At 59.4% G+C, this 56,343-nt stretch carries 53 protein-coding genes and 2 pseudogenes (1 of these 55 cut by a window edge); 30 read left to right on the forward strand and 25 right to left on the reverse strand.

The genetic code is table 11. The features are described 5' to 3' along the window. The 4 genes from AGR7B_RS20835 to AGR7B_RS20850 all read right to left on the reverse strand — a co-directional run. Positions 1–673, reverse strand: a 673-nt coding sequence (locus AGR7B_RS20835; protein ID WP_162934217.1) for a FecCD family ABC transporter permease, incomplete at its 3' end; no start/stop codon positions are given. Continuing rightward, positions 670–1,425, reverse strand: coding sequence for an iron-siderophore ABC transporter substrate-binding protein (locus AGR7B_RS20840; RefSeq protein WP_245317730.1), 756 nt, complete (start codon positions 1,423–1,425; stop codon positions 670–672). The genes AGR7B_RS20840 and AGR7B_RS20835, both read right to left, overlap by 4 nt. 219 nt (positions 1,426–1,644) lie before the next feature. Next, positions 1,645–4,023 carry a TonB-dependent receptor gene (locus AGR7B_RS20845; RefSeq protein ID WP_245317731.1) on the reverse strand — a complete coding sequence of 793 codons (2,379 nt, stop codon included), beginning with the start codon at positions 4,021–4,023 and terminating at the stop codon, positions 1,645–1,647. A gap of 195 nt (positions 4,024–4,218) precedes the next feature. Then, positions 4,219–5,103: a (2Fe-2S)-binding protein gene (locus AGR7B_RS20850; protein WP_245317732.1), complete on the reverse strand. Its 885-nt coding sequence runs from the start codon at positions 5,101–5,103 to the stop codon at positions 4,219–4,221. Between the two features lie 434 nt (positions 5,104–5,537). Here AGR7B_RS20850 and AGR7B_RS20855 point away from each other — a divergent pair, with 434 nt between their 5' ends. After that, on the forward strand, positions 5,538–6,218 hold the full coding sequence (locus tag AGR7B_RS20855; protein ID WP_080857760.1) for a 4'-phosphopantetheinyl transferase family protein: 681 nt from the start codon (positions 5,538–5,540) through the stop codon (positions 6,216–6,218). Positions 6,219–6,307: 89 nt separating this feature from the next. On the opposite strand, the gene AGR7B_RS20860 is transcribed toward AGR7B_RS20855, so the two are convergent. Together AGR7B_RS20860 and AGR7B_RS20865 are read right to left on the reverse strand one after the other, a co-directional pair. Next, a complete protein-coding gene (locus AGR7B_RS20860) occupies positions 6,308–6,928 on the reverse strand; it encodes a GDSL-type esterase/lipase family protein (protein ID WP_121490444.1) in 621 nt (206 codons plus the stop codon). A gap of 68 nt (positions 6,929–6,996) precedes the next feature. Beyond that, positions 6,997–7,908, reverse strand: a complete 912-nt coding sequence (locus AGR7B_RS20865) for a 2-dehydro-3-deoxygalactonokinase (protein ID WP_080858193.1) — start codon at positions 7,906–7,908, stop codon at positions 6,997–6,999. Between the two features lie 115 nt (positions 7,909–8,023). On the opposite strand from AGR7B_RS20865, the gene AGR7B_RS20870 reads away from it, so the two are divergent. The 9 genes from AGR7B_RS20870 to AGR7B_RS20910 all read left to right on the forward strand — a co-directional run bounded on the left by AGR7B_RS20870 (position 8,024) and on the right by AGR7B_RS20910 (position 17,751). Beyond that, the gene (locus AGR7B_RS20870) at positions 8,024–8,932 is read left to right on the forward strand and encodes a dihydrodipicolinate synthase family protein (protein WP_080857761.1); all 909 of its coding nucleotides are present in this window, start codon (positions 8,024–8,026) and stop codon (positions 8,930–8,932) included. Then, positions 8,929–10,095 carry a mandelate racemase/muconate lactonizing enzyme family protein gene (locus AGR7B_RS20875; RefSeq protein ID WP_080857762.1) on the forward strand — a complete coding sequence of 389 codons (1,167 nt, stop codon included), beginning with the start codon at positions 8,929–8,931 and terminating at the stop codon, positions 10,093–10,095. The genes AGR7B_RS20870 and AGR7B_RS20875 overlap by 4 nt, the downstream gene beginning before the upstream one ends. Before the next feature lie 24 nt (positions 10,096–10,119). Beyond that, a complete protein-coding gene (locus AGR7B_RS20880; protein WP_080857763.1) occupies positions 10,120–11,391 on the forward strand; it encodes an ABC transporter substrate-binding protein in 1,272 nt (423 codons plus the stop codon). An 83-nt stretch (positions 11,392–11,474) separates the two neighbouring features. Further along, positions 11,475–12,401 (forward strand): carbohydrate ABC transporter permease, encoded by a 927-nt coding sequence (locus AGR7B_RS20885; RefSeq protein ID WP_065116467.1) that lies wholly within the window; start codon positions 11,475–11,477, stop codon positions 12,399–12,401. Positions 12,402–12,411: 10 nt separating this feature from the next. Continuing rightward, the gene (locus AGR7B_RS20890) at positions 12,412–13,242 is read left to right on the forward strand and encodes a carbohydrate ABC transporter permease (protein ID WP_078052903.1); all 831 of its coding nucleotides are present in this window, start codon (positions 12,412–12,414) and stop codon (positions 13,240–13,242) included. A gap of 2 nt (positions 13,243–13,244) precedes the next feature. Beyond that, on the forward strand, positions 13,245–14,327 hold the full coding sequence (locus AGR7B_RS20895) for an ABC transporter ATP-binding protein (RefSeq protein ID WP_078052902.1): 1,083 nt from the start codon (positions 13,245–13,247) through the stop codon (positions 14,325–14,327). After that, positions 14,324–15,307, forward strand: coding sequence for an NAD-dependent epimerase/dehydratase family protein (locus AGR7B_RS20900; protein ID WP_080857764.1), 984 nt, complete (start codon positions 14,324–14,326; stop codon positions 15,305–15,307). The genes AGR7B_RS20895 and AGR7B_RS20900 overlap by 4 nt, the downstream gene beginning before the upstream one ends. Continuing rightward, on the forward strand, positions 15,304–16,986 hold the full coding sequence (locus AGR7B_RS20905; RefSeq protein ID WP_080857765.1) for an SMP-30/gluconolactonase/LRE family protein: 1,683 nt from the start codon (positions 15,304–15,306) through the stop codon (positions 16,984–16,986). Before AGR7B_RS20900 ends, AGR7B_RS20905 begins: the two co-directional genes overlap by 4 nt. A gap of 3 nt (positions 16,987–16,989) precedes the next feature. Continuing rightward, positions 16,990–17,751, forward strand: a complete 762-nt coding sequence (locus tag AGR7B_RS20910) for an SDR family NAD(P)-dependent oxidoreductase (protein ID WP_078052899.1) — start codon at positions 16,990–16,992, stop codon at positions 17,749–17,751. Positions 17,752–18,133: 382 nt separating this feature from the next. Here AGR7B_RS20910 and AGR7B_RS20920 read toward each other — a convergent pair whose 3' ends face one another. The 10 genes and pseudogenes from AGR7B_RS20920 to AGR7B_RS20960 form a co-directional block, all read right to left on the reverse strand. Beyond that, on the reverse strand, positions 18,134–18,832 hold the full coding sequence (locus AGR7B_RS20920; RefSeq protein WP_080857766.1) for a glutathione transferase, Atu5508 family: 699 nt from the start codon (positions 18,830–18,832) through the stop codon (positions 18,134–18,136). 266 nt (positions 18,833–19,098) lie between these two features. Beyond that, a complete protein-coding gene (ggt, locus tag AGR7B_RS20925; RefSeq protein WP_080857767.1) occupies positions 19,099–20,856 on the reverse strand; it encodes a gamma-glutamyltransferase in 1,758 nt (585 codons plus the stop codon). A 309-nt stretch (positions 20,857–21,165) separates the two neighbouring features. Further along, the gene (locus tag AGR7B_RS20930; protein WP_080857768.1) at positions 21,166–22,047 is read right to left on the reverse strand and encodes a carbohydrate ABC transporter permease; all 882 of its coding nucleotides are present in this window, start codon (positions 22,045–22,047) and stop codon (positions 21,166–21,168) included. After that, a complete protein-coding gene (locus AGR7B_RS26295) occupies positions 22,044–22,643 on the reverse strand; it encodes a carbohydrate ABC transporter permease (RefSeq protein WP_245317746.1) in 600 nt (199 codons plus the stop codon). The genes AGR7B_RS20930 and AGR7B_RS26295 overlap by 4 nt, the downstream gene beginning before the upstream one ends. Continuing rightward, positions 22,531–23,133: an ABC transporter permease family protein gene (locus AGR7B_RS26300; protein WP_245317733.1), complete on the reverse strand. Its 603-nt coding sequence runs from the start codon at positions 23,131–23,133 to the stop codon at positions 22,531–22,533. The genes AGR7B_RS26295 and AGR7B_RS26300 overlap by 113 nt, the downstream gene beginning before the upstream one ends. Before the next feature lie 13 nt (positions 23,134–23,146). Then, on the reverse strand, positions 23,147–24,415 hold the full coding sequence (locus AGR7B_RS20940; RefSeq protein WP_078052894.1) for a sugar ABC transporter substrate-binding protein: 1,269 nt from the start codon (positions 24,413–24,415) through the stop codon (positions 23,147–23,149). Between the two features lie 83 nt (positions 24,416–24,498). Further along, positions 24,499–24,866 (reverse strand): annotated as a pseudogene (locus tag AGR7B_RS20945) (EAL domain-containing protein); the annotation flags it as partial. A 26-nt stretch (positions 24,867–24,892) separates the two neighbouring features. Continuing rightward, positions 24,893–25,198, reverse strand: a complete 306-nt coding sequence (locus AGR7B_RS20950; RefSeq protein ID WP_065654962.1) for a hypothetical protein — start codon at positions 25,196–25,198, stop codon at positions 24,893–24,895. A gap of 120 nt (positions 25,199–25,318) precedes the next feature. Beyond that, complete coding sequence (locus AGR7B_RS20955; protein WP_080857769.1) at positions 25,319–25,711, reverse strand: GFA family protein; 393 nt, start codon at positions 25,709–25,711, stop codon at positions 25,319–25,321. An 84-nt stretch (positions 25,712–25,795) separates the two neighbouring features. Then, positions 25,796–26,158 carry a hypothetical protein gene (locus tag AGR7B_RS20960; protein WP_065654901.1) on the reverse strand — a complete coding sequence of 121 codons (363 nt, stop codon included), beginning with the start codon at positions 26,156–26,158 and terminating at the stop codon, positions 25,796–25,798. Positions 26,159–26,393: 235 nt separating this feature from the next. Between AGR7B_RS20960 and AGR7B_RS20970 the strand changes: the two genes are divergently transcribed. After that, complete coding sequence (locus tag AGR7B_RS20970; RefSeq protein WP_080857771.1) at positions 26,394–28,082, forward strand: dihydroxyacetone kinase family protein; 1,689 nt, start codon at positions 26,394–26,396, stop codon at positions 28,080–28,082. 55 nt (positions 28,083–28,137) lie between these two features. On the opposite strand, the gene AGR7B_RS20975 is transcribed toward AGR7B_RS20970, so the two are convergent. After that, a complete protein-coding gene (locus tag AGR7B_RS20975) occupies positions 28,138–28,596 on the reverse strand; it encodes an Lrp/AsnC family transcriptional regulator (RefSeq protein WP_003521846.1) in 459 nt (152 codons plus the stop codon). A 123-nt stretch (positions 28,597–28,719) separates the two neighbouring features. On the opposite strand from AGR7B_RS20975, the gene AGR7B_RS20980 reads away from it, so the two are divergent. The 3 genes from AGR7B_RS20980 to mctR all read left to right on the forward strand — a co-directional run bounded on the left by AGR7B_RS20980 (position 28,720) and on the right by mctR (position 32,205). Next, the gene (locus AGR7B_RS20980; protein WP_065654904.1) at positions 28,720–30,003 is read left to right on the forward strand and encodes a cystathionine gamma-synthase family protein; all 1,284 of its coding nucleotides are present in this window, start codon (positions 28,720–28,722) and stop codon (positions 30,001–30,003) included. 175 nt (positions 30,004–30,178) lie between these two features. Next, positions 30,179–31,576, forward strand: coding sequence for a two-component system sensor histidine kinase MctS (mctS, locus tag AGR7B_RS20985; RefSeq protein ID WP_080857772.1), 1,398 nt, complete (start codon positions 30,179–30,181; stop codon positions 31,574–31,576). Continuing rightward, the gene (gene mctR, locus AGR7B_RS20990; RefSeq protein WP_059761235.1) at positions 31,573–32,205 is read left to right on the forward strand and encodes a two-component system response regulator MctR; all 633 of its coding nucleotides are present in this window, start codon (positions 31,573–31,575) and stop codon (positions 32,203–32,205) included. The genes mctS and mctR overlap by 4 nt, the downstream gene beginning before the upstream one ends. A gap of 62 nt (positions 32,206–32,267) precedes the next feature. On the opposite strand, the gene AGR7B_RS20995 is transcribed toward mctR, so the two are convergent. From AGR7B_RS20995 to AGR7B_RS21020, 6 genes are all read right to left on the reverse strand, one after another. Further along, complete coding sequence (locus AGR7B_RS20995; protein ID WP_065654906.1) at positions 32,268–33,380, reverse strand: TRAP transporter substrate-binding protein; 1,113 nt, start codon at positions 33,378–33,380, stop codon at positions 32,268–32,270. Between the two features lie 68 nt (positions 33,381–33,448). Further along, positions 33,449–34,954: a TRAP transporter large permease gene (locus AGR7B_RS21000; RefSeq protein ID WP_065654907.1), complete on the reverse strand. Its 1,506-nt coding sequence runs from the start codon at positions 34,952–34,954 to the stop codon at positions 33,449–33,451. A gap of 18 nt (positions 34,955–34,972) precedes the next feature. Continuing rightward, positions 34,973–35,521, reverse strand: a complete 549-nt coding sequence (locus AGR7B_RS21005) for a TRAP transporter small permease subunit (protein ID WP_059761233.1) — start codon at positions 35,519–35,521, stop codon at positions 34,973–34,975. 306 nt (positions 35,522–35,827) lie between these two features. Continuing rightward, complete coding sequence (locus AGR7B_RS21010; RefSeq protein ID WP_080857773.1) at positions 35,828–36,757, reverse strand: MYG1 family protein; 930 nt, start codon at positions 36,755–36,757, stop codon at positions 35,828–35,830. Positions 36,758–36,914: 157 nt separating this feature from the next. Then, a complete protein-coding gene (locus AGR7B_RS26545; RefSeq protein ID WP_425352636.1) occupies positions 36,915–37,133 on the reverse strand; it encodes a hypothetical protein in 219 nt (72 codons plus the stop codon). A gap of 58 nt (positions 37,134–37,191) precedes the next feature. Further along, positions 37,192–38,442 (reverse strand): MFS transporter, encoded by a 1,251-nt coding sequence (locus tag AGR7B_RS21020; protein ID WP_080857774.1) that lies wholly within the window; start codon positions 38,440–38,442, stop codon positions 37,192–37,194. A 91-nt stretch (positions 38,443–38,533) separates the two neighbouring features. Here AGR7B_RS21020 and AGR7B_RS21025 point away from each other — a divergent pair, with 91 nt between their 5' ends. Together AGR7B_RS21025 and AGR7B_RS21030 are read left to right on the forward strand one after the other, a co-directional pair. Beyond that, positions 38,534–39,391, forward strand: coding sequence for a LysR family transcriptional regulator (locus AGR7B_RS21025; protein ID WP_078052881.1), 858 nt, complete (start codon positions 38,534–38,536; stop codon positions 39,389–39,391). Between the two features lie 101 nt (positions 39,392–39,492). After that, positions 39,493–40,416: a dihydrodipicolinate synthase family protein gene (locus AGR7B_RS21030; protein WP_080857775.1), complete on the forward strand. Its 924-nt coding sequence runs from the start codon at positions 39,493–39,495 to the stop codon at positions 40,414–40,416. Between the two features lie 61 nt (positions 40,417–40,477). Here AGR7B_RS21030 and AGR7B_RS21035 read toward each other — a convergent pair whose 3' ends face one another. Continuing rightward, on the reverse strand, positions 40,478–41,611 hold the full coding sequence (locus tag AGR7B_RS21035) for an ROK family transcriptional regulator (RefSeq protein WP_080857776.1): 1,134 nt from the start codon (positions 41,609–41,611) through the stop codon (positions 40,478–40,480). 290 nt (positions 41,612–41,901) lie between these two features. Here AGR7B_RS21035 and AGR7B_RS21040 point away from each other — a divergent pair, with 290 nt between their 5' ends. The 4 genes from AGR7B_RS21040 (at position 41,902) to AGR7B_RS21055 (ending at position 46,821) form a co-directional block, all read left to right on the forward strand. Then, complete coding sequence (locus tag AGR7B_RS21040; RefSeq protein WP_080857777.1) at positions 41,902–42,894, forward strand: ABC transporter substrate-binding protein; 993 nt, start codon at positions 41,902–41,904, stop codon at positions 42,892–42,894. Positions 42,895–42,997: 103 nt separating this feature from the next. Continuing rightward, positions 42,998–44,095 carry an ABC transporter ATP-binding protein gene (locus tag AGR7B_RS21045; RefSeq protein ID WP_236781219.1) on the forward strand — a complete coding sequence of 366 codons (1,098 nt, stop codon included), beginning with the start codon at positions 42,998–43,000 and terminating at the stop codon, positions 44,093–44,095. Then, positions 44,092–45,777 carry an ABC transporter permease gene (locus AGR7B_RS21050; RefSeq protein ID WP_080857778.1) on the forward strand — a complete coding sequence of 562 codons (1,686 nt, stop codon included), beginning with the start codon at positions 44,092–44,094 and terminating at the stop codon, positions 45,775–45,777. The genes AGR7B_RS21045 and AGR7B_RS21050 overlap by 4 nt, the downstream gene beginning before the upstream one ends. 81 nt (positions 45,778–45,858) lie before the next feature. Then, a complete protein-coding gene (locus AGR7B_RS21055; protein ID WP_080857779.1) occupies positions 45,859–46,821 on the forward strand; it encodes a hypothetical protein in 963 nt (320 codons plus the stop codon). A gap of 53 nt (positions 46,822–46,874) precedes the next feature. Here the strand turns inward: AGR7B_RS21055 and AGR7B_RS21060 are convergent, their stop codons facing one another. Continuing rightward, positions 46,875–47,174, reverse strand: coding sequence for a response regulator transcription factor (locus AGR7B_RS21060; protein WP_245317734.1), 300 nt, complete (start codon positions 47,172–47,174; stop codon positions 46,875–46,877). A 62-nt stretch (positions 47,175–47,236) separates the two neighbouring features. On the opposite strand from AGR7B_RS21060, the pseudogene AGR7B_RS26490 reads away from it, so the two are divergent. The 10 genes and pseudogenes from AGR7B_RS26490 to AGR7B_RS21110 form a co-directional block, all read left to right on the forward strand. Next, positions 47,237–47,403: pseudogene (locus AGR7B_RS26490) on the forward strand (phenazine biosynthesis protein PhzF); the annotation flags it as partial. 28 nt (positions 47,404–47,431) lie between these two features. Then, entirely contained in the window at positions 47,432–48,028 is a 597-nt protein-coding gene (locus tag AGR7B_RS21070; protein ID WP_080858196.1) for an NUDIX domain-containing protein, read from the forward strand. 186 nt (positions 48,029–48,214) lie between these two features. After that, complete coding sequence (locus AGR7B_RS21075) at positions 48,215–49,123, forward strand: LysR family transcriptional regulator (RefSeq protein ID WP_065654919.1); 909 nt, start codon at positions 48,215–48,217, stop codon at positions 49,121–49,123. Between the two features lie 147 nt (positions 49,124–49,270). Continuing rightward, positions 49,271–50,053, forward strand: a complete 783-nt coding sequence (locus AGR7B_RS21080; RefSeq protein WP_059761162.1) for a carbon-nitrogen hydrolase family protein — start codon at positions 49,271–49,273, stop codon at positions 50,051–50,053. A gap of 15 nt (positions 50,054–50,068) precedes the next feature. Beyond that, positions 50,069–50,734: an RraA family protein gene (locus tag AGR7B_RS21085; RefSeq protein WP_080857780.1), complete on the forward strand. Its 666-nt coding sequence runs from the start codon at positions 50,069–50,071 to the stop codon at positions 50,732–50,734. A gap of 62 nt (positions 50,735–50,796) precedes the next feature. After that, on the forward strand, positions 50,797–51,837 hold the full coding sequence (locus AGR7B_RS21090) for an ABC transporter substrate-binding protein (protein ID WP_080857781.1): 1,041 nt from the start codon (positions 50,797–50,799) through the stop codon (positions 51,835–51,837). Between the two features lie 265 nt (positions 51,838–52,102). After that, entirely contained in the window at positions 52,103–53,176 is a 1,074-nt protein-coding gene (locus AGR7B_RS21095) for an ABC transporter ATP-binding protein (protein ID WP_065654921.1), read from the forward strand. Continuing rightward, entirely contained in the window at positions 53,173–54,051 is an 879-nt protein-coding gene (locus AGR7B_RS21100) for an ABC transporter permease (RefSeq protein WP_003521979.1), read from the forward strand. The genes AGR7B_RS21095 and AGR7B_RS21100 overlap by 4 nt, the downstream gene beginning before the upstream one ends. A gap of 12 nt (positions 54,052–54,063) precedes the next feature. Beyond that, positions 54,064–54,858, forward strand: a complete 795-nt coding sequence (locus tag AGR7B_RS21105; RefSeq protein WP_080857782.1) for an ABC transporter permease — start codon at positions 54,064–54,066, stop codon at positions 54,856–54,858. A gap of 144 nt (positions 54,859–55,002) precedes the next feature. Then, positions 55,003–56,343, forward strand: partial view of an NAD(P)/FAD-dependent oxidoreductase gene (locus AGR7B_RS21110; protein ID WP_080858197.1) — the 5' portion only. 57 nt of this gene lie beyond the right edge of the window; 1,341 of the gene's 1,398 nt are visible here — the first part of the coding sequence; it begins with the start codon at positions 55,003–55,005; its stop codon lies off the right edge, out of view.

Consider the following 56,343-nt stretch of genomic DNA (forward strand, 5'->3'; position numbering starts at 1 on the left):
CAAGTGATCCGAACAGCCCCGCAAGCGAATAAGGCATGACGGTGATGACCTGATCCATCGTCCGGCCGCTCAAGGAACCGACGGTCCACAGACGCACCGCATCAAGTGTCGTCTGGTCGAAGATCAGAATTGCCGTAGTAAGCGAGGTGAGGAATGTCGCGACCACCGCTCCAGCCAGCACCATGATCAGCGGGGTCGCGCCCACACGCCCGATAGAACCAATGACGAAAACGCAGAACGCGGCAAAAGCTGCGCCGCCAAAGGCATACCAGACCAGCGCGTCGCCCGAAACGCCGATGATCGACAGGCTGGCCACGACTGCGAAAGCGGCGCCGGCATTGATGCCGAGCAGACCCGGCGAAGCCAGAGGGTTTTTCGTCACGGCCTGCATGATTGCGCCTGAGACGGCCAGGCCCGCTCCGGCGATCATGGCCGCTGCGACGCGTGGCAAGCGCAGCAACATCACGACGAGATGATCACGCGAGCCGTCAAAGCGAAAGATTGCAGAGAGCACCGTCGACGGTAAGAGGGGTGCAGGGCCAGCGATTACTGCCAGCATTGCGGAAAACAGCAGGCCAGCGATGGCGAGCAGAAGCAGGACCGCGCAGAAAAATTCCGCACGGCGAGGATGTATCGGTCTTTCCGCATTCGATAGTCCGCGAAACGATGTCACGGCTTATCCAGCAGATATTGCTCGATGTCATCGAGAACTTTGTTGGCGGAGCCGATGCCGTTGAAGCTCATCCATGTTTCGCGCTTGACCCGGTGGGCGTTTCCGGATGCGACTGCCGGCAACATTTGCCAAAAGGGGTTGCTGGTCGTGCGGTCGGCAAGCGCATCGTCCATGGTTGTGTCATATCTGCCGGCAACGACGTAAAGCAGGATGTCCCCGTCCAGTAGGGCGAGGTCCTCCCATTCGGGCCGTTTGAAGACCGTATTGTCCTCAGTCGTTTCGTACGCACTCCGTTTTACGCCGGCATCACGGAGAACCTCATAAGGCGCATAGGCGGCTGGACCGTCAAGATAGACATGAAAGCCGCTGGGCGTTACCCGCAATACCGATACCGTATGGGACGCAGTTTTATCTCTGATGGCGGCAACACGTTTTTCGTAGCTGGCCAGCATCCCTGCCGCCTCGTCACTTTTTCCCGAAAGGAGCGCCAATGTGCGGAAATGGTCTTTCCAGTTCTTTGCGTCGATAAGCGCGGTCGGCGCAATCTTGGCGAAGTTCTGGTAGGATTGGCCGTGCAGGGCGGCGTCCCCGACAATCAGATCCGGTTTCAGGGCCACGATGCGCTCGAGACTCGGCTGCCGGGCTTCGCCAATATCGGAGACCGTCGCCTTGTCGGCTTTCTCCTTAAGCTCGTGGTCCTGAACGGACATAAGCGGTGCGCCGACCAAAGGCAGGCCGAGTTCAAGCGCCATTCCAAGATTATAGAAAGGATCGAGCACAACGATCCTGCGGGGCGTGTCCGGCACGCAGATCGGTGCGCCATACACGCCTGTTGTGAGGGACCGGCCCGAACATTGCGCCGAAGCGCCGGAGGCAAAAAGTCCCATCAGCAAGATGAGAAACGACCGCAGGATCATTCACTACTCCAGAAATGGAAGCCTGCGCGGCATGGGAGCCGCGCAGGAAACGCATCAGAATTTGACCTTGAGGTTCAGGCCGACGTTTCGGCGCTCACCGAGCGTGGCGGCAATATTGTTGTCGTTATAGACAAAATATTTCTCGTCCAGAAGGTTCTGCGCAAAGGCGTTGAGTTCCCACCTTTCGGTCTTGTAGCCCGCCTGCAGGTTCACGATCCAACGGCTGTCGAGATAATCGTGCGGCAGGCTGCCCAGACGGGCCAGATAGCTCGAGGTATATTTGGCGTCCGCGCCGATATAGACGCCATTATCGAACGTGTAGCGAGCGCCGAGACCCAGCGACCACTCCGGCGCTTCCGGGAACGGCAGGCCGGACAGATTGCCCAGGTTCAAATCGTTGAAGTTCTTGAATTCGGTATGGACGTAGCCGAGCGATGCGAAGGTTTCGAGGTTGTCAGTGACCTTGAACGCTGGCTCGAACTCGAAGCCCCATGCTTCCGACGACGCGGCGTTGATGATGCGCCGGCTCAGCAGATCCGTCGGATCGAACTGCATCAGAACCTGCTGGTTAGAGTATTTGGTGAGGAACACGTTTGAATTCACGGTCAGCCGGTCATCCATGAACGAGCCCTTGTAGAAAATCTCGTAGGTCGATGCCTCCTCGGGTTTATAGCTATAGGCCGTACGCTGATACGAATCGTAGCTCGCCCCCCCTGTCCGGAAGCCCTGGGAATAGGTAACCCCAACCGTCTGTGTGTCAGTCAGCTCTTTCGAAAGGCCGATTTTCGGTACGAAATTGACCTCGCTGAAGGATGCGGCATAGTCCGTCATCACGGTCGTCCTGCCGCCAAGAGGCTGGGTGCGTACCAGATTTTGCGTTATGTCCTGATCCGTGTAGTCCAGCCGGCCGCCGAGGGTAATTTTCCATGTTGGAACGAATTCGTAGGTCGCCTCTCCGAACAGGGCGGCGTTGAACGATTTCTGCGTATTGCGCTGGACCTGGTTACGCCTGACAGTGGCGGTCAGCGGAATGGTGCGGTCATAGAAATTTTTCTCGTCTTCATAGGAAAAATAGACGCCGCCGACCCAGTCCCATTTGTCACCTTCATAATTGAGGCGCACTTCCTGGGAGGCGATCCATTCCTTGTAGTAGCCGTGATAGGTGTCAATCTCGCCCGGAGTTCCGTAATTGACTGAAAGACGATCGGCATCGGAATAGCTGAAGGCGGAAAGTGAGGTCAGCTTTAACTCGTCTGAAAAATCATGTGTTACCTCCAACCCAACATTATGCACATCGGTTGGGCGATATTCTATGTAGGCCGGAATGAGGTAGTCGCCGCGTTTCTGGTCGAAGCTGAAGGGAATGGAGCCTTTGGGGCCGCCAATATCGCGAACGGCGGGGTTGTCGTGTGAAAACGAATAGCTGAGAAGCGCGCGCGTCTCCGGCATCTCCGCCGGTTCAAACAGGACCTTTCCTCGGACCTGATAATAAAAGTCGTGCGTGAACTCGTTATAGTTCTCATAACGCTCGAATGTCGGGTAATTGATATCGTTCTTGCTACGCTGAATCTCACCAGACATGCGAATGGCGATCTGATCGTCCACCAGCGGCGTATTGAACATGAAGCCAGTGCCGTAAAGATTGCCGGTGGCGATTGTGGTCGACAGCTCCGCCTCTTTTTCGAAGGTGGGATCCTTGGTCTTTATGTAAATGGCGCCGGCCATGGCAGCGCGGCCCGACAGGGTGGACTGCGGGCCGCGATAGACTTCGACCTGCTCCACGTCAAACAGCCCGCGTGCCCCGCGGCGTGCCCCACGCACCGTCTGCTGGACGCCGTCGATGTAAAGTGTCGCCAGAGGCGCGCCGCCGGGAACAAGACCTTCCGAGCTGACACCACGAATGATGAAGCCGGCATCGGCCCAGTCGCCGTCCATGACGTTTGCCATGCGACGGAAGCTATCGCGGAAACTTCTGATCTGACCGTCGGCGATCTGTTCTGCGTTGACGATGCCGATGCTCGAGGATGCGCTTGCAAGCGTCGTGGCGTTGCGTGAACCGTAAATCGTTATGGCCTGCAACTGAGTCGTGCCGTCGGCACCGACGGCTGCGGCATCTGCAGGAGCCGCCGCAAGGCTGAGGGCGATCTGGTTCTGGCCGGCAAACCGCGACTGGACACCAGTCCCTGCAAGCACTGCGCTGAGCGCCTGGGAAGGTGTGAGATTGCCGCTGGCGCCGTTAGACATTTTGCCATTCGCAATCGAACCATCAAAGATGATCTGCAGGCCGGTTTGCGTGGCGAGCTGATTGAGCGCGGAGGTAAGCGGCCCGGCGGCAATCGAAATCTGTCGCGGCGAGGCACTTGCCTGGCCGGTGCCTTGCGCTGCGGCCGGCACATGCATAGCCAAAGCAGAAACCGACGTTGCAAGCAGCATCGCCACCCATCCAGCCAGACCGGTTCGAGCCGTTCTGCCGTTAATTCCCTTGCATTCCATTGAAGCCCCCGCTCCCGCGCACTTGATAAGCGTTTCAGACAAAAGGCGGCAATATCCGCCCACTCATGCTGAAGACGAACAGGGAAGGGACTATGGGACTCTCAAGTCGAAATAAATTTATGAAAAATAATAATTTTACTTCAGGCAGAAATGGGCACGCATTTCCTGTAGCAGACAGGCGTCCCGTTCATCGCTCGACTTCAATACGCAGGTCGGGCACTTTTCCGCACCTTTAACGGTATAGTACCGGCAGCATCCGCCACGCGCGCGAAACGTGTAGGTGAATGGTTCCTTCAATGCGCTGTCGTGCAGGGTGAGGTCAAAATACCCCAGCTGGCGGTTGTTCAGCGGCGATCCTTGTACCTTGACGATCGCCATTGCTGTTGCAATTGCATCGGCGAGACAGCCGAACCGTCTTCCAACGTCGAGAAATCTGCCGGCGATGGCGTCTCCCACCAGCCGCCACTGCGCATTCTTCGAAAAGCCGGTTCTTTTTGCCAATGCTTCCACCAGCAGATGGAAATGTTGCTCGACGCCCATCCTGAAATGCTCGCACAGGCCTGCGTGGTCCGTGACCGTCGAATGCGGCCCGTCATCCCGATCCGCAAAAATCTGCGGCGACAACAGCCTCACGCGGGCACGCCGCACTGTCATCGGCTCCCCGTCATGCTCGCCATGATAGGTATAGAACTGCAGCGAAAAGGCATCAGGCGACATATCAGGCACGATGCCGCGGCTAACCAGCAACGGCACGGTGGCCATGAAGAAGATGTAGCAATAGTCGCTCATCAGAAATGCGGCGCGGCTTTTGAGATCTACGCCGGGATCGAACGACCCCTCATAATCCAGGAATTCCTGCAATGCCGAAGGGCTGGAAAACAGTTCGGCAGCGGTTGTCCAGCCGTGAAGCAATGCGCCGGTGCTGCACGGCACTTCGGGCCACATGGTCTGCTGGAGAACGGTCGCTTCCGTCAGAATATCGCTGGCTTCGGGGACGCCGGCAGTTTCATGATGTCTCATCGTCTGCCGCATCCATCAGGTTCGCATCTCAAATCAGGCTCATGCCTCTCTCGCTGAAATAGCCCTTGCCTGCACCGCATCGGTTTGCCAAAGCTGGCCCAGTTTGCCGATGAAGTGCGCAAACGCTTGCGGGGCAAGCATATGCGACCCTTCGATCCGATGCATGGTGACACCGAGAAACGGAACATGCGAATTTCCTCTCGTAGTTTAGACGAACAGGATCGGCTCTTTAGGACTTGTCATGAAAAATATTGATGGACACCGGTGTTGGGGCGCTGGCGTTTAAGGTTGATCGTCGCTGCCGAAAACCGTGATGACTGTTTTAGTGGAAGAGGAGAATGATGATGATCTCGATTGTCAATTCTGCGATAGAAGCAAAAGAGCTTCTTCCGAAAAGAGATGCGCAAAAGTGGATGGTATGACCGAATTTGAAAATGTTTGATAAGGGTGAGGCCGACGCAGGTATTGTCGTTGCAATCCCTGTCTCCGAAATTCTTGCGGTTTACGATGCGGCTGCGCTTCTCAATGACGTCGAGTGGGCCCAAGCGCAGCGTTTCCATAAGTTGGAGGATAGTCTCCGTTTTCAAGGAGCGCATGTCCTCAAGCGCTTACTGGTCGGTGCGGCCGTCGGAATGGAAACCGCAGACCTTCATTTTTCGCGCGCAGCGGGTGGCAAGCCTTTCCTGGTAAACGCCGGCCCTCTGGATTTTAATCTCTCGCATGGCGGCAACTGGGTTGTCGTAGCGTTTTCGCGGTCGGGTCGTATTGGTGTTGATGTCGAATCCGAGAGGGAGGAAGATTTCTGGAAGGAAATTACCTCAGCTTTCCACGCGCCAATGGATGCGAAAAACGTCGGATTTTTGAAGATGTGGACCGCGAAGGAGGCCGCTGTCAAAGCCAATGGGGCAGGTCTCGTGATTCCGCTCTCGGAGGTTGTGATCGACACAGAAGATTCCGAGACCTTTATCGCGGCACTTCCGATTGAACGTTTATATGGACGATGGCGTCAACTTGATGCGACTCATGTTCTGGCCGTGGCTACTGAAAAGAATCCACCCGCGATTTGTGTATGTACCAGCGTCAGCATCTTAAAGCGTATTTTGGAGGTGATTTGAATTTCGTATCTCCTGTTCCCGGCATCTGAGCCGAAGTCAGGCAGAAATTCCACTTCTTCCTCCGTTCAAATTTCCCGAGCCAGCTCTGTTCAGCAGACCGACGTTTTTCTGAGCGCTTCCGACCAGACTGCATAGCCTGCTGCATTCAGATGAACCAGATCTGGCAAATAATAACGGAACATCGGCAGACCATTTTCACCGATGAGGCCGGCGTTCGGATCAAGCCATGTCGTGCGTTCGCGACCGTTGCACCAGTTGCGTGCCGTCTGGTTGAAAAGATCGAATTCATGGCGGTAAATCCAGCGCGCCGGACTGTGCTTGATCGCCACAACAAACACGTCCGCCTGCGGGAGGGCTCGAGAGACACTGTCGCGCAAATCCTGCAGGTGCCGAAACGTCGTCTGAGCCTTGAGGCCGTCACTGGCAATATCGTTTTCGCCGAAATAAAGCACCACTCTGCCTGGCTTTAAGGGAACCAGGAGCTGGTGCAGGTAGTGGCTGGCGGAGAGGTAGGTGCCGCCGCCAAATCCCAGATTGACGATATCCAGCGAGCCGAGATCCTCGGTGACGGAGCTCCAGATTCGAAACGAGGATGAGCCATAAAAGGCGATCGGATTTTCTGGAAGGCCGATGCGCTGAAGGCGGGCAAGAACGGCAAGGACATCGTTTTCGTGACGGCTGGTGCCGATATTGGCTGGGAAGTCGTACATGGTGGTCCTAAAAACATGTGGCTTGAAAGCCGGATGCCGCTATTTGCGCATCCGGCGCCCGGCAGAGGTTACGAAATCGCTTGGCGCAGGACAGCCAAGGCACCCTTCGTGAGAGCATCGTCCGCACCCATGGATGTCTTGAGCCCGAACACATCTGCGGCAACCAGATAGAGATCGTTCAGCCCGTCATTGCCGACGATAGCTGCCTCGTCTCCTTCCGCATACCATCCCGCCTCACGGGCCTGCCTAAACTCCTGCCCGATGACCAGTCCCCGAACATAGGAGCGCAGCTGATCCGGCGAAAGCCGGCCGGCAAGCCCGCCGGTTCGCGCCGAAAACATGAGCGACAGCATGGCGGCGGATCGTTTTGCCTCTTTCAGACCCCAAAGATAGGCCTCCGGATCATCGACCGGCGGCTGCGTTGAACCGCGCGCGATGAAGGAATGATTAATGAGCAGGTTGAAGATTTCACCGGTCACGAATGTCTGGAAGCCGTCGATCCGCCCCGCCTTCACCCGCGCCCATTTGCTATGGGTTCCGGGGATGATGAGGGTGGCGTCCTCACCAAGGCCGCGGCCGACGATCTGAGTTTCTTCGCCGCGCATTACATCCGGAAACGGCTGGCGGGCGGGGTCGTTGAGACCCGGCAGGAAGACGAGATCGGAACCGTTCGGCAGCGACCTGCGCACAGTGCCGGCGGCAAGTTCCGTCGGGCCTGCCGGGCACGGCACATAAGCGACTTCGACCCAGCCGTTGCGGCTGGTGATCATGCCGAGGGCGGCGACGGGCAGGGGCCCGTGGCGCGAGAACCAGGGTGCGAGTGCCGCCATCAACGCCGCCTCGTGCTCACCCTTGCCAAGGCTCGAAATACCGTCGGCGGTCTCCAGATGATCGAGTTCTTCTCCGCCTTCACCGACAAGCGCCGCCCTCAGTGATGTCGTTCCCCAATCAACGATGATCGATGTCGCTGTTGCAGCCATGTCTTGAACCTCCTCGTTCATTTCATCTTGGGGCTTGTCATAGGGTGCGAGTCTATGTAGTGTCAATTAGTGAATTCAATGTATCAAAATATGATACTTAATTGGGAGGAGAAAGATGGTGGCTGGCCTCAAGGGGATTTTGCCTGTTCTGCCCACGCCGTTTCTGGCGGGTGGCGGCATTGACGAAGCAGGTATGAAGCGGCTGGTGGTCTTTGCGCTCGACAAGGGCGTGGATGGTGTCGTGTTTCCCGGTTTCGCCAGCGAGGTGGAGGCTTTGAATGCCGCCGAGCGCGCAACGCTGCTGAAGATCGTCGTGGATGCGGTGGCCGGTCGGGTGCCGGTCGTGGCCGGCGCCAGTGCGGCCGACTGGCGTGAGGTGGTCGAGCACGGACGGACGGCATCGGCGCTCGGCATTCGCCACCTGATGGTGCAGCCACCCAAATCGGTCGGCACAGATGCGGCGGCGCTGATCGAATTCCTCGGCCGGATCGTTGAGGCACTGCCCGAGGTTGAAATCATCCTGCAGAATGCGCCTGCGCCGCGCGGCTCCGACCTCTCGCCGCAGGCGATCGTGGAAATCGTGCGGGCGTTGCCGCAGGTGACCTATGTCAAGGAAGAGACCCTTCCGGCCGGCCCGGCCATCAGCCATATCATCGCCCATGCGCCTTCGACCCTGAAGGGCGTCATCGGTGGCGGCGGCGCGCGTTATATTCTCGACGAATATGCCCGAGGTGCTACGGCAGCCATGCCGGCGCTGGAGATCGCCGAGGAACATGTGGCCATCGACCGGGCGCTTGTTGCCGGGCGGCGGGAAGAGGCTCGCCGGATCTATGTCCGCACCCTGCCGCTTCTGGTGTTGCAGGCAGTCTATCGCATGCGGCTGACCAAATATGTGCTCGCCCGTCGCGGCGTGATCGAAGGCGTCGGCGTGCGTGCGCCGACACCCGAGCTTGATGCGGCGGCCCTTGCCGATATTGACGCCAATCTGGTCGAGCTTGGCCTTGTTGCCGCGGAGGCCGCATGAACAGCCCCATCGCAACCGTCGAAGTCTTTACGCTGACCCAGCCGCGCAAGGTTCCCTATCTCGGCGCGCTCAGGGAAGGCGAGGTGGTCAATCCCAACGGCTACATCGTGCGCAAGGGCAATCGTACGGTCTATCCCACCTTCGACCGCAGCGTGCTGGTGCGCATGACCACCGGGGCCGGCACTGTCGGCTGGGGCGAGACCTATGGCATCGTCGCCCCCGGCGCGGTCGCCGCCCTCATTAATGATCTTCTCGCCGGTTTCGTGATCGGCCGCGATGCGTCCGATCCTTCGGCTGTTTATGACGACCTTTACGACATGATGCGGGTACGTGGTTATACCGGCGGCTTTTATGTCGATGCGCTTGCCGCGCTTGATATCGCGCTATGGGACATTGCCGGGCAGGAAGCCGGAAAATCCATCCGCGACCTTCTCGGCGGCGGGGTCGACAGCTTCTCGGCCTATGTTTCAGGCCTGCCCGAAAAGACACTGAAAGCGCGCGGGGAATTGGCGAAATATTGGCAGGATCGCGGTTTTGATGCTTTCAAATTCGCAACGCCGGTGGCTGACGATGGCCCGGCGGCGGAAATCGCCAATCTGCGGCAGGTGCTTGGGCCTCAGGCGAAGATTGCCGCCGACATGCACTGGAACCAGACGCCGGAGCGGGCGCTGGAACTCATTGCCGAAATGAAACCCTCCGACCCGTGGTTTGCCGAAGCGCCGGTCTGGACGGAGGATATCGCAGGGCTGGAAAAGGTTTCGAAGGGAACAGACGTCCCGATCGCTGTTGGTGAGGAATGGCGCACCCATTGGGACATGCGCGCCCGCATCGAACGCTGCCGCATCGCGATCGTGCAGCCGGAAATGGGCCACAAGGGCATTACCAATTTCATCCGCATCGGCGCTCTTGCCGCCGAGCACGGCATTGACGTGATCCCGCACGCAACAGTCGGTGCGGGTATCTTCCTTGCTGCGAGCCTGCAGGCGTCGTCGACATTGCCGACCCTGAAGGGTCACGAGTTTCAGCACTCGATTTTCGAGCCCAATCGCCGCCTGCTCGCCGGCGACATGGATTGCCGCGAAGGCAGATACTACCTGCCCTCCGGACCCGGACTTGGCGTCAAGCCGTCGGAGGCGGCGCTCGCCCTTATTGAACGTATCTGAACTGGTTTTCTGGAGGAGGAACCCATGACCAAAAGAATAAGAAAGCTGGCGCTTGGCACAGCGACCGCGATGCTGATGACCATGGGCGGATTTGCTCCCGCCATGGCCGATACCGTTTTGAAATTCATCTCCTGGCAGACGGACGATGCCGGCACGGGCGAATGGTGGCGCTCCGCCATCGCCGCCTTCGAGAAACGGCATCCGGGCGTGAAAATCGAATTCACCAAGGCCGAGCGCAGCTCCTACGCCGACACGATGACGACACTCTTTGCGGCCAACCAGCCGCCGCAGATCGTGCATCTGGCGTCCTTCGAATTTCAAATGTTTGCCGATAGCGGCTGGCTCGAGCCTCTCGACCCGTGGCTGAAGAAGGACGGCATCGACATGACGGGCTGGGCCGGTCAGCAGAAATGCGAATGGAATGGCGAAACCGTCTGCATCATGACCAACTATTTCGGTTTCGTGATGGCCTACAACAAGAAGATTTTGGAAGAGGCGGGCGTCGCGGTTCCGAAGACCTATGACGAGTTCCTGGCCGCTGCCAAAGCGACGACCAAGGATCTGAACGGCGATGGCATTATCGACCAGTTTGGTACAGGCCATGAAACCAAGGGTGGTCCGGGGCAATATCTGACGGAAATGCTGAACTACATCCTCGACGCCGGCGCCTACTGGACCGACAAGGACGGCAACATCACCATCGACACGCCACAGATGGTGGAGGGGTTGACCCGCTGGAAGACTGTGATGAAGAGCGGGATCAGTCCGGTGGACATGAGCGCCAGCGACGTGCGCAAGCTGTTTGCCGATGGCAAGATGGCCATGCGGCTAGATGGACCGTGGCTTTATGGCACGACCGAAAAGGGTTCGGCCAAGAGTGACATCGTTTATGTCGCGCCGCCGCTTCATCCGCCGCTTGGCGGGTCTTCCAACGTGCTTGCCATGCCGGCAGATATTCCCGACGACCAGAAGGCATTGGTCTGGGATTTCATCAAGCTGACGATGACGCCGGAATTCCAGCGCAGCTATGCCACCCTTGGCGGCAACACCCCGCCAAGCCCGAAGGCCGACGTCTCGGGTGTTGAAAAGACCATCCCTCATTTTCCGGTGCTGATCGAGACGATGAAGGCCGCGTCGGAAGCCGGTATCGACCGCATTCCGACCGGGCTTGAGCTTTTCTACAACGAGTTCAGCAAGATGGTGATGGAAGAAAGCCAGCGGATGATCATTCAGGATCTCGATCCGGCGGAGGTGGCGAAAACCATGCAGGCAAAGGCCGAAGCCATCAAGGGTTGATCCCCCATTGTCCTGATCCCGTTGTCCTGCCATGGCCCGTAAAGGGCCATGGCCATCATTCGCATCCGGCAGGAGGACCATCCATGACCGAACCCGTTCGGGCTGGGCGTCGCAAGTTCTTCGATCTTGCGCGTCCCAGCCGGCAACATCTCCTCGGCTATATTCTGATCGCGCCCGCGGTCCTGATGGTTGCCGCCATCATCGTCTGGCCGCTCGTGCTGGCCGTTGACCTGTCGTTCCAGCAGGTCAAGATACCAAGGCTTGGCGGCGCCAGCCGGCCGTTTTCGCTGAGCAATTACACCTGGCTGTTCTCGTCGCCGGAATTCTGGCTGGCCTGCTGGGTAACGCTAAAGCTGGTCATCGTCGTTACCGCCGGCAGCGTCGCGGTTGGCCTCAGCACGGCGCTTCTGGCCAATAACCGTTTCAAGGGCCGCACCGTCGCACGGCTGGGAATGGCGCTGCCCTGGGCCGTGCCGGAAATCATCGCGGTCGTCATCTTTGCGTGGATGTTCGACACTTCCTTCGGCCTGTTCGGCTGGCTGGCGATCAAGCTCGGTTTTACCGACCAGATGATCCCGTGGGTCAGCAGTTCCACGGCCGCCTTCTGGGCCGTGGCGATCACCATGGTATGGAAAGGTTTTCCTTTCGTCTCGATCATGTGTCTGGCTGGCCTGCAGTCCATCCCCGCCGATTATTATGCGGCGGCGAAGGTCGATGGTGCGAGTGTGTGGCAGCGCTTCCGCTGGATCACCATGCCGCTTTTGATGCCGGTGCTGGGCGTGACGCTGGTGCTGACGCTGCTTTGGGTATTCCGCGACTTTTCCATCATCAAGGTTCTGACCGGCGGCGGGCCGCTGCGTTCAACCCAGACACTGTCGATCATGACCTATGACCAGGCCTTCCAGTATCACAATTTCGGTCGTGCCGCCGCCGTGGGCGTGCTGACACTGGTGATCTGCATCGTCGCGAGCCTCCTGATGCTCGGCCGGCGTTCGAAATCGATCTATTGAGGAGGCTTTGATGAAACGGACATTTTTACAGAGCCTTGCCCTTTACGCGACTGTGATTTTCACGCTGGTGATGATCCTGTTCCCGGTCTACTGGCTGCTGGTCACGGCACTTTCCACCACCGATGAGCTTTACCGCCTGCCGCCGACCTTCTGGCCGAACGATCCGCAGTGGGACATCTTCGCCCGTGTCTGGGCGGCAAAACCGATCCTGCTGTGGCTTTGGAATTCCATGCTGGCGGCTATCGGCTCGGTGGCGCTGTCGATGCTGGTTTCGGTCAGCGCCGGTTATGCGCTGTCGCGTTATTCCATGCGGGGTGGCGCGACCATGGGTCTCTTCGTCCTGACGGCGAAGATGCTGCCCGCGACGCTGCTGGTCATTCCCCTGTTTTCGATCTTTTCCAGCTTCGGCCTGATCGGCAGCCTGTGGACGCTGGTTCTGGCGCATTCGACAATGATCATTCCTTTCGCCACATGGATGCTGAAAGGCTATTTCGACACCATTCCGAAAGAGTTGGAACAGGCTGCCATGGTCGACGGCTGCTCGCCGATCGGCGCGATGGTGCGCGTCGTGCTTCCCATCGCCACGCCGGGGCTTGCCGCCACTGCACTTTATGCCTTCGTGCTCAGCTGGGCAGACTATGCCTATGCGCGCACCTTCCTCGTCAACTCGCCGGACAACTGGACGGCCAATCTCGGCATCACCACGATGCAGGGCGAATATGTCACCTACTGGAACGACATCTCCGCCGCATCCGTGTTCATCGCGCTGCCGATCATCGCAATCTACCTGTTCCTTGAACGTTATTTGGTCGGCGGCCTCACCGCTGGCGCGGAGAAATAAGCATGGCCAATATTTCCATTCGCAACGTCAGCAAGTCCTATGGCGCGCTCAACGTGCTCAGGCCGTTTTCGCTTGAGATCGAGAACGGCGAGTTCGTGGTGCTGGTCGGGCCTTCCGGCTGCGGCAAGTCGACGATGCTGAAAATCCTCGCCGGCCTCGAACCGGCAAGCGAAGGCCAGATCTTCATCGGCGATAACGAAGTGACGGATCTGGCGCCGGGTGACCGCGACATCGCCATGGTGTTCCAGAACTATGCGCTTTATCCGCACCTGACCGTTCGCCAGAATATCGGCTTCGGCCTGAAGATGCGCGGCACCGACAAGGCCGAGATCGACCGCCGGGTTGATGATGCGGCGCGCATTCTGGAAGTGACACCCTATCTCGATCGCAAGCCCAAGGATCTCTCGGGCGGCCAGCGCCAGCGCGTGGCACTTGGCCGTGCCATCGTGCGCCAGCCCCAGGCCTTCCTGATGGATGAGCCGCTGTCCAACCTCGATGCCAAGCTGCGCGTCCACATGCGTGCCGAAATCGGCGCATTGCACAAGCGCATCGGTGTCACCACCGTTTATGTGACGCATGATCAGGTCGAGGCGATGACGATGGCGGACCGCGTCGTCATCATGCAGGGCGGCATCATCCAGCAGATCGCCGCACCGGACGAGCTTTTCAACAATCCGGCCAATCTTTTCGTCGCCGGTTTCATCGGCTCGCCGGGCATGAATTTCCTCAATGCGGAACTGCGTGACGGCACTGTTACCCTGTTTGGGCAACCGGTTTCCCTGCCGGGTGCGGTCGGCCGCCAGGGCAGCGTGATTGTCGGTCTGCGGCCTGAACATCTCGTTCTGGGCGATGCGCCGGTCACCTTCGATGTCCGTCCGACGCTGGTTGAGAGCCTCGGATCGGAAAAATACGTCTATTTCGATGCGGAGGGTGCAAGGGTCGCGGATGGCGAGGAGGGCAAGTCCAAGGGGCTGATCGCGCGCGTCTCGCATACCGGCAGCCTTCCCGGCAATGAGGCGCTCCGGCTCGGTTTCGATCCGGCCCAGCTTTATCTCTTCGATGCAAAGACCGGAGCACGGCTATGATCCTCGTCACCGGATCGGCAGGCCGTGTCGGCCGTGCCGTTGTCGCCGCCTTGCGCGCACAGGGCCGCGCCGTTCGCGGTTTTGATTTGAGGCCATCGGCAACCGGCGGCGAGGAAGTCGTCGGGTCGCTGGAGGATGCGCAGGCATTGTCCGAGGTCATCAAGGACGTGAGCGCCGTCCTGCATCTGGGCGCCTTCATGTCATGGGCTCCGGCGGATCGCGACCGCATGTTCGCCGTCAATGTCGAGGGCACGCGCCGGCTTCTGGATGCGGCGTCAGCAGCTGGTGTGCGGCGGTTCGTTCTCGCCTCATCGGGCGAGGTCTATCCGGAAAACCGCCCGGAGTTCCTGCCGGTCACCGAGGACCATCCGCTTTGCCCCAATTCGCCGTACGGTCTGACCAAGCTTCTGGGCGAAGAGCTGGTGCGCTTTCACCAACGAAACGGCACGATGGAAACGGTTATCCTGCGTTTCTCGCATACGCAGGATGCGGCGGAGCTGCTGGACGAGGACAGTTTCTTTTCCGGCCCCCGGTTTTTCCTGCGGCCGCGCATCCGCCAGCAGCAGAATTTCGGAAACACCGCCATCGCCGAATTGCTCCAGTCCCGCGATATCGGCGAACCCGCGCACATTCTGGCGCGCAACGAAAACGGCCGGCCGTTCCGTATGCATATAACCGATACGCGCGACATGGTGGCGGGCATTCTCCTTGCTCTCGATCACCCCAAGGCGGCGGGCGGCACCTTCAATCTCGGTGCCGATAAACCGGCCGATTTCGCCGCGCTTCTGCCGAAGATTGCCGCGCTGACCGGCCTGCCCATCGTGACAGTCGATTTTCCCGGCGACGGCGTTTATTACCATACGTCCAACGAGCGGATCAGAAACACTTTGGGGTTTGAAGCGGAATGGACGATGGACCGGATGCTGGACGACGCGGCGGCCGCAAGGCGGCAGCGGCTCGCGAAGGAGCAGAGGCAATGAAACCCGAGACGCCGGGGGGCACGGCGGCACTGGCCAAGGGTCTGACCCTGCTCGACATGGTTGCCGATGCGCCGGAACCGCTGCGTTTTGCCGAGCTGCTGCGGGCTTCCGGTCTGCCGAAGCCGACATTCGCGCGCATCCTGCGGACCCTCATCGCCTATGGCCTCGTCCGTCAGGATGAGGCCCGTGGCACCTACGTTCTCGGCCAGCGTTTTCTGGAAATGTCCCACAAGGTCTGGGAGAGCTTCGATCTCGTCTCGGCGGCGACCCCGGAACTGGAGCGGCTGGCCGCTGAACTGGGGGAGACGGTTGCACTGTGCCGGCTTGACGGCACCATGACGCAATATCTCGCCGAACGCTCGCCGAACGGTCTTTCGGTGCGCGTCGAGGTGGGGCGCCGCGTGCCCCTGCATTGCACCGCACCGGGCAAGGCGCTGCTCGCCTTTCAGGACCCCGCCTTTGGCCGCGCGCTGCTGGATCGCCTGACGCTCGATCTGCAGACACCCAAAACCATTACCACCCTCGATGCGCTGCAGGCGGATCTGACGCTGACGCGGGCACGGGGTTATTCGATTTCCTACGAGGAGCATCTGCCGGGCGTGAATTCGGTCGCCGCCCCTGTCATGGGCCGGGACAATACGCCGATGGGCGTGCTTGTTGCGCTCGGGCCGTCGTCGCGGCTGGATTCCTCCAATATCCATCCCGCCGGGCGTGAATTGATTGCCGCCGCCCGCCGCATTACCGGTGCCGCCGGGGCCGTGGCGATCAGCTCGCGACCGCGCCCGCGTTCGGCAACGGGCCGCCCCAGTGCCGAACTCAGCTGCATTCTGCCTTGGGGTGCGCAGCTGGGGGAAAGCCCGGTCTGGCACGAGGGGGAAAACGCGCTCTATTGGGTGGATATCCTGCATCCGGCGGTGTACCGCTTCGATCCCGCTACTGGCCGCAACGAAACCTGCGAGACCGGCAAGCTGGTCAGCGCCGTCATTCCGGTCACCGGAGGGCGATTGCTGGTGGCGTCGCAGGATGGCGTCGAATGGCTGGATTTCGCCTCCGGCCGGCTGACACCCTTCGTCAGCCCGGAGGCTGGCATTGCCGATAACCGCCTGAACGATGCCAAATGCGGGCCGGATGGCGCGATCTGGGTCGGCTCGATGCGGATCGATGCCTCCAAGCCCACGGGTGCGCTTTATCGCATCAATGCCAATGGCGCATCGGAGCGGAAGGAAGGCGGCATCATCGTCTCCAACGGTCTCGGCTGGAGCCCCGATGGCAGGACGTTCTATTTCGTCGATACAGTGCCCGGCCTCATCCACGCCTATGATTGCGATCCGTCGACGGGCGCGCTATCGCAGCGCCGTGAATTCGCCCGCATTCCGGTGGCCGATGGCCGGCCAGATGGTCTGGCGGTGGATGCCGAAGGCGGTGTCTGGTGCGCCATCTGGGATGGCTGGTGCGTGCGCCGTTATCTTCCGAACGGCAAGCTGGACCAGGTGATCGACATGCCGGTGCCACGCCCTTCCAGCATCGCTTTTGGCGGGCCGGACCTGTCGACGCTGTTCATCACCAGCGCCCGCACGCGCCTGCCTGCCTCCACACTCGCCGATGCGCCGCTCTCCGGCGGCCTGTTTTCCTGCCGCCCGGGAATTGCCGGCGCGCGCATCTCGCTGTTTGAAGGATAAAGGATGCGTCTCGAAAGCGTCTTTGGATTGACGGGCCGCACGGCGCTCGTCACCGGTTCCAGCCGTGGCATAGGCGCCGCCATTGCCGAGGGGCTGGCGGGCGCGGGCGCCCGTGTCATCCTGCATGGCGTAAAGCCGGGCGCTGCTGCGCCCGTGCAGTACCGGATCGTCGCAAGCGGCGGCACGGCGCAGGAACTGGCGGGCGATCTGTCCGAACCCGGTGCCGGTCGTGATCTCATCGAACGGGCCGAGGCGATTGCGCCGGTCGATATTCTTGTCATCAATGCCAGCGCCCAGATCAACGCCGTGCTTTCGGAACTGACAGCGGACGATCTGGCGTTTCAGCTGGCGGTCAATCTGGGCTCGACGGTGGATATGCTGCAGGCGGCCTTGCCGCGCATGGCGGCCCGAAAATGGGGCAGGGTGGTTTCCATCGGTTCGGTCAATCAGCTGCGGCCGAAGGGCATCGTCACCGCCTATGCCGCCACCAAGGCAGCGCAGCACAATCTGATCCAGAGTCAGGCGCGGGATTATGCGCGCGACAATGTGTTGCTCAACACACTCGCGCCCGGCCTCATCGACACCGACCGCAATGCCCACCGTCGTGATGAGGATCCCGAAGGCTGGGGGGAATACGTCCGGACGCTGAACTGGATGGGCCGTGCCGGGCAGCCGGAAGAAATGGTGGGGGCCGCCATCTTCCTGTCGTCGCAGGCCTGCAGTTTCATGACCGGGGAGAACATTTTTCTGACAGGTGGATATTGACGGATTTGCCGGCACGGCTTGCTACTAGCATTCGCAACAAGGCTGCGTATCCCGAGATTCCTGCATATTCGGGATGCCGGCCCATCGCGCGGATCAGAGGACGACAGACACTTCAGACCCATTCCGTCAAACGGAGTCTGCAGCCTGCTAAGTGACAAATGGATTGTGCCGGTTCTTTGGCGTCGTTCTCTCGCGGAAGATCATCGGCTCCGCTTTTGAAAAGAGGTAGGCTTGCGCCATCGGACTTCTGTAATGACATTGGTGTTGGTTCGGGTTCCTTTCAACTGCGTGGCTGTGAAATGGTGCGTCGGGGGTGCGTATCTCTTCAAGACTTTTGTCCGGCTGGATGGCAGACAAAGCGATGGCGCCGCGCAGACGTAAATCAACCCGCTACCTTCCGGAGCGATTTCTCAATCTCTCCTCCGCAATAAGCGTTGCCGTATTCCTCGAAACTTTTATCGTTCAAGGCGGCCAGCGAAGTTGTGGCTACCACTCTTCTGGAAAGGCCCCAGATTGTCGGTGACGTATCCTCAATGATGCCCTGAATGACAGGGAACCGGTCGGCGACCGTAGTCCAAAGGATTGCAGTCGCTATATCTGCTACGCCAATCTTTTCTGTTCCGAGCATAAAGCCGGAAGTAGAGCTCAAGCCGTTTCGTGCCCCGGTATCCGCGAAAATACGGATCCATTTTTGCAGGCGTGGGACGAACCCTTCCCATTTCTCAGGTGTCCACATTTCGCGCCCGCCGTTGAGAGTCAACTCATCAAGGACATCGTTGGCATCGTTAACGATCTTGGCGCTGAGTGCGCGGCCCTCAATAGTTGTCGGCAACATCTCCAGCCGTTCACCCAGGTAGATGGCGATCGCCGGCATCTGGGAGATCGCAAAATTGCGCTCACGGTCAATCAGAACCGGTGGCCCCATGAAGGCAACCGGCTGCTTTTCCACCGCACAATCCATAATATTTTCAATCGCATCGGCATCGTGTTCATCCCAGGAGTACCCACAATGGGCCAGAATTCCGCGGATGAACTGACCTCGAAAAGGAACTGGCCAGTAATAAAGGGCGAAGTTTTTCATGCCTTCCTCCATTGGTCATGCAAACATCGAACGGCGTTGGTTGTTACCAGTTCCCCGACGTGCACTAAGAGTAAAAATGGAACTCAAGGAATGCTCTGACGCTTTGACGGCTTCCATGGCGCAGCAAGAGTTGTTTTTGGACGTAAGGCCCTGTTATTTACGGTTTCCTCGCTAAAAACAGAACACCCTGCGGGGTAATCATCTAACCTCCACACGAACGCTATGCTCAGTCTCTTCAGGCCGCCGTTTTTCCGCAGGCTGAGCGTTCACTCCCCCATCACCACTCCCTCGCGTCGTGGGTCGGCGCTGCCGGCCAAGCCTTCGGCGGTGATTTCGACAGCATGCAGACCGGAATTCATCTCACCCGGTTTCACCTCGTAACCAAGCGCCTTCAGCGGACCGGCCAGTTCTTCCGCGCTGGTGCCGGCCTCGATGTCATAGGTACCGAACCGGTTGATGAGATGCGGCTGGGCGACGATCACTTCCACCGGCATGCCCCAGTCGATATAGGCGATCAGCGCCTGCGCCACATAGCCGATGATCTGGCTTCCTCCGGGCGAACCAATGGCGAGCAGCGGTTTTCCATCCTTCATCACGATAGTGGGGGCCATGGAGGAGCGCGGTCGTTTACCGGGTTCGACGCGGTTGGCGATCGGCAGACCGCCGTCATGCGTCTTGAAGGAAAAGTCCGTCAACTCGTTGTTCAGCAGGAAGCCATTCGTCATCAGACGCGAGCCGAAGCCGCTTTCGATCGTTGTCGTCATCGAGACCACGTTGCCTTCCTTGTCGACGATGACGAAATGACTCGTCGACGGCAACTCAAGCGCGGCATCCCGGCCGAAAAGCAGCGCGTGGTCCCATTCCGGCTCACCGGCATTGACCGCGTCTTTGGCCAGCGCCTTGTCGCCGTCGAGCAGCTTTGCCCTCTCCCCTAGATAGGTCTTGTCCAGCATGCCCTTGACCGGTAGCGGCACGAAATCGGTGTCAGCGACGTAACGCTCGCGGTCGGCGAAGGCGAGACGCTGCGCGTCGCCGATAATGCGCCAGCTTTCGACATTTTTCGGCCCCAGCGACCTCAGATCGAAATTCTCCGCCATGCCGAGCATCTGGCCGATGGCGATTCCGCCTGACGAGGGCGGTCCCATGCCGCAAACGTCAAGTGCACGATAGATAAAGCAGACTGGCTCGCGCTCGATGACGCGATAGTTGGAAAGATCGGAAAGCGACAGTACGCCAGGATTGTCGGCTGCCTCGCGCACCGTCTTGACGATCGCCTCGGCAATTTTCCCCTTGTAAAAGGCATCGGCGCCGCCCTTGGCGATCGCTGCAAGCGTCTCGGCATAGGCCGGGTTCTTCAACGGAGCACCGGCCTGCAGCGCGGCCCCGGAGGTGTCGAAGAAATAGGACCGCGCTTCTGGATATGTCTTCAGCCGGTCACCTTCTGATGCGATCAGCGAGGCAAGGCGCGGCGACACCTGAAAACCGTGGGTCGCCAGCGTTTCCGCCGGCTTCAGTAGGCTTGCCCATTCCGCCTTTCCATAGCGTTTGTGAGCTTCCTCCAGAAGTCGCACCGTTCCCGGCGTGCCAACGGAACGACCGCCGATGACTGCGTTCATGAATTTAAGCGGCTGACCTTTGTCATCCAGGAAGAGCTTTGGCGTGGCATCCATCGGTGCCGTCTCCCGGCCGTCCAACGTCGTCAGCCTGCCGGTTTTAGCGTGGTAATAGACGAGGAAGGCGCCGCCGCCGAGACCGGAACTTTGCGGTTCAACGAGGCCCAGCACAGTCTGCACCGCCACCATCGCATCTATGGCGTTGCCGCCTGCGGCGATCACGTCGCGTCCCGCTTTGGTCGCGAGCGGATTGGCTGCGGCGACCATGAAGTTCTTCGACTCGACACGTTTGGCGGTGGCAAGCCCGGTTGCCTTTTCCGGCGCCACCGTGTCGGACGCCTGCTGGGCGGAGGCGATTGCGGTGGAAAACATCAAGGCAACAACAGCCTCACAGAAAAATCTCATTTTCATCGGCCTCATCCTTCAGAGCGGCGCAAACCATGAATGTGAGAAGGGCAAATCTCGCAGGGCGCTTAAGATCAACTCTCGGGCGACTGCCCTTCCCGGTCAAACATTCGATTTTAATGGCAGTGTAATCAGCCAATCTGGAACGACGATCTGCCGGGCGCCGTTCAGCGTTCAAGTTCGTAAGAAAACACAACAGCCTCCGGGTTGGCCAGAATATTCGGCGCTAATGGAATGCAGCAAGCTCCCGCAAGTCCCAGTGCATTCTCTCACTATCGCCCTGTGTCAGGCCTTCACCCCGTGCAGGATGGGGCGCTATCCCTTTATCCCGCTTGCCGCGATACTGGAGATGAACAGCCTCTGCAGGCAGAGATAAAAGATCAGCACCGGCAGCGTGATGATGGTGAGATAGGCCATCACCTCACCCCAGGGTGTGTTGAGCTGGAAGAAATATTGCAGCCCCACCATCACCGGCCTGTAGGCCTCGGACTGGGTAACGAGAAGCGGCCATAGATATTGCTGGCTGTACATGACGAGAAACTTCAGGATCGCAGCCGTTGCGATGACCGGGCCGCTAAGCGGCATCACCACCTGTGCGTAAATCCGCAGCCAGCTGGCCCCGTCGATGCGCGCCGCCTCCAGCAACTCCTTTGGCAGATCCTTGAAATATTGCACGAAGAGGAAAATCGTCAGCCCGTCTGCGATCCATGGGATGATCTGCACATGCCACGAATTGAGCCATCCCCAGGTAAACCCGTTGCTGTCGATCCATGGCAGATTGTTGACTTCGAGCAGCAGCGGCACGGCAATGGTTTCAAAGGGAATGATGAGCGTGGCGAGGATGACCGAAAAGAGAATATCCTTTCCGCGCCAGTTCAAAAAGGTGAAAGCGAATGCGGCAAGCGAGCCAAGCAGCAGGGCGAGAAACACGGTAACGGCCGTTACCAGAACCGAGTTGAATATGAAGGTCGCAATCGGCGCCCGGGCGAAAGCCGCGGTGTAGTTTTCAAGCGAAAGATCTCCAACCGGCAGGAAAGCGCGTATCGAGGTCGCATCACTGAGCAGCTGGTCGTTCGGTTTCAGCGACGAGAAGCCCATGAACAAGAGAGGCAAAATGAAGATCGCCGCGAAAGCGAGCATGAGCACATAGTTGCCGATGAGAAAAGCGAGGCTCTTGCGTTGTCCGGCCTGCATCATTGCTTCTCCCTTGTCAGGTATCGTTGGGTCAGTGAGATGCACAGGACAAGCAGGAAGAGGACGACCGAGATTGCCGAACCTGCCGCGATGTCCTGCTGTCGATATCCCCGCTCAACCGCCTGATAGACGATGCTTTGCGTCGAATCGCGGGGGCCGCCCTTGGTCATCACATCGATCTGCGCAAAAAGGGCAAAAGCCTGCATGGTAATGACGATGATAATTAGCACGGTCGTGTTGCGCAGCAGCGGCCAGGTTATCATGCTGAACTTCTGCCAGCGGCTCGCGCCTTCGATATCGGCTGCCTCGTAAAGATCCGGAGAGATAGTTTGCAGGCCGGAAAGCCATATGACCATGTGAAAACCGACCCCCTGCCAGACGGACATGACCAGAATGGCCCACAGGGCGGTATCGGTTCTGCCCAGCCAGTCGACTGGCTGGAACAGCCCGAAGCTCATGTAACTCAAAAGGCTGTTCAGGAGCCCGTTATCCGCCGCATAAATAAACCGCCAGAGCAACGCCACCACCACAACCGACAGCACGACGGGCATGAAGTAGACCGCGCGGAAAATCGTGACGCCGGGAATCTTCTGGTTCACCAACAGGGCAAGAAACAACGCCAGCGCCGCCTGAACCGGGGCAACGACCGCCACGAAGGAAAGCGTGTTGACGAGCGCTGTCAAAAAACACGACGTCGCGCGCCAGAATGACGATCTGGTTCTCACCCCAGCTGAAGCTCTTATATTCCCGCATCCCGTCCAGATGGGGATAGTCTGGATTGTTGCGGGTGAAAGTGCGAATTCGCGGATAGGAGGTTGCGCCATCCGCATCCTGCTTGAGGCTCCCATCCGCCTCCCTTTCCGGCTCAAGCTTCAACACGCCGATACCCAGCAGCCGGGTGTAATTTTCAACGCCGACAAACTCGGTCGGATTGGGAGATGTCAGCCGCTGGTTGGTGAAGGAAAACCCGAGCCCCAGCAGAAAGGGCGTGATCAGGAACAGCCCGATCAGCACCATCGCCGGTGCAGCCATGAACCAGCCCGTAAAGCTGTCCCGGGTCAATTTTCCCTTTGAAGACAAGAGCGCCATCGACAACCTTCCCCTATTTGGGTTGGTAACCGGAATTGCGTTCTATGTTGTTGTTTATCTCGTCGGCCGCGTTGTCCAGCGTATCGGCGACATCCGCGCCATTGGCAATGTCAGACACCGCTTTCGAAAACACCGGCGAGATGAAGGCGTAAGCCGGCGTCACCGGGCGCAACGTTCCCTGACGCTTGGAGAGCTCGAAGAAAACTTCGAGCGGGCCACCCTGTTTATAGTTCTCCGTCATCTGGGCTGCGGAAGACGTGGCCGGGATCAGGCCGATCGCATCGGAGAACTGCGCGAGATATTTGTCCTGTATGGCGAATTCGATGAAGGCGGATGCGCCTTGGGGATGCTTGCTGGTGGCCGATACACCAAACTGCCAGGATCCTGCACCGATCTTCGGACCGTTCCCGAAATCAGGGGCAGGCAGGAACAGCAGGTCGTCTCCATATTTCTCCAGAGCCTTCACCGCAACCCAGTTGCCCATCCATTGCAGCGCGTGACGGCCTTCCAGAAAGCCGGTTTCATGGTCGGCAGGCGATTGCGATGTTCCGGGTGCCAGTTTTTTCTGGAACAGGGACTGCCACCATTCTCCGAACTTGATGGCATTGTCTCCGTTAAGGGCGTTCTCGGCGGTTTGATAATTTTCCTTGTCGATCAGGCTTCCGCCGAAGCTTTCCAGAAATGGGCTGAAGGCATAGCTGTACCATTCGGTTTTATCGGCCATACCGAGGTCGATCGCATATTCGAACTTGCCGCTGGCCGCGAGCTTTTCGAGCGCGGCATTAAATTCCTCGCCGCTCCACGGCCGGTCCAGCGTTGGAATGCGAATGCCATTTTCATCGAGAACCGATTTGCGGGCAAAGACCGCGACAGCCGCGTCCCACAGGCCGACCGAATAGAGCTTGTCTCCCCACTTTCCCACCGCGCCGGGCAGGAAATTGGCAAGCTTTGCCTCGTCGATCTGCAGTGGCTGCAGATAACCGGACCAGGCCCAGTTCGGCATGTTCGGGCCGTCGACATCCAGAATGTCTGGCAGCTTGTTGGAGAGCGCGGCGGCGGTGACGGATTCGTTATAGGCGGTTTGGGGAAATTCCTGAAGCGAGACCCGCCAGTCCGACTGGGACGAATTGAAGTCCTCGATGATGCCGGCCAGAATCTTGCGTTCTTCCACATTGCCCGCGCCGTGATACCACATGGTCAGGTCGGTCTGCGCCAGTGCCACAGTGGAAAAAAGCGTCGTCAAGGCAGCGGCTGCCCCCACAAAGATGGCTTTGGTGATCATAGATTGTCCTCCTCCTGAAGAAGAGTAACTTCAACATCTACCGATTGTTCCGCAGAAAATTTGCGTTCTGGCGCTGCACCTTCTCAAGAACGCGACCAGAAGAAGCGTTCGAAAAATAAACAGCACGGAGAAGTGAAGGAGCCGAGCGAAAGCGTTTCGGGGGCAGGCCGGGCCCTCGAAAAAAGCAAGCCCTGAGCGAAGTCCACGCCGTGTTCCCGCAGATAGGCTGCCTGCTCGTCCGTCTCGATTCCGTCGCCGACGGTCAACAGGCCACGTTCCCAAGCCATTCCGATAATATGCAGCGTAACGGTGCTGGTTGCCGTGTTTCTGCCAATGGTGTCGACGAGGGACTTGTCGATCTTCAGGGCATCCATGGGAGCCCCTGCAAATATTGAAGGCTGGAATAGCCGGTGCCGAAATCGTCTATCGCGATGGAATGTCCCGCCTTGCGCGGGCTCATTGCTTTGGCGTTTATCCTCAGATCCCGGACCCATCAAGCTCCCGGGCATCGTCACCTTCCCAGGGAGCGGGCATCGCAAGGCCATCGGTATTGGCTGAGGGCATAGGCATCCAGCACTTCAATTCCGGCTCCGAGTATTCGATGATCCGCCCTGGCGACGAGTCTGAGGCACGCCAGCCTTCTGAACCGTACTGGTCGCCCTTCGACCAGTACGCAAGGTCTACTTGGGATGGCCCTTGTTCGGACGGACGTATCGTAATGAGAATCCGATCTCCGTTTTTCGGCGCGCTTGCCATATGGCGCCATCGGTGTGGTTGATCCATCATTTCCCCCATCGTTCAGGCATTCAAGTCTCACCTCACCGTCCAAGAGGGTCAACTCAAACTTTGTATGACCCTGTATCGATCCGACGGAATTCGACGTCCCTGCAATGAATTTGCCCGTTAACGTCTCTCTCCAGAATCTCGAAAAGAAAGGGAAACCCAAGCATGGCGGGTCTCCTCATAAACGCTCTGAGTTGGTTCCATAGCGCTTGCATCTTCAAAACAGCCCAAGGCGATGGCGACGAGATTGGGCCGAAATTCCGGTATCCAATAGACGGTCGATCCACAGACGGGGCAGAAGCGGAACTCCAGGCTCTTCCCGCTATCTCCGGGCCGCATGTAGGTTTGGTATTCTCCCGACGCAGTAACTTGATCGGCTTCATAAAATACCGCGACACCGAACGCTGAGCCGGTACGATGCTGGCACGCACGGCAGTGACAAACGGAGACCTTGCGGGGTTCTGCGTTTGTCACGACAGTTAGCTGACGACATGAGCAATGGGCCAAGCGCAAACTGTTGCTCCCGGTTCTAAATCCCCGAAATATGGCTTTCGAGGCCCCTCCACCACTCACCGGCAGGAACCGCCCCTCCGGATCTCAGGCTTCGACAGCTTCGCTGACATCATCCAGAAGAAAATGCACGATCACATAGCGTGTCGTGTATTTCTGACCGCTATCGGAGACGCTTTCGATGCTGCCGCCGTCGGAAGGGTGCCATTTCTGGTAGTGGGGGTTGTTGGCGATCAGCGTAATCGCCTTGTCAGAGAACCTGCCGTTCAGCCGGTAGCGGGCCTCTGCGAGATGCCAGATATTTTCAAAATCCTGCTGGCTGATCCGGGCTTTCAAGGCCTTTCTGGATATTGTTTTTCCGGGCGAACCATCGTCATGCGCCGTCGATGGAATATGTAGGTCAACCTCTTCTGCACCGTCCAGCAGAAACGCAAATTCGTCTGGCCACATCCGTCTCACGTATCGCTCCTCCCAAAGCTTACCGTCCTACAGCGCGATCATGATAGCGCCTCCGCCACGAGAGGCAATGGCGGATATGCACCTGTGTTTCCCTCGCGCGCCCACAATCGATGTCGCGAGTTCGAATAGCTGGAACTTGAAATTGGCCGGGAGATCGTGCTTGTTCACGGTCAGCAGGGCACGTGCGCGTCCCCGCCGGCCAACGAACGGCATCGAGGAGTAAGGCATGAAGAAGCTCATCAACGATCCAGCCACCGTCGTGCGGGACATGCTCGAAGGCGTGGTGGCCCTCAGCCCCGCGACGGTCCTGCTTGCGGATGAGAATGTCGTTATCCGGTCTGGCCTTCAGGCCCCGGAAAAGCGCAGGGTGGCGGTGCTGTCGGGCGGGGGCAGTGGGCATGAGCCAGCCCATGCGGGTTATGTCGGCGCGGGCATGCTAACCGTTGCGGTGGCAGGCGATGTCTTCACCTCGCCAAGCACCGATGCGGTTCTTGCCGGCATCAGGGCTGCGGCCGGACCCGCCGGCGCTCTGGTTATCGTCAAGAACTACACGGGCGACCGGCTGAATTTCGGATTGGCGGCCGAGCTGGCGCGAGCTGAAGGAATTCCGGTCGAAATCGTGGTCGTTGCCGATGATGTCGCCTTGAAGGACACAGTTCCCGACGATCGCCGTCGGGGTATTGCAGGCACAGTGCTCGTTCACAAGCTCGCCGGCGCGGCCGCGGAGCAGGGACTTCCCCTTCAAGAGGTGGCCCGCATCGCCCGGGAAGCCGCTGGGAAATTGTCCTCCATGGGAATATCGCTGGGCTCCTGCACGCTCCCTGCCGTCGGCAGACCGGGCTTCGTCCTTGGCGACGCTGAAATCGAAGTCGGGCTCGGCATCCATGGCGAGCAGGGCGTCCGGCGGATGTCCATCGCATCGGCGGACGAGCTTGTGAAGCTGGTCCTCGAGACGATCGAAGCCGATGGCAGGCTGAAGAGCGGAGACCGGGTTGCGCTTCTGGTCAACGGACTGGGATCGACGCCGCCAATGGAACTTGCGGTCGTGGCGCGATCCGCCGTCACGCGCCTGGAAGCAAAGGGCGTCGTGGTCGAACGGGCATGGGCCGGTACCTTCCTCTCCGCCCTCGATATGCCCGGCTTTTCTTTGTCGGTCATGCATGTGGACGACGCAATGCTCAACCTCATCGATGCGCCGACCGACGCCGGCGCATGGCCGCGCGGCGGTGCGGTGAACCGCAACCGCGTCTTGCCTTCAGCAGACGTTAAGAAGAGCGTGACTGCGGAAATCAGGATAACGGCCGCCGGTGAACGACTGCGTTCCGCGGCGGAGCGGGTCGCCCGAGCCCTGATCGCCGCGGAGCCTAAACTGACGCAGCTGGACAGTGTTACGGGCGACGGTGACCTTGGGACAAGCATGGTGCGAGGCGCCGAAGCAATATTGGCGCTGCCTCGGGAGAGCTTCGCAGATGTGTCCGGTGGCTTGATGGCGATGGCAAACGCGATGCGGAAGGCAATCGGCGGAAGCTCTGGCCCCTTTTACGCCACGGGTCTGATGCGCGCTTCGCGCCATCTTGCCGGGATCGAAAAGCCGACGCCCCGACAGATGGCGGAGGCGTTCGTGGCTGCCGTTCTTGCCGTCTCGGAACTCGGTGGTGCGAGACCGGGGGACCGTACGATGATAGATGCGCTTCATCCGGCGGCGGAAACGTTCCGGGACAGGCTCGCAGCCGGAGCTTCTGCCGACGAGGCCTGGCGATCCGCCTCGGCGGCAGGCATCGCAGGCGCCGAGGCGACCGCGTCTATGAAGCCGCGGCTCGGGCGCGCGAGCTATCTTGGCGAGCGAGCTATAGGACATCCCGATGCGGGAGCTGTCGCCGTCAGCATCTGGCTTGAAGCAATCGGGAACGATTAGCGCCGATGGGCGGCGGGCCTGATGAGAAAGCGGGTTACCGCCGTGGCCGCGAAGCTCAGATGCGCCGCGCCTTGATGGTGTTCATGACGAAGCTGGTCTCAATGGTCTCGACGCATTTCAGCTTTGCAATCTTGTCCTTGATGAAACGCTCGTAATCCTCCAGCCCACCGCACATGACCTTGAGCATATAGTCTCTCGGGCCCGTGACGAGATGACATTCGAGAACCTCGTCCCAGTCAAGAACGGCTGCCTCGAACATCCGGATTTCGTCATCGTGCTGGCGGCTGAGGCGGACGGACGCAAGGGCGGTCATGGTCCATCCCTCGATTGCCGGATTGATGATCGCGGAGTACCCTTTGATGGCGCCCATCTCTTCCAGGCGTCGAAGCCGCCGCAGGCACGCTGATGCCGACAGTCCGACCCGCTCGGCAAGTTCGTTGTTCGTGATCCGCGCATCGGCAGACAATTCCTTGAGTATCCGCCTGTCGATCGGGTCTGCAATTTTTTGCGACATAAATGACCGTTCTCCGCAATATATTGCTTCATGAGATAACTTGACGCATCAGAATGCAAGGTATTTTGGTTTCACTGCGTGTAACCTGCGGGTAGTTCAACGCCAGCTGAGGGATCATCGGAAATGACCGCGCCGCATCCGTCCAAAACCCATATCGGCAACCACGCTCTCCATCCTGAAACCCAGATGCTCAATTACGGTTATGATCCGGAATTGTCGGAGGGTGCCGTCAAGCCTCCCGTGTTCCTGACATCGACCTTCGTTTTCAAATCGGCGGAAGACGGGCGCGACTTCTTCGACTACGTCTCCGGCCGCAAGGAGCCGCCGGAGGGCAGGGGCGCGGGTCTTGTCTATTCGCGCTTCAACCATCCAAACAGCGAGATCGTCGAGGATCGTCTTGCGGTTTATGAGCGCACCGAGAGCTGTGCGCTGTTCTCCTCGGGCATGTCCGCCATTTCGACAACGCTTTTCGCCTTTGTCCGGCCCGGTGACACCGTGCTGCATTCCCAGCCGCTGTATGGCGGCACGGAGACGCTGCTGGCCAAGACCTTCCATAATTTCGGCGTCTCGGCGGTGGGTTTCGCCGATGGTGTCAGCGAAACCTCGGTGATGGCTGCCGCAGAAGAGGCGATGGCGAAAGGCAGGGTCTCCGTCATCCTCATCGAGACCCCCGCCAATCCGACAAACAGCATTGTCGATATTTCGATGATGAGCCGGGTCGCCGATGTGATCAGCGAAAGGCAGGGGCACAGGCCAATCATCGCCTGCGATAATACGCTTCTCGGCCCGGTGTTCCAGCGGCCCATCGAATACGGTGCGGACATCTCGCTCTATTCGTTGACGAAGTATGTTGGCGGGCATTCCGACCTCATTGCCGGGGCAGCGCTCGGCCGGAAGGATGTCATGAAACAGGTGAAGGCATTGCGTGGAGCAATCGGCACGCAGCTCGATCCGCATTCGTGCTGGATGCTCGGACGTTCCCTTGAGACGCTGCAGATCCGGATGGAGCGGGCGGACAGCAACGCCAGGGTCGTGGCGGAATTCCTGAACACGCATCCCAAGGTCGAGAAAATCCATTACCTGCCGTTCAGCGATCCGGCGTCCGCGGTTGGCAGGGTATTCGCTGCTCAATGCTCCGGCGCGGGATCGACCTTCTCGTTCGACATCGTCGGCGGGCAGGCCGCATCTTTCAAATTTCTCAATGCGCTCAACATATTCAAACTCGCGGTAAGCCTCGGCGGCACGGAGTCTCTTGCGTCTCACCCTGCAACGATGACGCATTCGGGAGTTCCTGCCGATGTCCGCCAGCGCATCGGTGTGCTGGATTCCACGATCCGGCTGTCAATCGGCATCGAACATCCCGACGATCTTGTCGCCGACCTGACGCTTGCCCTGGATCAGGCCTGACGAGGGAACGCGGCTTACCCCACGCGCCACAGAAATGATTGAAAGCTGCCCTCAGGTTGCAAACCGGGATAGGGTCACTCACGGTCGCGTCGCGCGGCTCGCTTTCCAACGTCGCCGATTTGCGGCATTAAGTGTTGTGAAGTGAAGTGTGCAAGATGAATGTGTCGGGGGGCGCATGAAACTCAGGAGCCAGATTCTCGCATTGGCCATCGGGCCTCTCGTTCTTGCGATTATCGTCATCACAGCGCTGATCGCGTGGCAGTCCATGACGCTGGCGCGCACGAGCATCGATGCGTTCGAACGAAACATGCTCGCGGCAAAGGAGGCTGAACTCCTTAACCTCACCAATCTTGCCCTTTCGGCGATCCGCTCGGTCTATGACAGGGCAGGACCTGATGACGAGGCCGCGAAGGAAGAGGTCAAGCGCATCCTGACCGGTCTCGACTACGGCACTGACGGCTATTTCTTCGTCTATGACTATGACGGACTGAACGTGGTCCATCCGCGACAGAATTTCCGTCCGGGGAACAACTGGCTGGATCTCCACGATCCCGATGGCAACCGGGTGATCTACGATCTGATCGTCGAGGCGAAAAAGGGGGGAGGGCTGGTCCAGTACAAGTGGGAAAAGCCTTCCACCAAAAAAATGGCCGACAAGCTTTCCTTTGCGGCCGGCCTCGACAAATGGCGCTGGATGATCGGTACCGGCGTTTACCTCGACGACGTTTTTGCGACGACGGCAGCGGCGAAGGAGGAGTTGCGGCATTCGATCACCTGGAACTTCCTGATCGTCGCCCTGTTTGCGGTTCCCGCCGTATTGCTGGTGTTTGCCACCTGCATGCTGCTCAATCTGCGCCAGCAGCGGCTCGCGGATGGCCGGCTCAAGGAATTGATGCAAAGGATCATCGATACCCAGGAGGAGGAGCGTCTGCGCATTGCCCGGGAACTGCATGATGGCATTTCCCAAAATCTTGTCGGCGTGCGTTTTGCGATCGATCTCGCGCGGCGCAAGGTCACGCCGGATAATGTCGGCGCTGTCGAGGCAATCGGCAAAGGCGCCATTGCGCTGAACGAAGCGATCAAGGAAGTTCGCCGCATCTCACACGATCTTCGCCCGCGTGTCCTCGACGATCTGGGGCTGACGGCAGCTCTGGAATCCCTGATCTCGAGTTTTTCCGAACGCACGGGAATTGCGGCGACGCTTGAATCCGTGGCCTTCAAGCATATGCTTGTCCCGGAGGCACGGGTTGCGCTTTACCGTGTCGCACAGGAGGCGCTGACCAATATCGAGCGCCATGCCGACGCGACGCAGGTCGCCATCCGTTTTTCCAGTCGCGACGAACGGGTGCAGATGGATGTCAGCGACAATGGCCGCGGCTTTCCGGCCGTTCGGACGGAAAACGGGATGCCGGCGAGCAAGGGGCTCGGTTTGAGAAACATGCAGGAACGCATGACGCATTTCGGGGGCAGGCTGGATGTCGAAAGCTCGGCAAAGGGAACCGTTCTGCGGGCAGTGCTGCCCATTACCGCCATGAAGGATCGCAATAGCGGCCTACAGGAGGCCGCCGAGTGACCGTTCATCCGATCCGTGTGTTGTTGATAGACAACCATCCTCTCGTTCTGGATGGGTTGAGGGCCGTCCTCGAGACCTACGAGCATCTCGCGGTCGTTGGAACGGCGGTGTCCGCCATGGCCGGTATCGACGCGGCTGTCGCCACGCGGCCCGATGTGGTGCTGATGGATATCAACATGCCGCAGATCAATGGCATCGATGCCCTGGAGCTGTTCAAGGAAAAGCAGCTTTCCGCCCGGGTGCTGATGCTGTCGATGCATGACAGCCGGGAATATATATCGACCTCGGTCATGTATGGTGCGGCCGGTTACATTCTGAAGGACGTGGCGACCGAAGAAATAGTCGCCGCAATCGAAACCGTGGCTGCCGGCGGCACCTATTTTTCCTCTGGCGTTCGCGATGTGCTGATGGAAGGGTCTTCCGGCAGGCTGAAGGCGCTGACGACACGCGAGCAGGAGGTTCTGCTGCTGATCGCGCGCGGAAAGAGCAATCGCGACGCTGCCCTCGCGCTCGACATCGCCGAGCGCACGATGGAAACCCATCGCAAGAATATCAAGAGGAAACTGGATATAGCGACGACCGCCGGTCTCATCCGCTATGCGATCGATAACGGGCTTATCAAAGAATAGGTGCCAGAGGCCCGAGGCCCCGGAATGTCGCCATCCAGGGGCCTCGGTAAGTCTATGTCGGCTTATTTGCCGGCCGTCTGCATGGCATAGCCGTAGCTGTCATAGGTATATTCGGCGACGCGGAACCATTCGAAGCTCTCGTCGCGGAACTTCTTCCAGCCCGGATAGATCTTGGCCCATGCGGGATGCTTCTGGGTGTACTCGTCATAAAGCTCGAAGGTCGCCTTATAGGCGGCGTCGAGCACATCGCGGGGCAGCGGGCGAAGCTGCGTGCCCTTGGAAACCAGCGAGCGGATCGCATCCTTGTTCTTGACGTCGTAAAGCGCCTGCATGTTGATGTTGGCGGCCTTGCAGGCGGTGTCGAGGGCTGCCTTGTATTCATCAGGCAATGCTGCGTACTGGTCCTTGTTGACGAAGAAGTGGATCGTCAGTCCGCCTTCCCAGAATGCGGGATAATAGTAGTATGGCGCGATCTGGTAGAAGCCGAGCTTTTCGTCGTCATAGGGACCGACCCATTCCGCGGCATCAATCGTGCCCCGCTCCAGCGCCGGATAGATGTCGCCGCCCGGAAGCTGCTGCGGCACCGCGCCAAGCTTGGCGAGCACCTGTCCGGCGACGCCGGCAATACGCATCTTGAGGCCCTTGATATCCTCGAGGCTCTTGATCTCCTTGCGATACCAACCGCCCATCTGGGCGCCCGTTGCTCCACCGGGAATGCCGATGACGCCGTAATCGGAAAGGAATTCGTTGTAAGCCTCGTTGCCGCCGCCGTGGTAGAGCCATGCGTTCTGCTGGCGGGCGTTCAGGCCGAAGGGGATGGTCGAACCGATGGCGAATGTCGGATCTTTCCCGGTGAAATAATAGCCGCAGGTATGGGAAATCTCGACGGTATTGGCTTTCACGGCGTCGATGGCCTGGGCGCCGGGAACGATTTCACCGGCCTGGAAGACCTGGATTTCGAACTTTCCGCCTGTAATCGCCTTCAATGCATTGGCCATGACGACGGCGCCGCCATAGATCGTGTCCAGATTGTTCGGGAAGCCGGACGTGAGACGCCAGCGAACGGTTGGCAAAGACTGGGCTATGGCGGGTGTCGCAAGTGCCGAAGCAGCCGCAGCAGCCCCTGCAAGTACGCCGCCCGACAAGAGTTGTCTGCGACCTGGGTTGACCTTCATAGATTACCTCCTCCTATTGAACGTCAGCGATTTTTGTTGCGGCGGGCGCTTTTGCGCCCGGCCGATTGTCATGGGGTGGCAGGCTTTCCGAAGCTCGGTGCGCTGTTGCCAGGTGCCGAGAAAGGATTGGCGAAGGGATCGGCGTCCGTTCCCGCACTCGGCATGGGAACGTTGATATGGACGGACGAAGGATCCGCCACCTTGGCGCCTGACTTGTAGTGCATCACGATGCCGGGGAAGGCGATGATGATGACGACCATGGTCAGCTGGATGAACAGATAGGGAATGGCGCCCAGGTAGATCTGGGACGAGGTGACCGGCTGGATCGTCTGTCCCGTGATCCGATCCTTGTAGGCCCGCGTCGGTGCGACGGACCGTAGGAAGAACAGAGAGAAACCGAAGGGCGGGTGCATGAACGACGTCTGCATGTTGACCGCCAGCATCACGCCAAACCAGATCAGGTCGATGCCGAGCGCATCGGCGACCGGCGCCAGCAGCGGGATGATGATGAAGGCCAGCTCGAAATAATCGAGGAAGAAGGCCAGGAAAAAGACCAGCAGGTTGGCGACGATCAGGAAGCCGATCTCGCCGCCCGGGATCGATGTCATCAGATGCTCGACCCAGACGTGGCCGTTCACGCCATAGAAGGTCAGGGAAAAGACGCGCGCGCCGAGCAGGATGAGCAGCACGAAGGACGACAGCTTCGCCGTGGCGTGCAGCGACTGCTGGATCAGACCGAAATTGAGCTTGCGGTTGGCAAGCGCAAGGGCAAGCGCGCCGACAGCACCCATGGCACCGCCTTCCGTGGGGGTGGCGATCCCAAGGAAGATCGTGCCGAGCACGAGGAATATCAAGACGAGCGGCGGCACCAGCGAGGTGATGACCTTGAGCAGCAGCTTGGTGCCGCGCAGGGTCCGCGCCTCCAACGGCAGGGCCGGGACTTTCGTGGGGCTGATGATCGAGGTCACGATGATATAAAGCGCATAGGCCGCCACGAGCATGAGACCCGGAACGAGCGCGCCCTTGTACATGTCGCCCACCGAACGGCCAAGCTGGTCGGCCAGCACGATCAACACGAGGCTGGGCGGGATGATCTGCGCCAGCGTGCCGGAAGCCGCGATCGTGCCGGCGGCGACCTTGCGGTCATAACCATAGCGCAACATGATGGGAAGCGAGATGAGGCCCATCGAGATAACCGAGGCGGCGACGACGCCGGTGGTGGCGGCCAGAATTGCCCCGACGAAGATCACGGCAAACGCAATGCCGCCGCGGACCGGTCCAAACAGCTGGCCGATCGTGTCCAGCAAATCCTCCGCCATGCCGCTCTTTTCAAGAATGAGCCCCATGAAGGTGAAGAACGGTATCGCCAGCAGCGTTTCGTTCGACATCTGGCCGAATATGCGATCGGGAATGGCCTGGAACAGCGTCGCTGGCAGCAGGCCGAGTTCGATCCCGATGAAGCCGAAGAAAAAGCCGACAAAGGCTAGCGCGAATGCCACGGGATAGCCGAGCAACAGCACGATGATGAGCGCCGCAAACATGATCGGCGCGAGATTTTCCGCAATGAATGCCATTGTTGTTTTTTCCTTCGATCAGAGCATTGCCGCCGCGGCGTCAGCCTCTGCAACGGGATCGGGAATATCGCCGCGCAGGATCGCGACACGCTTGATGAGTTCCGAAACGCCCTGAATGGCGAGAAGGCTGAAGCCAATCGGTATCAGCGCCCAGACGGGCCATTGAATGAGGCCGCCCGTGTTGTTTGAAACCTCACCGGAAGCAAGTTTCTGCAGAAACACCGGCCAGGAGAGATAGACCGTGATGAGGCAGAAGGGCATGAGAAAGAAAATGGTCCCGAGAATGTCGACCCACAGCTGCCCTTTGCGCGGAAGATTTCCGTAGACCAGATCGACCTTCACATGCTCGTTGTTAAGAAGCGTGTAGGCGGCGGCGATCAGAAACACGGCGGAAAACAAATACCACTGCGATTCAAGCCAGGCGTTGGAGCTCATCGAAAACGCCTTGCGCATGACGGCATTGATGGCGCTGATGAAAATAGCCGCGAGAAGCAGCCAGGAAATGCCTTTGCCAATGGCTGCATTGGCGGCATCGATGGCGCGCGAAACGGCCAACAGAAACTTCATGATATCCTCCCCGAAAGCGGCCGCGTACTCCTCAATACGTGTGTGACCGCCATAATTCGGGCAGGATAACCATGGTGGCCTGACGCTCAAGGGCGCGCGCCGGCGAATTTCCTGAGACGTACCGAGAACTGGGTATGGGTAAGATCAAAACCCGCATCGGGGCTTAATTTCGCTTCCCGCTGCCGGCCCAAATCCGTGTTTCCACCTGCCAGAAGATCACCGGGCGAAGCCCATCTGAACACCGGCCGTCGGTTCAAATCCGCTTAAACCGCAAGACGCGTATCACCCGCACGGTCGGCTGCGATGTCACTGTTTGGCTGCGGTCGCCTCTTTTACCGCCAGCTCCGCCATGGCGAGTGCCGCATCGCGGGTTCTGGCCGCCGCGACAAATCGGCCGTTGTGGCAGAAGCTCGCGCCTTCGACGCCGCAAACCGCTTCCAGATCTTTGTCCGTCAGGCCGGCCCAGGCCGCCGGCAAATCCGCCCGCAGTTCAAAGCCTTCATCCTCGCGGCGGATACCCGTCAGGCACCAGTCATTGTTGCGTGGATGAACGACGAAGAGCAGATGGTCGGCGCCCGCCTTCTTGATGGCGGGCCGAAACGGCATTCCCATCGGCAGTTCCAGAATATGTCCGTCGCCGGCATCCACGATAGCCCGGCTCACGAGCGTTTCAGCCCGCAATTTCGCGGCGCTGTTGGCAATCTTTGCCTCCACGAAGCTGCGGGCGATGGCCAGCGCCGCGTGGAAACTGCGATTGTCCGCTTCGGGATCTGTCTCGTCGAAAACAGGCTTCAGAGTTTCCAGCAGGACGGGCAGGGTCAGCCCGGCGAGTGCCCCGGCGGTGGAGGGGCTGAGCGCGCCATTGTCGACCAGATCGACCGGCAGCACGAAGCTGGCATCGAAAGAGGCGTGAATGGTTTCGATATGGTCTTCAGGAACCCCGAAGGCGGCGAGATAATCGCGGCCGAAATGCTTCCAGATCAGTCCGAACGAACTATAGGGCTGACCGTCTTCGCGCAACGGCGCACCGCGCTGGTGGTGATCGAAGGCGCCCTTCGCCGCGTCATAAACACCGCCGACGTCGTAGACGATGCGGTCTGCGCCAGGTGCGATCCATTCGCTCGCCCTGCTGCGGATCAGGCGTGCCTGCGGGAAAAGCCGGGTCAGCACGACGCTCGACAGCAGTTCGTCGGCATGGAAGCCACCGGAATGGGTGACGAGGAAGTCCGGGATCATGTCAGGATGCGCCTTGTTGCTTGCGGAAGCTCCGCCTGGGAGTGGCACCTGATACCCTTTGCCGGACTGCATCTCAACCCGCCATTCGCAATGGAGGCTAAAAGCAACGATATGCTGGACGTCGTGATCTGAAGGAAAGGCGGTTTGTCACCGCGTTTCAAGCCGTCTTCAGGATCCACAGGTTGGGTGCCGACCGGTCATTCCCGCTCGTTTTCCAGCGGTCAAAGGCGGCGCGTCCGAGAATGGCGACGGAGGTGTCCTCATGGATGTCGTCGCTTGCCTCGGCAAGATATCCTGCCCTGTTGAGGTCCGCCGTGACCTGCGCGGTCACGTCATCCTGTCCAAGCGGAAAACGCCCGACTGTCACGATGCCCAATTGCGGCTCGCCGCGCACCACCACCTTGCCGGTTTCGGTGAACCGCGCCTATCCCGTTTCATGAAGAGCCGATCTGAGCTTTCGGCAGGCGCGGCGATGAGATTGTGAGGGGCAGCGCTGTTGCGACCACCGGCACGATCAGTGCGGACCATGCTGCCCCGTAGCCGAGATGATCGACCAGAAGGCCGAATATATAGGGGCCGATTGCCATGACACCCAGGCAGATCGTGGAAGCGAAGGCAATCGTCGACGCTATCGAACCTTTCGGTGCGCTTTCGGCGATCTGCAAAAGATAAAGTGGAAACCACCCGATCCCGAATATTCCCAGCACGACAAGCACGATGAGGATAATCGGCGTCGGAACGCCGATGGGCAGTGCCGCGAGGATTGCGGCAGCGCCTGCGGCAATGACGGATACCAGGCCGAAGGATTGCGTACGAAGGCCGGGCCTGAAACGGTCGCTGAGCCATGGCAGCAAAATCCGGCCGGGAATGCCCGCAAGCTGCGTTGCGGCAAACATGGACGATGCGGCAAAAAGGCCAAGCCCCAATCCATCCGCCATGAAGCCGATGACGTGCGCGGTGAGGGTGAATTGAAACGCGGACATGGCGATACCAAGCCGTAATACGGGCCAGAAGCTCGAATTCTGCCCGACCTCGCGGGCGAGTTTTGCCAGGGAAAGCGGGCGCTCGGTTTTTGCGGCCACATCGCCTCCCTCGCGATAGAGACCCCAGAAGAGTGCGGCGCCCGTGACGGAAACACCGGCGCAGAGCCATGCTGCCGCATGCCATCCGTAACGAACCGCCATGAACGGGAGGAGGGCGGCCGCGATCATCGTTCCGAAAGGAACCGCAGCCTGCCGAAACCCAGTCGCTATGCCGCGCTTGGCAGGCGGGAACCAGCGCATGATCGCCCGCGTGCCGCCCGGTTGGACCGCAGCATAGGTGCCGCCCAGAAACGTGATGCACAAAAGCAGCGCCGGCAGGCTGTTTGCGAATGCCGCCGCGCAGGCCATTGCGAGCGCCATGCCGAGCATGGCAATGCCGACGATGCGGCGCTCACCGTGAATATCGATGGCGCGGCCGAGCGTGAACATCGTCACGATCTGCACACCGTTCATGACGGTCACGGCCAGTGATGCGGATGCAAGGGAGATGCCGAATGCTTCCCGCCAGAAGGGCACGAGGATGTAAATCCCCTGCGATACGAACGAGCCCGCGGTTTGCGTTGCGACGGCGACCGCAAGGACTGCCCAGATCCGGCGGTCGGTGGCGGGCGTGGGCGAGGTCGAGGAAATCTGTGAAGACACGAAAAGCTCCTATCGAGTGTTTTCGTGCAATAGCGCTCGCGAGAACCCGATAGAATTAGGGGCTTGCGCATTTCAGCGATAACAGCTTGTTATGCAAAACATGCGCTCATTGGATCCCGAGGCCGTCGAGGCTTTTCTTCTCGTTGCCGAATTGCAGTCTTTCACACGGGTTGCAGGCGTGATGAACACGTCACAGGCTGCGATATCGCTGCGCCTGCGCCGGCTTGAGGACATGCTGGGGCATCGTCTCGTCGAACGGACGCCGCGTCGCGTGCGTTTGACGGCGGCCGGCGAACGCTTTCTGGAGCCCGCGCGGGCTTATGTTGCGGCCGGCCGGCGTGCGCTCGATGTCTTTGGGCAGGAGCCGACCCGCCTCGCAATCGGTTTCACGCATCATTTGATCGGGGCCGATTTGCCCCGGATACTCCGGGTGATCAGCGAGCGTGAGACGAGCGTTACGCTTCATTTGCGCACCGCCGGCACCAGGACCCTGCTTGAGCTCTACGATGCCGGCGCGCTCGATGCGATCGTCGTGTTGCGGCATGACGATATCCGACGCGATGGCGAGTTGCTGTTTCAGGAAAGTTTCGGCTGGTACTGCAGCGCGGATTTCGATCTGCCTTCCAACCTGCCGGTGCCGCTGGTGCTTCAACCGGAGCCCTGCAATTTGCGAGCCATGGCCCTTCGGGCGCTGGAGGCGGCAGACATCGCCTGGCGTGAGGTGTTCGTCGGAACCGGGGCAACGGCGGTGGGAGCGGCTGCCGAAGCCGGGATCGGCGTCGCACTGCTGGCGCGAAGTGTAGCGCCCGCCGGTCTGCGGGAGGTGAGGGAAGGCCTGCTCCCACAGCTTTCGAAACTGGACGTGGTGATGATTTCCGCGGTTACCGGCGATCACGCGAACGCGGTGCTGCGACGGATCACGCGGGCATTTCAGTCCCCACGAGCCTGAATGGCCTATTTTCGAATTTCATCTTCGACAACTCTGATCCACGCCGGCAAGGCTTCCGCATCGGAATGCCGGAACCACATATGTTTGACAGGACGAAAACAATGACCAAGCGTATCGAAGGCATCATTCCCGTGATGATCACCCCCTTCAGGGGCGACAAGATAGATTTCGAGGGCGTCGCCAATCTCGTGGAATGGTACATCGCCAATGGATCGGACGCGCTGTTTGCCGTTTGCCAGTCTTCCGAGATGATGTTCCTCAGCCTCGAGGAGCGCGTGGAACTGGCTGCTTTTGTTAAGAAGGCCGCAGCCGGCCGCATTCCCGTCATTGCCTCGGGCCATATCAGCGAGACGCTTGAGGATCAGCAGAAAGAGCTCAATGCCATCGCGCAGACGGGCGTTGACGGCATGGTGCTTGTCACCAACCGGCTCGATGCCCGGCAGGAGGGCAACTCGAAGTTTCTCGACGATCTCGGCTGGCTTCTCGAGCGTCTGCCTTCCGACCTGCCGCTTGGTCTCTACGAATGCCCGGCGCCCTATCGCCGTCTCATGACCGATGCCGAAATTTCCTTCTGCGCCAATAGCGGTCGTTTCGTTATCCTGAAGGATGTCTCCTGTGATCTTGAAACGGTCAAGCGGCGTGTAGCGCTCACCGCGAATACGCCGCTCGCCATCGTCAACGCCAATGCGGCAATTGCATTCGACGCCATGAAAGCGGGATCGCGCGGTTTCACCGGGGTCTTCACCAATTTCCATCCCGATCTCTACAAATGGCTGCTGACGGAAGCCGGCCGGCAACCGGAACTGGCTGACGAGCTGTCGGTCTATCTGGCGCTCGCCGCCATGGCGGAGCCCATGGGCTATCCCAAACTGGCGAAGCTCTATCACCAGCGCCTCGGCACCATAAGCGACATCGAAAGCCGCGCGGTGACGTTCGATATTCAGGAGCGTTTCTGGGCGATAGAGGCTCTTCTGGACAAGATCATGCAGGGTACGGAGGAATTCCGGCGGCGCATATCCAGATAGCGGCTTCCCCTGTCATCAACAGGGAGGCCAATGGGGAAAGAGTTCTGGCGACCATGGCATGTCATGCCCAGCCTTTCAGCGCCCGCCCGGAATAATAGCTGGGCGTGGTGGCGCGGTAGATCGGTATGCTGGCGGCGCCCAGATGAGGCAAGTCGCTCATGATCGATTTGCGTATTTCCGGCGGCTCGACGAAAAAATCTTCGCCGAGTATTTCCAGAGAACCGATACGCCCCACGATATGCTCGAGAATCCAGTCCGGCAGCGATCCACCGAAAATGATGGCTGCCGGATCCATCGTGCGGGCGACCGTCAGTGAAAGCAGGCGAAGCTGATCCGTTGCCCGCTCCAGCCACGACACCACGGCGGGATGATCGGAATAACTTTCGTCAATGTCCTTCAGGCGCCGAATGCCGACGCCTTGAGCAGCCAGAGTGTCGCAGAGGTCCTGCCCCGAGGGGCGGGGATGGGATTTCGGAAACAGCCCGCCGAACTCGCCGGCATTGCCATTGGTGCCGCGGTAGAGATGGCGCTGCACCACCAGGGCGCCACCGATGCCGTATGTCAGCCAGATCATCGCGAAATTGCGAATATTGCGGCCTGCACCATAATAGAGTTCGGAAAGAATGACGGTGTTGCCGTCATTTTCGTGAAAGACCGGGAAATCGAAATAGGGCTGGAAGTCCTTTTCGACGTCGATATCGCGCCAGCTTTCGAACTGCTTGATGCGGAAGACATGGCCGCGATCCCGCTTGAAATGGCCGGGAAAGCTGATGCCGCAGCCCAGCACATCTTTCTTCCTTATCTTCGCTTTTTCAAGCGCTTGCCGGGCGGATGCCTCGGCCATCTCCATAATATGCTCGAAACTGTGCCCTTCCAGTTCCAATCTGATTTCCTGCCTTATCGTGCCGTTGAGATCGGCCACGCAGACCCGCAGATCGTCTGGATTGAAGTAGACCCCCAGCGTGAAAAGCCCGTTCGGATTGATCTCAATGGCGGTGGAGGGTTTCCCCCGTTTACCGTCATTGCGTGCCTCCTCCGCCTCGAGGATGAGGCCGGATTCCAGGAGATTGGCCGTCAGGCGGGTCAGCGTGGGTGCGGAAACATCCATCTCCCGCGCCAGTTCGATGCGCGACATACCTCCCTTGCCGCGCAAAATCTCGAGCAGACGCCGCTCATTGTAGCCGAGATCGATCAAAAAAGTCTCCCGCGAGAAATTATGCCGGATGATTAGCGAAAATTACGCGATTGTACACCGCGTTTCGCCGGAAATCCCGCCATTGAAATTGGGTGGCTGTAAGTAAAAATCAGGAAATAATGTGTTTTTTCAATATGATATTTTATTGTCATATTCGAAATAAATTTCGGCTTGACTAATTAATTTACATAAAGAAAATAAATAGCGGACAGCGGGTGGCGACGGCAAAATCAAAAAGAAATCATGTCGCAGGGCCGGTCTGTCAGGGAACAAAAAAACGGAGCCCCCTTATGCGTCAATCATGCACTATTTTCGCGCGCCTTTTTGCCGGCGCCACTTTCCTTGCCAGCGCGGCTTTCGCTCATGCGGAAGGTACCGTCGTGGTCTATTCCGCCGCCCCGCAGCAGCTTATGGACGAGTTGCTGCCCATGTTCGAAAAGAAAACCGGCACCAAGGTCGAGCTTGTCAAAGCCGGGTCCGGCGAGCTGATGAACCGCATCAAGGCGGAGAGCGGCAAGGCGGCGGGCGATGTGATCTGGAGCGTCGACGGGACGGTTATCGATTTCTCCGCCGACCTTTTCGAGCCATACAAGCCGGTTGAGGCTGCATCGATCAACCCTGCCTTTTCACCGAGCGCGAACTGGGTGCCTTTCACGGCTGTCGTCACGGCCTTTATCGTCAATAAGGAAGCCCTGAAAGGCGCTCCTGTTCCGACCTCCTGGGCCGATCTTGCAAAGCCGGAATATAAGGGCCTGATTTCGTCGGCCCGCGCCGATCAGTCCGGCTCGGCCTATATTCAGATGGCAACGGTATTGCAGGATTTCGACAGCGAGGAAAAAGGCTGGGAAATTTATACCGGCATCCTCGGCAACTCGGTTCTTTCCACCTCTTCAGGCGCGGTGCCGCGTTTCGTCAACGATGGCGAGCAGGCCGTTGGCATTACGCTGGAAGATGCCGCGCTGCGCTACAAGCTCGGCAGCGCGCCGGTCGAAATCGTTTATCCGAAAGAGGGTACGGCAATTGCGCCTGACGGCATGGCACTCGTCAAGGGAGCGCCGAATGCCGACAATGGCAAGGCCTTCATCGATTTCATCGTCTCCAAGGAAGCGCAGGAAGTCGTCGTGAAGGCGGGTCGTCGCTCGGTTCGAACCGATGTTCCCGCCAATCCGGCACTCGTTCCGCTTTCCGATGTTCCAGACGCGAAATACGATTTCAAGTGGGCTGCGGACAATCGCGCGCGCCTGATGGAAAAGTGGAACGAGACATTGCTCGACGTTCAATAAGATAATTGCCGGGGACGGCGCAGAAGCGGCCGCCCCCCTTTATCCCGTTCACAATTCGCTTTTCGTTTTGTCCAGCGTGGTCACGGGCCGTGCAGGATTTGTCATGGAGCAGCACATGGCCGCCGTGGAAATTACCAGCATAAAAAAGAGTTACCGGGATGTCGTTGCCCTTTCCGACATCAATATCTCCATCCCCTCGGGTTCGTTCTTTACGCTTCTCGGTCCGAGCGGATGCGGCAAGACGACCCTCCTGCGCACGATTGCCGGGTTTCACCAGCAGGATAGCGGCAGCATCAGTATCGAAAGACAGGCGATCGAACATGTGCCTGCGCACAAGCGCGATGTCGGTATGGTTTTTCAGGATTATGCGGTCTTTCCGCATATTTCCGTATTCGACAACATCGCCTTCGGTTTGAAGCAGCGCAAGGCATCTTCCACCGAGATTCGCGAACGCGTCGGCAAGATTCTCGATATCGTGCAGCTCGCTCCCTACGCCAAGCGCATGCCGCATGAATTATCCGGCGGTCAGCAGCAGCGCGTCGGTCTGGCGCGAGCGCTCGTCATCAATCCGAAAGTGCTGTTGATGGATGAGCCATTATCCAACCTCGATGCGAAACTGCGCGTGGACCTGCGGCGCGAGCTGCGCGAAATCCAGCAGGCCATGAACATTACCACGGTTTATGTGACCCACGATCAGGAGGAGGCGCTTGCCATGTCCGATCTGGTCTGTGTGATGTATGGCGGCGTCATCCAGCAGGCAGCTGCACCCTGGGAGGTTTATAACAATCCCGCCAACCGTTTCGTCGCCTCCTTCGTGGGTGCGAACAATTTCCTGACGCTGGATCGTTCGGGCGGACAGACCTCCATTTCCGGGCACGTGGTGGCGCTACCGCAGGTCGACGCCATTGCGCCGCAACGAACGGTCGTTGCCGCCATCCGTCCCGAAGCGATTACCGTTGGCTCGCCCGCGACCGAAGATGAACGCCGCATCGAACTGCCTGTCACCATAAGGCAGGTCAGCTTCACCGGTCGCGAGATGAATGTTGCCGCGGTACTGTCGTCGGGAGAGGAAATCGAGGCGATCACCAAGCCGTCGCCCGATATCATCGCCCTTCAGCCCGGCCAGAAAACGGTTTTCTCCTGGTCTGCGGGCGATACCAAGCTCTTCGGTGAGGGCGTTACCGGGGAGCGCCTGTCATGACGGATATGACCGCGACCGCAACGACGGGCGGCTTCCGCCTGAGACTGCCAGGCTTCTGGACCAGCGTGACGGCATTTGCCGTTGTCATATTGGCGATCTTTTTGATCCTGCCCATTTTCAGCGTGTTCTTCATCAGCTTCTTCGACGCCAAGACGGGTGATTTCGGTTTCGGCAACTATGTTCAAGTGCTGACGCGGCGTTTTTATACCGTGGCATTGTGGAACACGCTTGCCATCGGCGTGCTCGGCATGTTGGGGGCCTGCCTGCTCGGTATTCCGCTTGCCTTCTGCACCTCGCGTTACCGCATAAAGGGCCGCACCTTCATTGCGACTTTCGCTGTGCTGGTTCTGTGCGCACCGCCCTTCATCGGCGCCTATGCCTGGATCATGCTGTTCGGCGCCAACGGCGCGGTTACCAATCTCCTGTCTTTCGCCGGTATTTCATTGCCGACGATTTATGGGATACCCGGCATCGTGATGGTCTTCAGCCTGAAGTTCTTTCCCTATATCTTCCTGATGACGGAAAATGCGCTGAACACCATCAACAAATCCTATGAGGATGCGGCGGAAAACCTCGGCTGCACGGCGTTCCAACGGTTCCGCAAGATCACCTTGCCGCTGGTCTTTCCGGCAGTCAGCACCGGCGCGATCATCTGCTTCGTATTGTCGATCGCAGACTTCGGAACGCCGGCAATCCTCGGCAAGGGCATCAGGACGCTCTCGACCATCGCCTATGCGCAATACACCTCCGAAATGGCCGGCACGCCGACCATGGCAGTCACGATTTCCATGGTGATGATTGCGATTTCCATGGCCGCACTTCTCTTGCAGCGGCAGATTCTCGCCAAGCGCCGTTATGCCAGCTCATTGACGAACCGGCCGGTAAAGCGCTCCATGCGCCCGCTGAAATCGTTTATCGTGCACGGTTTCTGCTATCTGGTCGTCTTTGTTGCCATGCTGCCGTCTCTCACGGTCATCTACACATCGTTCCTCGCAACGAACGGTCCCGTTTTCACCGGCGGTTTCGGGTTGGACAGCTATGCCCGCATTCTCCGCGATTCACCGCAGGCGATTGCCAACAGCTTCACCTTTGCGCTTGCCGCGGTGGTGTTGATCGCCATCGTTTCCGGCCTGCTCTCTTTCATCGTTGTCAGGCGAGACAATGCAGTATCAGGCTCGCTCGATCTTCTATTGATGGTGCCCTATCTGATACCCGGTGTCGTCATGGCGATCGGTTACGTCACGACGTTCCGTTATCCGCCTTTCGACATTACCGGCACGGCATTGATCATCATCCTGCTGGTGTTTATCCGCCGCCTGCCTTACGGCGTCCGCTCCACCACCTCGATCCTGCGGCAGATCAAGCCTTCCATCGAGGAGGCCGCGGTCAATCTCGGCGCTTCGCCGGCAAAGACGTTCATATCGGTGACGGTGCCGCTGATGTTGCCGGGGCTCATCATCGGTTCCTTGATGAGCTTCATCACCGCCATCAACGAATTGTCCTCGACGCTGATCCTCTATACGGCGCGGACGATTACGATGCCGGTCCTGATCTATATTCAGGTGATTGACGGCGAGTTCGGCACGGCAGCCGCACTTTCGACGCTGCTTCTCGTCAGCACCGGACTTTGCGTCTTCGTCGTCTTCCGGCTTTCGGAAGACAAGGAAGCCTCTTTCGTCTGAAGCCATCAAATATCATTCAAAACTACAGCAGCGGCGACCCATGTGTCGCCGCCAGCCTCCCTCTGCAAGGACACCAGAAAGATGAATATCGCGAGCTTTTCGCAATCGAAATACAAGAACGCCGCAAAGCCGGGGGACGATGTGGCGCTTCTCATTCCCGGACGGGTTCTGGCCGTTTTCGACGGCGCGACCGACCCGACCGGAGCAAGTTATGATGGGCTGAGTTCCGGCCGCATCGCGGCCCTTGCCGCCGCTAATGCCGTGGCTGAGATGAGCCTTGACGGCAGGCTGGAAACGCTCGCCGCGTCCGCGCTTTTTCAGAATATCAGCGATATCCTGAAAAAGGAGGCGCAGCGCATCAATGCCGGCCATCCGCCATCAACCACATTGGCGATCGTGGCGGATATGGGCGACAGCTTCCGCCTGCTGCTTGCCGGCGATTCCGGCGTCAGGATCAACGGCACGCGTCTGATCCAGAACACCAAGCTGATCGACACGGTCAGCACGTCGGCGCGCATATTCGTGTTCAAACAGCTTCTCGCCGCCATCGGCGATGGCGACGCGGCCGAGGCGCGCACGCGCGCGACGATCTTCTCAGGCCTGCGTTCGGCTGTCGCAAACGGTATCATGACGGCGCGGGATGCGGAAAATGTTGTTATTGCCGCGGCCGGGATGAGCGGCCTTGAGAACGACATTGAAACGGTCGAGGAATTCCTGATGGGTGGAATCCGTGTCCAGCCGCAATTCGCAAACAGGCATGGGCATGTACTGGGTTACGCCTCTGTGAATGGCGGAACCGTCATGCAGGAGGGGACGGTTGACGTCCGTATCGCCAAAGACGGGCTCTCGAGCATTGAAATATTCTCCGACGGCTATTTGTCACTGCCAACGGGGACGGATGTTGCGGCCTGGGAAGCGGAATTCGCGCGTGTCGAGGCGGCGGATTTTCACAAGCTGCGTGAGTATCCGTCCGTCAAAGGTTCGACAACGGCGGAATTCAGCGATGACAGGACCGTCATTTGCCTCAACCTGGTTCAAGGGTAGTCCAGTCTACGAACCTCATGTGAGCCGGCCGACATCGCATATCGATTTCGGCGTCATTCGCGGTCGGTCAGCTTGAAGTGTTTGCTGACGGAGACAGCCATGCCGCGCCGGCTGACGCCAAGCTTCGCATAGATGTTCTTCAGGTGGAATTTCACGGTCGCTTCGGAAAGGCCGAGATCGCGGGCCATTTCCTTGTTGCTGCGGCCTTCGGAGAGAAGTTTCAAAACGGTGGTTTCCCGCCCGCTCAGCAGTCCGGCGGAATGTGTTGCGCCGTCGTCATTACCGCCCAGCGGCATCACCATGCGTGGCTGGCGGCCAAGGCCGTGTCCGACGATGCGGCTTATGAATTCCATCGCGTTCGGGCTAAATATCTTCAGCCCGAAACGGCGCACAATGTGGTGGCAAGATAGTGCCGGCGCAATGGCTTTTCGCGAAGGGTGTGGTTGACGAAGACTATGCCGTGGCGCAGGGAACGTGCCTGGCCGCCACGGCCGCATTTATCTGACCCGCGACGATGCCGGCCAGATATGGGTTGGCGGCGAAACGCGCACGCATGTCGAAGGCCGGTTGCATGGCCTTTGAAAAGACAGACGAAAACGAGGTGAATTTGATGACTAGCAGTGTTTACCGCCCCATTTCCGAACGCGTATTGGCGGATGATTGGGGACGGCTGACCAAGTATGAGTATGAACTTCAGCTGAGGGACGGAAGCTGGCAACGGCAGACCCGGGAGGCATATGATCGCGGCAACGGCGCGACATGCCTTTTGTACAATCCGGCAAGCGACAATGTGCTGCTGACCCGCCAGTTCCGGTTGCCGGTGCTTTTGAATGGCGGTCTGGAATCGCTGATCGAGACACCGGCGGGGCTGCTGGAAGGCGCTGAACCGGCGACGCGCATGCGTGCGGAACTGATCGAGGAAACCGGTTATGAGGTTTCCGAACTTACGCATCTGTTCGATATCTATATGAGCCCCGGATCGGTCACGGAATATCTCGCCTTTTTCTACGGCGAATATGCCGAGAAACATAAGGTCGGGGCAGGTGGCGGTTCAGCGGACGAGGGCGAAGACATCGACGTGCTGGAAATCGCCTTGCCCGAGGCGATGCGGATGATCGGCCGCGGCGATATTCGCGATGCCAAGACGATCATTCTGATCCAGCATCTCGCCATCCGGCTCTTGCAGGAAAAGATCACGGCACGCTGATCCCCATCCAATGCCTCCATTCAGGGAGGCCGGCGCAATCCCTTGAGAAAGGGAGGCGCCGGCTTTGATCGCTTGCCTATGGGCGCGCGCATCGGACATACTGCCCCTTGAACCACAAAGGCCAAGGGCAAGACGAAGCCAGAGACTTGGAGCTGGATCGCGGAGCCATGCGAGAAGATTGAGCCCATGAATACGCGATTCCTCGAAACTTTTCTCTGGGCTGCCCGATTGAGCAGCTTTTCGGCAGCCGCGGAACGTTTGCACACAACGCAAGCATCGGTGTCCAACCGGATTGCCGCTTTGGAGCGGGAGCTTGGTGTCGTGCTGTTCACGCGCGATGTGCGCTGCGTCAACCTCACGCCCGCGGGTCGTCTGGCGCTGCAACATGCCGAAAAGATCGTCAATCTCACCGGCGAGTTCCGGCAGATCGTCAGTAACCGGGAGGCGCTGAGGGGTACGGTGCGGATCGGTGCCGCCGATACGATCGTCTATGCTTGGCTGCCGCTGCTCATCCGCCGCGTGAACGAACAATATCCCGGTGTTAGCCTCGATCTGACCATCGATACCAGCCTGAAACTCTCGCAGCGCATTCAGAACGGCGAGGTGGATGTCGGTTTCATCATGGGGCCGATCATGGCTGCGGATATCTATAACTCACCGCTCTGCACCTTCGAATCCTGTTGGGTCGGCGCCGTCGAGCTGCCGCTGCCGGAAACCGGTGTGACGCTTGAAGATATAGCGCATTTTCCGCTGCTTACCTTCTCGACCGGCTCACAGCCGCATCAGGCGTTGCGGGCGCTTCTCGATTCCCACGGACTGTCCGATAGCCGCATCTACAATTCCAATTCGCTGTCGATCATGACGCGCCTTGTGGCCACGGCTGTCGGGGTGGGCGCCTTGCCGCGCGTTTTGGTGGACGGCATCATCAAATCGGGCGAAGCGCGTATTCTCGACATCACGCCGGCGGTGCCGCCTCTTACCTTCCACACGGTTTATCAGGAGCGCGGCGACAATGCGCTTGCCCGTGCCATTGCCGACATGGCGACGGAAATCGTCAGTGAAACCACCACGCAATGGATGACGGTCGCAGCTTAAATTTTATGCTGCAACGCAAAATGATTAATCTATAAGCTTACCTTATGGGTTTCGATAGAGTTTTTCCGTTTGTCAGGAAAACAGTTCCCGTTCTTAATTCTCCTCGCAACATGAGAGGAGAGCAACGTGAAAGTCTCACTTGTTCAAATGAATACCCAGAACGACAAGGCAGAAAACCTCAAGGTTGCTGCCGATTTAATTGAGAAGGCAGTCAAGGCGGATAGTCCTGATCTTGTTGTTCTTCCGGAATACTTCGCATTTCTTGGAGATAATCCTCAGGAAATGCATGAGAGCGGGGAAGAATTCCCCGGCGGCGAGATTTACTCGCTGCTTTCGGATCTGGCCAGAAAGCACGCGATCACGCTGCATGCCGGTTCCATCGTCGAGAAGGAAGGCAACCGCTTTTACAATTCGACGCTCGTTTTCGGCCCGGACGGCAAACAGATCGCCCGTTACCGTAAAATTCACCTGTTCGACGTCGATACGCCGAACGGCATCAGCTACCGCGAATCCGATTCCGTTGCCCGTGGCGAAGAGGTCGTGACCTACAAGGTTGGCGACAGGACGGTCGGCTGCGGCATCTGCTACGACATCCGCTTCCCTGAACTGTTCCGCGCCCTGCGGGACAAGGGTGCAGATGTCATCGTTCTGCCGGCCGCCTTCACGCTGATGACCGGCAAGGACCATTGGGAAGTGCTGGCCCGCGCCCGCGCTGTCGAAACCCAGACCTATTTCCTCGCTGTCGGCCAGATCGGCACCCATGCGGGCGGCAAGAAGGCCTGCTGGGGTCATTCCATGGTCATCGATCCGTGGGGTCACATCGTCGCGCAATGCTCCGACACCGTTGGAACTGCCGGCGCCGCTCTCGACTTCGACTATTCGGCCAAGGTGCGCGCCAACGTGCCGGTGGCGAACCACCACGTTCTCTGATCGGAGAAAGACCAAATGTTTATCGTCAACCCCATGCCGGAACAGATCGGCGCCGACATCATCGAGCTTCTTGAAAAGGTCGAAGTCGCAACGATCGGACATGTGCTTCATTCCGGTTTCGTCGATCCTGAAATCCGGGCCGTTCTTCCGGGCAAGCGCATGGCGGGCACCGCCGTCACGCTGCGCATCCCGAATGCGGATTCGACCATGCTCCACTACCTGACGCAACTCGTGCGTCCGGGCGATATCGTTCTCATCGACCGTTGTGGTGATACGCGTCACGCCTGCTGGGGCGGCGTCATCACCAACACCATGAAGATGGCCGGCGTCAAAGCCGGTGTCGTCGATGGCCCGGCGACCGATTTCTCGGAGTTCACCAAGGTCGACATGCCCATGTGGTGCCGCGGCCCGTCGCCGATCACCACCAAGATCCTTGGTCTGGAAGGCGCGATCAACGTTCCGATCAGCGTCGGCGGCCAGATGATCAATCCGGGCGATGCGATCCTGTGCGACGAAAGCGGCGTTGTCGCCCTTCATCCGAGCCAGGCCCGCGCCATGGCGGAACGCGCCATCGGCATGCAGGAAGCCGAGATCGTGCTTTTGGAACGCCTGCGCAACGGCGAGAAGCTGCCGGATATTTCCGGCGCCAACAAATTCGTCCAGGCGAAGCTCAGCGCCTGACACAATCTTTCGGGTGGCGGATCCGTTCGCCACTCCCAATAACAATAGAGGAGAACAGGACAATGAAGAAATCGATACTTCTGAGTGGGATTCTCATGCTGGGCGCGGCCGCCATGCCGGCGCACGCCCAGCAGACCGTGACGTTCCTCGGCTATAGCGGCCTTTTCCAGGAGCGTTACACCAAGGCCGTCATCGAGCCTTTCATGGCCGCCAACCCGGATATAAAGGTCGACTATTTCCCGCAGCAGGGTTCCGCCGCCATGCTCGGCTCGCTGCGCGCCCAGAAAGCTGCTCCGCAATCCGATATCGCGCTGATGGACGTCTCCGTCGCCAAGACCGGCACGGATGAAGGCCTGTTCGACAAGGTCGATGAAAGCGTTACCAAGAACGTTGCCGACCTCTATCCGAACGCCCGCTTCGAGGGCGTCGCCGGTGTCGGCGTGACCTTCGACAACCTCGTTCTCATCTATAACACCGATGCAATCAAGACCGCGCCGAACAGCTGGAATGCCCTGAAAGACAGCGCCTTCAAGGGCAAGATCGCCATGTTGAGCGCTCCTGACATCGTCGGTATCGGCACGACCATCATCATGGACCATATGAATGGCGGCACCGATTTCATCAAGAATATCGACGCCGGCATCAATGCCATGGCTGAAGTCGCGCCGAACGTCCAGACCTGGGAACCGAAGCCGGAAGTCTATCCGACTGTCGTCAACGGTCAGGTGTCGCTGGGCGTGGGCTGGAACGCCCGCAGCCAGGTGAATGCCGATGGTTCCAAGGGCAAGATGAAGGTCGTTCTTCCGAAGGAAGGCACGATCCTGCAGATCAACACGCTCAATCTCGTCAAGGGCGGCCCGTCGTCCGAGGCGGCCCGCAAGTTCATCGATTACGCGCTGAGCCCGGAAGCCCAGGCCGCCTTCACCGCCGCCATGTATTATGCGCCGACCAACGCCAAGGCCACGGTGGCTCCCGATGTCAGCGATCGCACGGTCGTCAAGGCGATGGACAAGGTTATCCCGGTCGACTGGATCGGCCTCTCGAAGGTTCGTGACCAGATCACGCAGGACTGGCGCCGCAAGGTCATCCCGCTCAGCCGCTAAGGCTTTCGCGTCTCTGTCGTGAAAAATGGCAAGTCTTCCGCATCCCCTTCGGGCGGATGCGGAAACGGCTCATTTCCTCCGTCGGTGTTGGGATCGATGGAGGGGTGGGTGGCCCGAAGGCCTGCTTGGGGAAAGCGCCGCGCAGAGTGCAGGTGAATTTCCGCCGCGATTGCATAGATCAAGGGACAGGGCATGTCCGCGACCCCGCCGGGATGGGACATGTTCTGGAGAAAGGCAAAAAGCCAGAATGGGAACTTCAGACATCATGCAGCCAGGATTTCTCTCGATTCGTTCATTGACCAAGCGCTACGAAACCATGGTCGCCGTGGATAATCTCAATCTCGAGATTCCCAAGGGCGAACTGGTTGCCTTCCTCGGTCCGTCCGGCTGCGGCAAGTCGACATCGCTGCGCATGATTGCCGGCCTTGCCCCCGTGACGTCGGGTTCGATCCTGATCGACGGCAAGGATGTGACGCAGCTTGCGCCCTACAAGCGCGATATTGGCCTCGTTTTTCAGAGCTACGCGCTTTTCCCGCATATGACGGTTCTCAAGAACGTCATGTTCGGTCTTGAAATGCGCAAGGTGCCGGCTGCCGAAGCGGAACGGCGTGCGCGCGAAGCGATTGCCATGGTGCGGCTGGAAGGGCGCGAGGATCGCCGGCCCGCCCAGCTTTCCGGTGGCCAGCAGCAGCGCGTCGCACTGGCGCGTGCACTGGTCATCCAGCCCTCCATTCTCTTGTTCGATGAGCCTCTTTCCAATCTCGACGCCAAGCTGCGCGACGAGATGCGCTCTGAAATCCGCCGCATCCAGAAACAGCTCGGCATCACCTCCATCTTCGTCACCCATGATCAGGTGGAGGCGCTCAGCATGTGCGACAAGGTTGCCGTGCTCAATGGCGGGCGTCTGGAACAGCTCGGTACGCCGCATGATCTTTACGAGCGCCCGGCAACGGCTTTCGTCGCCTCTTTCGTCGGCCGCACCAACAGGCTGGTCGGAAACGCGGTCGGCGATCACATCACGGTCGGGGATGCGGTGTTGCGTGCGCCCGGCTCGCACAGTGGCAAGATCGACCTTATGGTACGGCCGCACCGTATGGCCATGACGGTTGCCGGTGACGCCGCACCCGATTTCGAGGGAGCGCCGGTCAATCGCATCGCCGGTGAGGTTCGCGATGTCTATTATGCAGGCGATATCCTTCACTACGAGATCGCTGCGGGCGGACAGACATTGTCGGTGGAGCGCGCGACTTCCGGCGGGGAAACACCTGTGGCGGCGGGCAGCGCGGTCAGCCTAGTCTGGCGGGTGGAGGACACGCTGGTCTTCGGAGCAGGCCAATGACAGCGGCGGTCATGATCACGGCTCCCGGCAGCCGCACATCCTCCATGGTGTTTCTAGCAACGCTTCTTCTCGGGCCGATCATTGCGGTCAATGGGCTGGCCTTCGTCATGCCCGTGTTCAACCTGCTCCTGCTTTCCTTCCGTGAAAGCCTTGGCGGCGGCGGTCTTGGCGAAGCCCACACGCTCGACAACTGGTCGTCCACCCTGACCGACGGTTTTTATATTGAACTGATCGGCCAGAGCATCCTGACCAGTCTTCTGATCACGGTTCTCACACTCATCGCCTCCTATCCCATCGCGCTTTATCTTCACCGGGCGCAGGGCCGCTGGAAGACGCTGCTGCTGGTGCTCGTCATTTCGCCGTTGCTCACATCGGCCGTGGTGCGCACCTATGGCTGGATCGCGATCCTTGCCGATGACGGCCTCATCAACAACATCCTCTTAGCGCTCGGTGCCGAAAGCGGCGTGCGGTTGCTGTTCAACAAGGTCGGCGTCGTCATCGGGCTAACCGAAATCCTGATGCCCTATATGATCCTGGCGCTGCTTGCCGGTTTCGGCAGGCTCGATCCGCGTGTCGAAGAGGCGGCGGAAACGCTCGGCGCATCGCCGTGGAAGGTCTTCTGGCGGATCATCGTGCCGCTCACCATGCCCGGCGTCGCGCTCGGTTGCCTGCTTTCCTTCGTTCTCGCCGTCAGTTCGTTCATTACCCCCAAGCTGCTTGGCGGCGGGCGCGTCTTCCTTCTCGCGACGGAAATCTACGATCAGGCCATCGTGACGCTCAACTGGCCGCTCGCCGCGACCCTGTCGATGATCATTCTCGTTATTTTCGGCGCTGCCCTGGTGCTCTATTCCCGGCTTCTGCGGGCCATTCTTTAAAGGAGATCGAAGATGGAAGAACGTCCCGCTCCGCTGGCGCTGAAAATCGTCGCCTTCATCATGTTCCTTTTCCTGCTGGCGCCCGTGGTTCTCGTCGTGCCGATCTCATTTTCGGCCGACAGCTACATGACCTTTCCGCCCTCCGGCTGGAGCCTGCGCTGGTATGTCGATCTCATGCATAATTCCAAGATGATGGGAGCGCTGGGCACCAGCACCCTTCTCGCCATCATCGTCACTGCGCTCTCCATGCTGATCGCGCTGCCGGCCTCCTATGCCATCGTGCGCATGCGGGTGATCGGGGCGGATGCGCTTCTCGCCTTCTTCACCGCGCCGCTGCTTCTGCCCACCATCGTTCTCGGCCTCGCGATCCTGATCGTCTTTGCCGGTGCCGGCCTGCTCGGCACCTTCACCGGTCTGGTGATCGCCCATCTCATCATCGTGCTGCCCTATGCGCTGCGTGTTCTCACCACCTCGCTTGCCGGCCTGCCGCTGATTTTCGAGGAGGCTGCTTCGACACTCGGGGCATCGCCGCTCACGGTCTTCCGACGCGTGACCATGCCGATGATCGCGCCGGGTGTCGTGGCGACGGCGGCACTTTCCTTTCTGGTGTCGTTCGATGAAGCGGTAATTTCGCTGTTCCTCACCGGCCCGCGCATCACCACGCTTCCCGTCGCCATGTATCAGCATGTGGAAACGCAGGCCGATCCGCTCGTTGCGGCCATTTCCGTTCTCTTGATCGTGCTCACCCTTGCCGTCGTCCTCATCGTCGACCGCACGGCGGGCTTGACCAAAACTTTCGTGAAATAAAGTCGTGGGGCTGCCGGCTGGCGCTGGCTGCCCCTACTGGCACAGGCGCGAATTTCACTCCCGTTTATGAACGCTGCTGCTGCATCGGCGCGATCCGTCGCGCCTGCTGATTTCGCTTTGAAAGACGAAGGCAAAGGGAAGGCCATGGCTGAAACCCCCTCCACGGAATTTGATGTCGCCGTCATCGGCGCCGGTGTGGTCGGTTGCGCGGTCGCCCGCCGTTTCGCGCTGGCCGGTGCGAAGGTGGTGGTCATCGAAAAAGGCCCCGATATCCTCTCCGGCGCCTCCAAGGCCAATAGCGCCATCCTCCATACCGGTTTCGATGCGCCGGAAGGCAGTCTGGAACTGGAACTGGTGAAGGCCGGCCGGGAGGAATATCTCTCCATTCACGGGCAGATGGGCCTCAGCCTCGTCGAAACAGGCGCGCTGGTCTGCGCCTGGAACCCGGACGAGGCGGAAAAACTGCAGGCGATTGCGGATCAGGGGCGGCGCAACGGCATTGCCGGGCTTGAGTTCCTTACGGCCGTGCAGGCTCGCGAAGCGATGCCGGGCCTGTCCGACCGCCTTGTCGCCGCGCTCGACGTTCCGGGCGAACATATCATCGATCCTTGGTCCGCACCGCTTGGCTATCTTACGCAGGCGGTGGCGCTCGGCGCGCAGCTGGTGCGCAACGCGGAAGTCCTGTCCGGTGCGTTCGACGGCGCGTGGCGGATCGAGACGACGGCCGGCGTTATCCTTGCCGCAAGCATCGTCAATGCCGCCGGGCTGTTCGGCGATATCGTCGATGCGCGTCTGGGGCTTTCGCCCGACTTCGCCATCAAGCCCCGCAAGGGGCAGTTCGTGGTGCTGGACAAGGCCGCCCGCCGGCATGTGCCGCGCATCGTCCTGCCGGTTCCGACCGAAATCACCAAGGGCATCGTGGTGTGCCCCACCGCCTTCGGTAATGTTCTCGTCGGCCCGACGGCGGAAGAGCAGGAAGACCGGGAGCGCGCGACGGTCGAGACGGCGACGTTGGAAGCACTGCTGGAACGCGGCGCGGAGATCGTTCCGGCGCTTGCTTCCGTTTCCGTAACCGCCGTTTATGCCGGTCTGCGACCGGCGTCTGAAAAGAAGCATTACCGCATTTCCGCCCGGCCGGACCGGCGGGCGACCACGCTCGGCGGCATTCGCTCCACGGGCCTCAGCGCCGCCCTCGGTCTGGCGCAACATGCGCTGAGGCTTCACGAAGGTTTCGGCACGCATTTTGTCTCACCGCCCTCCGCTCCCGAGGTGACGATGCCCAACCTGACGGAAACCTGCGAGCGGGACTGGCAGCGTGCCGATCACGGCGAAATCGTCTGTCATTGCGAACTCGTCACGCGGCGCGAGATTGAGGCGACCTTTTTAAGCCCGGTGCCGCCGGGCGATTTCGGTGGGCTGCGGCGCCGCACCCGCGCCGGCATGGGTCGCTGTCAGGGCTTTTATTGCAACGCCCGGCTGGCCGCG

Origin of the sequence: Agrobacterium deltaense RV3 (genome assembly GCF_900013505.1) — a bacterium.
Taxonomy (GTDB): Bacteria; Pseudomonadota; Alphaproteobacteria; order Rhizobiales; family Rhizobiaceae; genus Agrobacterium; species Agrobacterium leguminum.

Excerpts from the sequence above, each read along its gene's own strand:
- AGR7B_RS21010 (WP_080857773.1), bottom strand. The coding sequence starts at position 36,757 with ATGATCCCGGACTTCCTCGTCACCCATTCCGGTGGCTTCCATGCCGAC.
- AGR7B_RS20960 (WP_065654901.1), bottom strand. The coding sequence starts at position 26,158 with ATGTGGCCAGACGAATTTGCGTTTCTGCTGGACGGTGCAGAAGAGGTT.
- AGR7B_RS20930 (WP_080857768.1), bottom strand. The coding sequence starts at position 22,047 with ATGATGCAGGCCGGACAACGCAAGAGCCTCGCTTTTCTCATCGGCAAC.
- AGR7B_RS20920 (WP_080857766.1), bottom strand. The coding sequence starts at position 18,832 with ATGAAAAACTTCGCCCTTTATTACTGGCCAGTTCCTTTTCGAGGTCAG.
- AGR7B_RS20860 (WP_121490444.1), bottom strand. The coding sequence starts at position 6,928 with ATGTACGACTTCCCAGCCAATATCGGCACCAGCCGTCACGAAAACGAT.
- AGR7B_RS20900 (WP_080857764.1), top strand. The coding sequence starts at position 14,324 with ATGATCCTCGTCACCGGATCGGCAGGCCGTGTCGGCCGTGCCGTTGTC.
- AGR7B_RS20905 (WP_080857765.1), top strand. The coding sequence starts at position 15,304 with ATGAAACCCGAGACGCCGGGGGGCACGGCGGCACTGGCCAAGGGTCTG.
- AGR7B_RS21085 (WP_080857780.1), top strand. The coding sequence starts at position 50,069 with ATGTTTATCGTCAACCCCATGCCGGAACAGATCGGCGCCGACATCATC.
- AGR7B_RS20950 (WP_065654962.1), bottom strand. The coding sequence starts at position 25,198 with ATGGATCAACCACACCGATGGCGCCATATGGCAAGCGCGCCGAAAAAC.
- AGR7B_RS21105 (WP_080857782.1), top strand. The coding sequence starts at position 54,064 with ATGGAAGAACGTCCCGCTCCGCTGGCGCTGAAAATCGTCGCCTTCATC.
- AGR7B_RS21000 (WP_065654907.1), bottom strand. The coding sequence starts at position 34,954 with ATGGCATTCATTGCGGAAAATCTCGCGCCGATCATGTTTGCGGCGCTC.
- AGR7B_RS21045 (WP_236781219.1), top strand. The coding sequence starts at position 42,998 with ATGGAGCAGCACATGGCCGCCGTGGAAATTACCAGCATAAAAAAGAGT.
- AGR7B_RS20895 (WP_078052902.1), top strand. The coding sequence starts at position 13,245 with ATGGCCAATATTTCCATTCGCAACGTCAGCAAGTCCTATGGCGCGCTC.
- AGR7B_RS20940 (WP_078052894.1), bottom strand. The coding sequence starts at position 24,415 with ATGATCACCAAAGCCATCTTTGTGGGGGCAGCCGCTGCCTTGACGACG.
- AGR7B_RS21025 (WP_078052881.1), top strand. The coding sequence starts at position 38,534 with ATGCAAAACATGCGCTCATTGGATCCCGAGGCCGTCGAGGCTTTTCTT.
- AGR7B_RS20850 (WP_245317732.1), bottom strand. The coding sequence starts at position 5,103 with ATGAGACATCATGAAACTGCCGGCGTCCCCGAAGCCAGCGATATTCTG.
- AGR7B_RS21095 (WP_065654921.1), top strand. The coding sequence starts at position 52,103 with ATGCAGCCAGGATTTCTCTCGATTCGTTCATTGACCAAGCGCTACGAA.
- AGR7B_RS20855 (WP_080857760.1), top strand. The coding sequence starts at position 5,538 with ATGTTTGATAAGGGTGAGGCCGACGCAGGTATTGTCGTTGCAATCCCT.
- AGR7B_RS21100 (WP_003521979.1), top strand. The coding sequence starts at position 53,173 with ATGACAGCGGCGGTCATGATCACGGCTCCCGGCAGCCGCACATCCTCC.
- AGR7B_RS20890 (WP_078052903.1), top strand. The coding sequence starts at position 12,412 with ATGAAACGGACATTTTTACAGAGCCTTGCCCTTTACGCGACTGTGATT.
- AGR7B_RS20880 (WP_080857763.1), top strand. The coding sequence starts at position 10,120 with ATGACCAAAAGAATAAGAAAGCTGGCGCTTGGCACAGCGACCGCGATG.
- AGR7B_RS20910 (WP_078052899.1), top strand. The coding sequence starts at position 16,990 with ATGCGTCTCGAAAGCGTCTTTGGATTGACGGGCCGCACGGCGCTCGTC.
- ggt (WP_080857767.1), bottom strand. The coding sequence starts at position 20,856 with ATGAAAATGAGATTTTTCTGTGAGGCTGTTGTTGCCTTGATGTTTTCC.
- AGR7B_RS20845 (WP_245317731.1), bottom strand. The coding sequence starts at position 4,023 with ATGCTGCTTGCAACGTCGGTTTCTGCTTTGGCTATGCATGTGCCGGCC.
- AGR7B_RS20995 (WP_065654906.1), bottom strand. The coding sequence starts at position 33,380 with ATGAAGGTCAACCCAGGTCGCAGACAACTCTTGTCGGGCGGCGTACTT.
- AGR7B_RS21040 (WP_080857777.1), top strand. The coding sequence starts at position 41,902 with ATGCGTCAATCATGCACTATTTTCGCGCGCCTTTTTGCCGGCGCCACT.
- AGR7B_RS21090 (WP_080857781.1), top strand. The coding sequence starts at position 50,797 with ATGAAGAAATCGATACTTCTGAGTGGGATTCTCATGCTGGGCGCGGCC.
- AGR7B_RS21055 (WP_080857779.1), top strand. The coding sequence starts at position 45,859 with ATGAATATCGCGAGCTTTTCGCAATCGAAATACAAGAACGCCGCAAAG.
- AGR7B_RS21030 (WP_080857775.1), top strand. The coding sequence starts at position 39,493 with ATGACCAAGCGTATCGAAGGCATCATTCCCGTGATGATCACCCCCTTC.
- AGR7B_RS20970 (WP_080857771.1), top strand. The coding sequence starts at position 26,394 with ATGAAGAAGCTCATCAACGATCCAGCCACCGTCGTGCGGGACATGCTC.
- mctS (WP_080857772.1), top strand. The coding sequence starts at position 30,179 with ATGAAACTCAGGAGCCAGATTCTCGCATTGGCCATCGGGCCTCTCGTT.
- AGR7B_RS21070 (WP_080858196.1), top strand. The coding sequence starts at position 47,432 with ATGACTAGCAGTGTTTACCGCCCCATTTCCGAACGCGTATTGGCGGAT.
- AGR7B_RS20840 (WP_245317730.1), bottom strand. The coding sequence starts at position 1,425 with ATGGCGCTTGAACTCGGCCTGCCTTTGGTCGGCGCACCGCTTATGTCC.
- AGR7B_RS21080 (WP_059761162.1), top strand. The coding sequence starts at position 49,271 with ATGAATACCCAGAACGACAAGGCAGAAAACCTCAAGGTTGCTGCCGAT.
- AGR7B_RS21005 (WP_059761233.1), bottom strand. The coding sequence starts at position 35,521 with ATGAAGTTTCTGTTGGCCGTTTCGCGCGCCATCGATGCCGCCAATGCA.
- AGR7B_RS26300 (WP_245317733.1), bottom strand. The coding sequence starts at position 23,133 with ATGGCGCTCTTGTCTTCAAAGGGAAAATTGACCCGGGACAGCTTTACG.
- AGR7B_RS21060 (WP_245317734.1), bottom strand. The coding sequence starts at position 47,174 with ATGGAATTCATAAGCCGCATCGTCGGACACGGCCTTGGCCGCCAGCCA.
- AGR7B_RS20870 (WP_080857761.1), top strand. The coding sequence starts at position 8,024 with ATGGTGGCTGGCCTCAAGGGGATTTTGCCTGTTCTGCCCACGCCGTTT.
- AGR7B_RS20975 (WP_003521846.1), bottom strand. The coding sequence starts at position 28,596 with ATGTCGCAAAAAATTGCAGACCCGATCGACAGGCGGATACTCAAGGAA.
- AGR7B_RS21075 (WP_065654919.1), top strand. The coding sequence starts at position 48,215 with ATGAATACGCGATTCCTCGAAACTTTTCTCTGGGCTGCCCGATTGAGC.
- AGR7B_RS20875 (WP_080857762.1), top strand. The coding sequence starts at position 8,929 with ATGAACAGCCCCATCGCAACCGTCGAAGTCTTTACGCTGACCCAGCCG.
- AGR7B_RS20865 (WP_080858193.1), bottom strand. The coding sequence starts at position 7,908 with ATGGCTGCAACAGCGACATCGATCATCGTTGATTGGGGAACGACATCA.
- AGR7B_RS20980 (WP_065654904.1), top strand. The coding sequence starts at position 28,720 with ATGACCGCGCCGCATCCGTCCAAAACCCATATCGGCAACCACGCTCTC.
- AGR7B_RS20885 (WP_065116467.1), top strand. The coding sequence starts at position 11,475 with ATGACCGAACCCGTTCGGGCTGGGCGTCGCAAGTTCTTCGATCTTGCG.
- AGR7B_RS21050 (WP_080857778.1), top strand. The coding sequence starts at position 44,092 with ATGACGGATATGACCGCGACCGCAACGACGGGCGGCTTCCGCCTGAGA.